Consider the following 57,671-nt stretch of genomic DNA (forward strand, 5'->3'; position numbering starts at 1 on the left):
CCATCGCGGTGGAGACGCTGTCGCACGGGCGGTCGCTGGGGAAGATGGCCTGTGGGCTGCGTGTGGTGCGGGACGACGGCGGGCCGATTCGGTTCCGGCACGCGCTCGTGCGGGGGGCGATGGGGGTCGTGGAGATCCTGATGACCTTCGGGGTCGTCGCCTGTACCGCGTCGCTGGTGTCGGAGCGGGGGCGGCGGGTCGGGGACGTCTTCGCGGGGACGCTGGTGGTGCGGGAGCGGATACCCGCGGCGCGGGTTCTGGCCGTGCCCCCGCCGCCGCCGTGGCTGGTGGGGCGGTTCTCCGGGCTCGATCTCTCGGCGGTGCCCGAGGCGCTGTGGCTGGAGATACGGCAGTACCTCACGCGGGCGCGTGACCTGGACCCGGCCGTGGGGCGGCGGCTCGCGGAGCGGCTCGCCGACGAGCTGGTGACGCGGACGGGGACGCCTCCGCCGCCGGGGGTGCCGGCCGACGCGTTTCTGGCGGGGGTGGTGGCCGAGCGGCAGGCGCGGGACGCCCGGAGGGCGTTCGGTTCTTCCGTGCGGGCGGGCGCCGCCGGCGGAGCCGGGGGGATGTCCGCGCCGGCGCCGTTCGTCGTTCCGCCGTCAGCGGCGGCGGTTGTCGTTCCGCCGGCGGTTGCTTCTCCCGTTGCGCCGCCTGCGGCCGGGGGCGGGGAGACGCGGCCGCCCGCTACCGGGTTCGCTCCGCCCGCCTGATCGTCAGGGGAAGACCGACGGCGGGGTTTCCAGGGCTTCGAGTTCGATGCCGGGGGCCGCGAGGACCACGTCTCCGGCGATGTGGACGGTGTGCCGTTCGCCCGTGTCCAGGGCGCTGACCTGGTACTCGTCCACCATCAGGGGGCCGTTGTCAGTGGCGTGCGCTTCACTTTTCAGCAGGGCCCAGGACTGGTCGACCGTGAGGGGGGCGAGCACCGGGTCCGTGAAGGCGACGAGCCGGACACGGGTCTCGGGGGAATCGGGGGTGAGACGCAGGAGTCGCGTGAGCGCGACGAGGAACGCCGGGGAGGTGCCGGTGAAGGCGTGGGCGCGCACATTGCCTTCGGTGGCGTGGGTTCCGGTGGGGTCCGTGCGGACCCAGGTGACACCGTCGATGGCCGCGCCGCGGATCTGCCAGCCGGCGGCGTGGAGTTCGAGGCGGATGGGGCGGCCGAGTTCGTCGACGGCCAGGTCGACAGAGCCTCGGTGGTCGCCGGAGGGGGTGGTGATCTGCGAGACGTAGCGCCAGCCGGAGGGGCCGGGTGCGCAGTGGAAGTGCTCTTCACCGAGGGGGGTGTGGTCGTGCGGGTCATGGAGCGAATAGCGGCCGCGGGGCATGAGGCGGGTCCTCGGGAGGGGGGCTTCCGGGAGCGGTAGCGGGGGCGAGACGGGGCAGGCCCCCCGGCACGGGGGTGCGGGGGGCCTGCCTGAATCCTCTACGGGTGTCCGGGACGGCGTCGCGTCAGCGCGCGGGCGCCGCCGGTCGGGGCATCAGTAGCGGTAGTGGTCCGGCTTGAACGGGCCCTCGACGTCGACGCCGATGTACGCGGCCTGCTCGGGGCGGAGGGTCGTCAGCTTGACGCCGAGCGCGGCCAGGTGGAGGCGGGCGACCTTCTCGTCCAGGTGCTTCGGCAGGACGTAGACGTCGGTCGGGTACTCCTGCGGCTTCGTGAAGAGCTCGATCTGGGCCAGGGTCTGGTCCGCGAACGAGTTCGACATGACGAAGGAGGGGTGGCCGGTCGCGTTGCCCAGGTTGAGCAGGCGGCCCTCGGACAGGACGATGAGGACCTTGCCGTCGGGGAACTTCCAGGTGTGGACCTGCGGCTTGACCTCGTCCTTGACGATGCCCTCGATCTTGGCGAGACCGGCCATGTCGATCTCGTTGTCGAAGTGGCCGATGTTGCCGACGATGGCCTGGTGCTTCATCTTGGCCATGTCCGTGGCCATGATGATGTCCTTGTTGCCGGTCGTGGTGATGAAGATGTCGGCCGTCTCGACGACGTCGTCCAGGGTCGCGACCTGGTAGCCGTCCATCGCCGCCTGGAGCGCGCAGATCGGGTCGATCTCGGTGACGATGACGCGGGCGCCCTGGCCGCGGAGGGACTCGGCGCAGCCCTTGCCGACGTCGCCGTAGCCGAAGACGACCGCGGTCTTGCCGCCGATGAGGACGTCGGTGGCGCGGTTGATGCCGTCGATGAGGGAGTGGCGGCAGCCGTACTTGTTGTCGAACTTCGACTTCGTCACGGCGTCGTTCACGTTGATCGCCGGGAAGAGGAGGTCGCCGGCCTGCTGCATCTCGTACAGGCGGTGGACGCCGGTGGTGGTCTCCTCGGTCACGCCGCGGATCTCGGACGCCAGCTGGGTCCACTTCTGCGGGTTCTCGCCGAGGGTGCGGTTGAGGAGACGGAGGATGTGGCCGTACTCCTCGCTGTCCGCGGTGGCCGGGTCCGGCGCGGAGCCGGCCTTCTCGAACTCGACGCCCTTGTGGACGAGGAGGGTGGCGTCACCACCGTCGTCGAGGATCATGTTCGGGCCGCCGGTGGGCGTGTTCGGCCAGGTGAGGGCCTGCTCGGTGCACCACCAGTACTCCTCCAGGGTCTCGCCCTTCCAGGCGAAGACCGGAACACCCTGCGGGTTCTCCGGGGTGCCGTTCGGGCCGACGGCGATGGCCGCGGCGGCGTGGTCCTGGGTGGAGAAGATGTTGCAGGAGGCCCAGCGGACCTCGGCGCCGAGGGCCACGAGGGTCTCGATGAGGACAGCGGTCTGCACGGTCATGTGCAGGGAGCCGGTGACGCGGGCGCCGGCGAGCGGCTGCTGCTCGGCGTACTCGCGGCGGATCGACATCAGGCCGGGCATCTCGTGCTCGGCGAGGGTGATCTCCTTGCGGCCGAAGACGGCCAGGGAGAGGTCGGCGACCTTGAAGTCCTGGTGGGCGGCAGTCGTCATGACTGGGCTGCTCCTCGTGTGTTCGAGTGCGAGGGTCGGTTGGGGCGCCGGGCACCACGGAGGCTCCCTGGGCACAGGAATGCCCGGGGTTTTCCACGATGCCGTCGTCGGAGGCCCTCTCTCCCTCGGCCGGTCCGCGAGGACCGCCCGACCGCCATCAGCAGCGACGTCTGGCTGGTCACGAATCTACACCGGACAGCGCGGCGGGCCACAGTCCGCATCGGGCCGCGGGGCGCCGCCGACGACCCGTACAGATGCGCGAAACCCCCGGAACCGTGGGGTTCCGGGGGTCTTGTGGGGCGGGGTCAGTGGTCGCTGCCGCCCGGGGTCTTGGCCGGATTCGTGCCGGCCGACGCTGCCGTCTCGCTGTAGACGTCGGGCTCCAGGTAGATGACCCGGGCGATCGGGACGGCGGCGCGGATGCGGTCCTCGGCGGCGTTGATCGCGTTCGCGACGTCGGCGGCCGAGTCGTCGTGCTGGACGGCGATCTTGGCGGCGACGAGGAGCTCCTCCGGACCGAGGTGGAGCGTACGCATGTGGATGAGGCGGGTGACGGTCTCGCCGTCGACGACCGCGGCCTCGATCTTCTTGACCTCGTCGGTGCCGGCGGACTCGCCGAGCAGCAGCGACTTGGTCTCGGCGGCGAGGACGATCGCGATGACGATGAGCAGGATGCCGATGCAGAGGGTGCCGATGCCGTCCCAGACGCCGTCGTCGGTCAGCAGGGCGAGGCCGACGCCGCCGAGCGCGAGGAAGAGGCCGACGAGCGCGCCGAGGTCCTCCAGGAGGACGACGGGGAGTTCGGGGGCCTTGGCGCGGCGGACGAACTGCGTCCAGGTGAGGCCGCCGCGGATCAGGTTCGACTCCTTGATGGCGGTGCGGAAGGAGAAGGACTCGGCGATGATCGCGAAGACGAGCACGCCGACCGGCCAGTACCAGGCCTCGATCGGGTGCGGGTGCTTGATCTTCTCGTAGCCCTCGTAGATGGCGAACATGCCACCGACGGAGAAGAGCACGATGGAGACGAGGAACGCGTAGATGTAGCGCTCGCGGCCGTAGCCGAAGGGGTGCTGCGGCGTCGCCTCGCGCTGGGCCTTCTTGCCGCCGAGGAGCAGCAGGCCCTGGTTGCCGGAGTCGGCGAGCGAGTGGACGCTCTCCGCGAGCATCGACGACGAACCACTGAAGAGGAACGCCACGAACTTGGCTACGGCGATCGCGAGGTTGGCGGCGAGTGCCGCCACGATCGCCTTGGTTCCGCCTGACGCACTCATGGGTGTACGTGGTCCCTTCGTCGATGCACCGGCACTGTCGCCGCGGTTCGGCCGGTCATTGTCGCATCAGGCCACGACGGTGGCGCGGAAGACCGTCCCCGTACCGGAGAGTGCGGTGCTCTCGCCCGCGGGCACGAAGACGGATTCGCCGGGGGCGAGGGTGACTTCGCCCGCCTTCGGGCGGCCCGCGACCGCGAGCAGGATCTGCGGGGTGGGGCTGGTCAGGTCGGTCGGGGCGGCGCCCTCCGGCCGTACGAAACGGGACAGACGGAACTCGTCGATCGGGGTGTCGTAGACCTCCTCCCCCGTCGGGGAGGCCTCGGGGCGCAGGACGGCCGGGTCGGCCGGCTCGAAGCGGACCACGCGCAGGAGTTCGGGGACGTCGACGTGCTTGGGGGTGAGTCCGCAGCGCAGCACGTTGTCGGAGTTGGCCATGATCTCGACGCCGAGGCCGCCGAGGTAGGCGTGCGGGACGCCCGCGCCCAGGTAGAGGGCCTCGCCGGGCTGGAGCCGGACCGGGTTGAGGAGCATCGCGGCGATGACGCCGGGGTCGCCCGGGAAGTGGTGGGCGAGAGTCGCGTACGGGGCGTGGGCACCGCCGAGGCGATCGGCGGCCGCGGCCGCCTCCGCGACGGTGTGCGCCATCTCCTCCGGGTCGGCGGTCAGCAGCGCCGTCATGACCTCGCGGAGCGCGGCCTCTTCGGGGTGGGCGTACAGCAGGTCGACGTACGGCTTCAGCGAGTCGACACCGAGCCCGGCGATGACGTCGGCGGCCTCGGCGGGGGCGCGGAAACCGCACAGCCCCTCGAAGGGGGTGAGCGCGCAGATCATCTCGGGCTTGTGGTTGGCGTCCTTGTACGTGCGGTGCGGGGCGTCGATCGGGATGCCGGCGGCCTCCTCGGCCGCGTACCCCTCCTGCGCCTCGGCCAGGTCGGGGTGGGCCTGGAGGGAGAGCGGGGCGCCGGCGGCGAGCACCTTCAGCAGGAACGGCAGACGCGGTCCGAACTTCGCCGCGGAACGCTCCCCCAGCTCGCGTACGGGATCGGCGTCGATCAGCTCGTTCAGCGAGCCGCGCTCGGTGCGGGAGGGCGCGCCGGGGTGGGCGCCCATCCACATCTCGGCCTGGGGCTCGCCGGTCGGGGCGATGCCGAGCAGCTCCGGGATGGCCGTCGTGGATCCCCAGGCGTAGGGGCGAACGGTGTTGACGAGGCGGTCCATGGTGCCTGCCAGCTCCTCAAGGTCGTGACGGATGGTGAGGGGTGTCGGAAGACAGATGACAGGGGGCGGGTGACGGGTGGGTTACCGGGTGGTGGACGGGGTGGTGGGCGGGGTGACGGGCCGGATGGTGGGCGAGGTCGTGGGCGGGGTGACGGGCCGGATGGTGGGCGAGGTCGTGGGCGGGATTGCGGGTGTAGGGCGGTCCCGGGCGGGTGCCTTCGCCGCGTCAGACCGCCGTACGGCCCGGAGTGGTCAGGGAGAGGTAGACCGCGGCGAAGTCGGTCACCGCGAGCAGTTCCGCCAGGGTCTCCAGGTCATCACCCTCCTCCGGCTCCAGCTCGCTGACGGCCGTCTCGTGACTCAGCGCCAGTTCGCGGGCCGCGTGTGCGGCGGTCAGGCCGTCCGCCGGGCGGTCCCTCAGCAGGACGACCCGGGCGCGGAGCGCCTGCGGCTCGTCGACCCGGTCCCGGAAGAAGTCGTCGGGGTCGGCACCCGCCGCGTAGTCGCCCGCAAGCAGGACGCCGTGGGCCGGCAGCGCCTCCGGGAGTTCGGCGGCCAGGGCCGGCAGCCCCGCGAGCTCGGCGAGGACCGCGGCGAAACGACGGCCCGCCGGGCCCGCCGCGGCGCCCTCCGTCCAGATCAGCGGAAGCGAGTCCGCGAGCTCGGCGGCGAGCGTCTTCGCCGGGTTGCTGTACGTGGCGATGGCCGGGCCGCAGCGCTCGGCCGTACGGTCCAGGCGGTCGGCGACCTTCTCCAGGGCCTCCTGCGACGCCTCCAGGAGACCGACCCGGTCGAGCAGCATGAGCAGCGGGGTGAACAGGGCCCAGAGGGTGCCGGGGCTCGCCGCGATGTTCTCGGCGTACTCGTTCGGGGCCTCGTTCGGGGCGATGGCCATCGGCACGAACAGGCCGCGGGAGCCGCTGACGGTCTCGGCCAGCGGGGAGGCCTTCGGGGCGACGGCGACGACGGTGATGCCGCGGCGGTACGCCTGCTCGGCGAGGAGCGCCAGGCCCGGTTCGGAGCCGTCCGTCGTCGGCAGCAGGAGGAGGTCCACGGAGCCCGCCCAACCGGGCAGCGCCCAGCGCAGGGCGCCGGCGGCGGGGGCGACGCCGGTCGGCTGGAGGCGTACGACGGGGGCGGAGGCTCCTGCCAGGGCGCCGATCAGGTCGGCGACGGCCGCGGCGGCGGTGCCCGGGCCCGCGACCAGGACCGCGCGGGGGCGGCCCTCGGGGTGGAGGTCCGCGATGCCGGCCTCGGCGGCGTGGCGGGCTGCCGTCCTCACCCGGGCGCCGGCTTCGGCGGCGCCGCGGAGGAGGCCGCGGCGGTCGGCCAGGGCGAGGTCGTCCGGGGCGTCGAGGAGGGTCTCGTCGAGCATGGGGCGGGTGCCTCCGGTCGCGTCGTCGTCGCGGGTCCCCTTGCGGGGGGGCTTGGGGGGCGGTGCCTGTTGGTGGGGGCACCTTCTATGGTGCGGGTGTTTTGGGGTGCGGGGCCTCTTGGGTGCGGGACCTCTTGGTGCGGGCTCGCGGTGGTGCGGGGCCTCTTGGTGCGGGACCTGTGGTGCGGGCTCGCGGTGGTGCGGGTGCGGTGGCCTGGGGGTGCCCGGCCTTCGGCCGGGCTTTTCGCTTCCCACCCGCACCACCCGTGCAACTGGGAGGGCAGAGGTGCGGGCTTCCCGTGGGGGGTGCTCGCCGTTGGCGGCGGACCCTCCGGGGGAGAGTGAAGGTCGCCGGCCGACCCTCCCTGGGGGAGGAGACCGCCGGCCGGCTCTCCCCGGAGAGGAAGGCTGCTGCCCGGCGGCCCAGTCCGGGTGAGGAAGGCTGCCGGCCAGCCCTCCGGGGACTAGGACCGCTGCCCGACCTCCGCGGACGAAGGCTGCCGCCCCACCTCCGGAAACTAGGACCGCCCGCCGCCCCACCCTCCGCGGACGAAGCTGCTGCCCCACCCTCCGGAGACCAAGGCCGCTGCCCCACCCTCCGCGGACGAAGGCCGCTGCCCGACCCTCCCGGGGGAGGTTGCCCGGTGGGGCGTTGGGGTGCCCGGTGGGTTGGGGCCGGGGCCTGCGTGGGCCGGGATCGGGCCTTGGTGTGACCCTGTCCTGCTTTCGTCGTGGTGACGTTGCTCGGGCGGGCTGTCGCCTTTCGGTGGCCGCTGCCTCCGGCCCGGGTTACGGGCGGCGGGCTTCGTCTGTCAGGAGGACCGGGATGTTGTCGCGGACCGGGTAGGCGAGGCCGCAGTCGGGGCTCGTGCAGATGAGTTCGGGGGTCTCGTCCGCCGTGCGGTCGTTCAGTGGAGCGTGGCACGCGGGGCAGGCCAGGATCTCCAGGAGGCCGGCTTCGAGCGGCATGGGGTGTCCCTTCGAACAAGCGGTTTCGGGCCAGGTCAGCCTACCGCCGGGGGACGGGGGGTGCCCCGTTCCCCGGCGGTCTGCGGTCGACGGGTCAGGCGGTCGCTCGGACCAGGGCCAGGACCTCGTCGCGGATCTTGGTCATGGTCGCCTCGTCGCGGGCCTCGACGTTGAGGCGCAGCAGCGGCTCCGTGTTGGAGGCGCGGAGGTTGAACCACCAGTCGGCGGCCGTGACCGTGAGGCCGTCGAGGTCGTCGAGGGTGACGCCCTCGCCCTCGTACGTCGCCCTGACCTTGGCCGCGCTCGCCGCCTGGTCCGCGACCGTCGAGTTGATCTCACCCGAGGAGGCGTAGCGGTCGTAGGCCGCGACCAGGCCGGACAGGGGGCCGTCCTGGCCGCCCAGGGCCGCCAGGACGTGGAGCGCGGCCAGCATGCCGGTGTCCGCGTTCCAGAAGTCCTTGAAGTAGTAGTGCGCCGAGTGCTCGCCGCCGAAGATCGCGCCGGTCTTCGCCATCTCCTCCTTGATGAAGGAGTGGCCGACGCGTGTACGGACCGGCTCGCCGCCGTTCTCGCGGACGACCTCCGGCACCGACCACGAGGTGATCAGGTTGTGGATGATCGTTCCGCCGGGGGTCTTCGCGAGCTCGCGCGCGGCGACGAGGGCGGTGATCGCGGAGGGCGAGACGGGCTCGCCGCGCTCGTCGACGACGAAGCAGCGGTCGGCGTCCCCGTCGAAGGCCAGGCCCAGGTCGGCGCCTTCGGCCAGGACGCGGGCCTGGAGGTCGACGATGTTCTTCGGGTCGAGCGGGTTGGCCTCGTGGTTCGGGAACGTGCCGTCCAGCTCGAAGTACATCGGGACGGTGTCCAGCGGCAGGCCCGCGAAGACGGTGGGGACCGTGTGGCCGCCCATGCCGTTGCCCGCGTCCACGACGACCTTGAGGGGGCGGATCGTCCTCAGGTCCACCAGCGACTTCAGGTAGGTCGCGTAGTCCGTGAGGGTGTCCCGGTGCGTGATCGTGCCCGGGGTCGGGGCGGCCTCCGGCGCGCCGGTCTCCGACCAGCGTTCCGCGAGTTCGCGGATCTCGGCCAGGCCGGTGTCCTGGCCCACCGGGGCCGCGCCCGCGCGGCACATCTTGATGCCGTTGTACTGGGCCGGGTTGTGCGAGGCGGTGAACATCGCGCCGGGCAGATCGAAGCTGCCGGAAGCGAAGTACAGCTGGTCGGTGGAGCAGAGCCCGATCAGGGTGACGTCGGCGCCGAGGCGGGCCGCGCCGCGCGCGAAGGCGTCCGAGAGACCGGGTGACGAGGGACGCATGTCATGGCCGACGACGATCGCGTCGGCGTCCGTCACTCGTACGAAGGCGGCGCCGAAGAGTTCGGCGAGCGTCTCGTCCCACTGGTCGGGTACCACTCCGCGGACGTCGTACGCCTTCACGATCTGCGACAGATCGGCAGTCACGGATCCACCCTCCTGAGTTCTCGGCACGCGTGTGCGGCGCGTGTAGGACGCCAAAACTACCCGGAGCGGGGAGGGGGTACGCGGATGGTGGCCGGTTGCGCTCAGTTGTCGGGGGAGCGCAACACTCTCAGGTGCCCACGGCGTCCGACCTCCATGGGGTCGCCGCCGCGGCCTCCGCCGCCCTTGCCGCCGGCCTCGGCCGCGCGTTCCTGGGGGCGGGCCGCCTCCCGAACCGCGTTGGCCAGGGCTTCGAGGTCGTCGCCACTGGGGCGGGGCGGGGCGGAACCGTCGGTCAGCCGCACGACCTCCCACCCCCGTGGGGCGGTCAGGCGCTCGCTGTGCTGGGCGCACAGGTCGTAGCAGTGGGGCTCGGCGTAGGTGGCGAGCGGGCCGAGGACCGCAGTCGAGTCGGCATAGACGTACGTCAGTGTCGCGACGGCAGGGCGGCCGCACGCAGTGCGCGAACAGCGACGTACAGGGCTCACGACGTTGGACGGTACCGCACTCTTGAGCGGGCCGCGACGACTCTCCCTCAGGTCACTCCACCGTGTCGTGCTGTGACCTCCGCCACCCCCCTTCGAGTGGCGGCCGGTCTGACCTGCGGGGGAGGGGGCACAAGGGGGTGGCGCCGGGAGTCGATCCGGACAGTCCGGGGTACGGATCCGGTCATCCACGGCCGGATGGCCGATCGCGAGGGGCCCCGGAATCGGGCGGGTGGTTGGCCGGAATGTTCAGGTTTCGACATGGGGCGTGGTGGCGGGGCCGGGTCACCCGGGAAGGTGGCGAGGATGCGCCACGGTGCGCGGACACCGATGAGGGTTACGCTGCGTCAGTGATGGACAGTCCTGTGCCGCCGAGCCCCCCGCAGAACTCCACGGAGCCTCCGGCGGAGCCTCGGGTGCGCCGCCGCGACCGGCACGGCCGCGGGATGCGCGGACCGGTCGCCCCGCCGCAGGTACCCCTCTCCACGAGCCGGGCCGACACCTTCCGCGATCTCGTCCTCGACTCGGTGGAGCGCCTGGAGCGGCGCTGGCCGCAGCTCGCCGACGTCGAGTTCATGGTGATGGAGGTGCCGCCGCCGGTGTCGGGCGAGACGGTGCCGCTGGGTGGTTCGGCGCCCGCCGAGAAGAACGAACCGGCCCGGGTGATCGTCTACCGGCGGCCCGTCGAGATCCGTTCGAAGAACCGGGACGAGCGGGCGCTCCTGGTCCACGAGGTGGTCGTGGAGCAGGTCGCGGAGCTGCTGGGGCTGTCGCCCGAGTCGGTCGATCCCCGGTACGGGCAGGACTGACTCCCCGGAGGACCGAATCCCTCGTGTGGGGGATCGATTCCTTCGTGAGGATTGCTTCCTTCGTCCGGGCGGGCCGGTCCCCCACCCGTGCCGCCGCGCTCCTAGTCCAGGACTCCCAGGTCCTGGTGGGCCGACGGGACCTCGACCGTGCCCCGGTCGTCGGTGAAGGTCTGGATCGTGAACATCGGGGTGCCGTCCAGCGGCACCGCGAGCGTCCGGGCCGCGTACACCTTGCCGCCCGAGACCGGTTCCACGGTCAGCGCGTAGGAACCCTTGAGGCCCTCGGGGACCAGGTCGGTGAGGGCGGTCGTCGTGCCCCCCTTGACCGTGACCGTCTTCGACACGGGCGTCCCGCCGCCGGAACCAGCCGAGGCCGTGACCTTGACCTGGGCGGCGGCGCCGGGGGGAACGGTCAGGGCGAGGGTCGTGCCCTTGGCGCGGTTGTCGGCGACCGTCGCGCGGGCGGCGATCGCCGCCGTCGCCGGTACGAAGGCGATCTCGGTGTCGTCGCCCTTGCCGCGGACCACCCGGAGGGCGGCCACGACCGGGGTGGGCTTCTTCGGGTCGCTCGGGGTGAGCAGCAGCGAGCCCACCTGGCCGCGGGTCAGGTCCGGGAGTTCGGCGGAGGCCGTCATCCCCGACTTCACGTGGAGGGAGCCGGCGCTCACCGGGACGATCGTGCCGTCCTTGGAGACCAGCTGGATCTTCAGGTCGGCGTCCTCCTCGCCCGGGACGAAGGCCACCAGACGTACGGAGGTGGCGTCGGCCGGGATGCCGGGGAGCACGGCGGTGCTCGCCGGGTCGGCCGAGGCCGCGAGCCAGTCGCTGCCGAGCTTGTCGTCGGCGGAGCCGATGGCCGCGCCGACGCGTCCGCTGCGGGTGGTGACGTGGACGGTGACGGACTGCTGTGCGGCCGCGCCCGTGAGGGTGGAGAGCAGGACCGGGACGGTGGAGTGGGCGGGGACGGGGATGCCCTCGGTGAACTGGGACTTGAGGACGCCCTCGGGGCCGTACAGCTCGATGTCGGCGACGGCGGCCGTGTCGTCCGGGTTGGTGAGGTGGACGTAGTCCTGGCGTTCCTTGGCGGTGGAGGCCGCCGGGAACCAGAAGTCGGTGTCGGGGGCGCCGCAGGTGAGGCCGAGGAGGCCTCGTGCGCCGCCCGCCGGGACGACGGTGGTCTGCTGAACGGTCCAGCCGGGGGCGAGGGTGCCGGTGGCCGAACCGGTGAGGGCGGGGGCGGTGGCGCCGTTCGCCTCGGCGGTGACGGGCTTGCCGGGGGCGGTGACGGTGGCCGGGGCCTTGGGGGCGTTGGGCTTCTTGCCGCCCTTGGCGGTGCCGCCGGAGGCCGTCGTGCTCGCGGCGGGGCGCAGCTGGGCGAGGGGGGTGGTGGGCTTCCCGGCCGTGCCGGAGCCGCCCTTCGCCGTGCCCGTACCGCTGCTGACCGGGGTGTACGAGGTGTAGAGGGTCTCGGCCACCTCGGACGTGCTGGGCACCGGGCAGGCCAGGCCGGCGCGCTCGACCGGCAGCCGGGTGGGTGCCTTGGCCTCGGGGGCGGCGGCGCCGCCGGGGGCGGTCAGGGACGCGAAGCCGGTGACGGCGGCGAGCGCCGTGGCGCCCGCGATCAGGGAGAGGGTCGTGCGCTTCACTGGTTGCTGCTCCCGTCGGGACGCTGCTCGGTCTCGTGGCCCTGGGGGTGCCCGTAGCCGTAGGTGTACGGGTCGTACTGCTGCTGTTCGTAACCCTGCTGGTCGTACTGCTGCTGCTGCGGGTCGTACTGCTGCTGGTCGTAGCCCTGTTCGGCGTACGGCTGCTGCTGGTCGTACTGCTGCGGCTGCTGGTCGTAGCCCTGCTGGGGGTACGCGTACGGCTGCTGCTGGTACGGGTCGGCCGCGTACTCCTGGTAGTAGCCCTGGTCTCCCTGGTCGGCGTACGCCTGGGGCTGGGGCTGCTCCTGGGCCTGGGCCTGGGCCTGGGCGTAGGCCGGGTCGTAGCCGCCGTTCCATTCCTGGGGCTCGTACGCCTGCTGCTCGGGGATCGGGGCGGGGGCGGGCTCCGGTTCGGGAACGGTCCCGGCGGCTTCGGCGCCCTCGGCCTCCGCCTCCGCGGCGGCGCGCAGACGGCGGGCCCGGCGGCCGTCGCCCTCGGTGGCCTGGGCGGGGATCGCGAGCTCCTCCTCGGGCAGGTCGTCGTCGATCTCGCGGCGGCGACCGGGCAGGGCGAGGACGAGCAGGACGACGGCGAGGCCGACCTGGGCCCAGATCCACGCGGTGTGGGTGAGCGGCTGGTCGTACGTGAGGTCGAGGCGGCCGGCCGTGGCGGGGAGTTCGAAGCCCTGGGCCCAGCCGTCGACGGTGGTGCGGGTCAGCTCCTTGCCGTCGAGGGTGGCGGTCCAGCCCTCGTCGGCGCGGTCGGCGATGCGCAGGACGCGGCCGGTGGGGCCGGCCGGGATGTCGGTGTGGGCCTCGACGGGGCCGGCGGCGACGGCGACGGGGGCGGTCGGCGTCTTGGAGTTCGTGGTCCCCTGCGTCGCGCCTTCCGCGGTCTTCGCCGTCGGCGGGACGATCATGATGCGGGCGATCTCGCGGTCCACGCGCCAGAGCGCGCTGCCGTCGAGCTGGCTGAGGCGGCTGAGGCCGGGGGTGGAGTCGAGGACGCGGCTCATCTGGCGGGGTGCCCCGTCCCGTACGAGGACGTAGCGGATCGCGTAGCCGCTGAGCTCCTGGGTCTGGTCGGCGCCGGAGCCCGCGACGAGGTGGGCGACGACGTCGTCGAGGCGCGGGTCGGCCTCGGCGGTCGTGGTGAGTTCGCCGTCGCCGAGGCGGGCGCCGGAGCCGCGGACCAGGGTGTAGGCGACCTCGCCGGGCGAGGTGCCGCCGAGGACGAGGGTGCGGGGCTGGTCGCGGGTGCCGGACTCCTCGGCGACGAACGCCGGGACCTGGACCGGGTCGCGCCGGGTCAGCGGGCCGTCGGCGCCGCCGATCATCCAGCCGACGGCGGCGGCGGCGGGGCCGAGGGCGCAGCCGAGGGCGATGAGGGCGGCGACGGGCTGGCGCCAGCCGAAGCCGTGGGCGGCGACGCGGGTGCGGCCGCCCTCGGCTCCGATCATGCCGGCGGCGATGAGGGCGGCGCCGTAGACGAGGGTGGCGGGTCCGGCCCAGCCGGTGCCGCCCGCGCCGTTGGACAGGGCGGCGAAGAGGAGGCCGGCGAGGCCGGCGGCCCAGGCGGCGCGGACCGCGAGCTGTCGCTCCTCGCGCAGGAGTCCGGCCAGGCCGGCGAGGACGAGGCCGGCCAGGAGGAGGCCGCCGGTGGTGCCGGGGCCGCCGGGGCTGGTGGCGAGCAGGTCGAGCGCGGTGGCCGTGCCCGTACGGATGTCGAGGCCGGCCTCGCGCAGGAACGCGGCCGGGTCGGTGAGCAGGGTCAGCGACCAGGGCGCGAGGACGAGGAGCGGGGTGCCGACGGCGGCCAGGAAGCGCAGCCCGTACGCGGTGATGTCGGAGCGGCGTACGACGAGCACGCCGAGGCCGAGGAGGACGGCGAGCGGCCAGACGACCGGGGTGAACGCGGTCGCGAAGGTCAGCAGGAAGGTGTACGCCCAGGTGGCGCGCCAGCTGCCCCGGTCGGGCCGGTTGAAGCCGTGGGCGGCGACGGCGGCGCGGGCCGTCAGCGGCAGCAGGATCGCGAGGACGGCGGTGCCGAGCCGGCCGGTGGCGAGGGCCCCGGTGGCGGCGGGCAGGAAGGCGTACGCGATGGCGCCCCACGCGCGCAGGAGCCGGGACTCGACGATGCCGCGGGCGGCGAAGTACGCGGTGAAGCCGGCGAGCGGGACCGAGCAGACGAGCAGCAGGGTCAGCGCGGTGGAGGTGGAGCCGAGGAACAGCGCGGAGAGCGCGGCCAGGACGGCGAGGTAGGGCGGGGCGGTCTGGGTGCCGCCGGTGCCGAGGGCGTGCCAGGAGTCGGCGTACCGCGACCAGAGTTCGGAGACGGTGTCGGGCGCGGGCAGCAGGGCGCCCCCGGCCAGGGAGCCGCCGGCGAAGAGGTTGCGGCAGGCGACCAGGGAGATGACGAGCAGCAGGGCGAAGAGGACCGGGCCCGGCTTGCGGGCGATCTTCTTGAGCCGGGCGAACTGCTCGATCTCCAGGTAGTCGGCGTCGTCGCCGCCGGGTCCCGACTCGACGACGCCGCGGCGGGAGCCGCCGGAGTCGGCCTCGGAGCCGCCGAAGTCGGCGGTGAGCTGTTCGACGGCGGCGCGGACGGTGGCGCCGGGCGGCGGGAACAGCGGGCGGAGTTCGCTGGCGGGGACGACGGGGTTCTTGCGCCGCTTGCGGGCGGCGAGGATCTTCTCGGGGCGCAGCAGGGTGGCGAGGAGGCCCATGACCTCGTCGACGGCCTGGCCGGGGACCTTGCCGACGAGATAGGCGAGGGTGCGGAGCAGGGTGCTGACGACGAGGCGTGCGAAGACGTACGGGAGCGCGGCGCCGCGGGTGTTGGCGAGGAGGGTGTAGACGGCGCCGGCCTTGTCGACGCGGTGCGGGTTGGCGGCGGTGCGGCCGGCGCAGTCGACGGTGCGGCGCTCGCGGGCGGAGGCCTCGGCGTGCCGGAGGACGGCGTCGGGGGCGATGAGGACGCGGTGGCCGGCGGAGTGGGCGCGCCAGCACAGGTCGACGTCGTCGCGCATGAGGGGCAGGCGGCGGTCGAAGCCGCCGAGCTCCTCGAAGACGTCGCGGCGGACGAGCATGCCGGCGGTGGAGACGGAGAGGACGGAGCGGACCTGGTCGTGCTGGCCCTGGTCCTGCTCGCGGCGGTCGAGTCCGGTCCAGCGGCGGCCGCTGCGGGCGATGGAGACGCCGGTCTCCAGGAGTTGCTTCCGGTCGTACCAGCCGCGCAGCTTGGGGCCGATGACGGCGGCGTCCGTGTCGGAGTCGGCGACGCGCAGGAGTTCGGCGAGGGCGCCGGGCTCGGGGGCGCAGTCGTCGTGGAGGAGCCAGAGCCACTGGACCGGTTCGCCGTGCGGGAGTTCGGGGAGGTCGTAGGCCTCGTCGTTCCAGCTCCGGCTGACCGGGTCCCAGCCGCTGGGCCGCTTCAGATAGGCGAGGTCCTCGGGTCCGAGCTCGGGCGCGGTGCGGGCGGCCTCCTCGACGGCGGCGCCGAAGCCGGTACGGCGCGCGAGGTGCAGGACGCGGTCGGCGCCGATGGCGTCGGCGAGGAGCTGCGCCGAGTCGTCGGCGCTGCCGGTGTCGGCCGCGACCACGTTCTGCACGGGGCGTTCCTGGGCGAGCAGCCCGGCGAGGGCGTCCGGCAGCCAGCGGGCGCCGTCGTGGGTGACGAGCACGGCGGTGACGACGTGTCGCGGAAACTCAGGAGTTGAGGACATCGAGCTACGGGCCCTCCGGCCGGGGTCGCCCGCGGGGGGCGTGGGGAGCGTCTCGGACGGAGGCCCACACTAACGGCTGCACGCGGAGCGGTCCGCCGCCCTGTGGACAGAGCGGGAGGAACGGGCCTGCTTCCCGTGGACGGTGGGGACGGGGCGGTTTCGCGCCGGGACACGCGAAACGGTCCGCCGCCTGTGGGTGAACCACAGGGGGCGGACCGTTCGTCGTGGTGTGGCGTGCGCGGGGCCCGGCAGGCTTCGCGCGGCTCAGACGGCGGCCTTCTTCAGGCGGCGTCGCTCGCGCTCGGAGAGGCCGCCCCAGATGCCGAACCGCTCGTCGTTCTGCAGGGCGTATTCGAGGCATTCGGAGCGGACCTCGCAGGCGAGGCAGACCTTCTTGGCCTCGCGGGTCGAGCCGCCCTTCTCGGGAAAGAAGGACTCGGGATCGGTCTGGGCGCACAGCGCGCGCTCCTGCCAGCCGAGTTCTTCGTCCGCGTCCTCGACCAGCAGTTCCTGGAACAACTCGGTCATGTGCGCCCCTCGTCTGTTCTGTGCGTCCCCGTGATGTTGCCGTTGCGAACCCGGCCGAACGACACGAGTGAAATTACAAGTTCGTGCTCTGCGCGAGTCAAGCCGAGATCTGCTATTGGGCCTCGTATTCACTCTGCGGAACCAAGCCTATGCGGAAAGTGTTCAAATCACCAAAAAACGAGACACATGCCACCGGCCTGGGTGCACCGTGCGCGGCCCTCACGGGAGAGGACGTCCGAGACTTGGATCTTGTTGCGATCCAGCCATGGAAGCGATCCGGATCACAGTCCGATCACGGACCGGTCGGAGTCCACGTGGTGACCGAGCGTGGTCGATCACGCGGGCGCCGCCATGTTTACGGGCACGGTTGAAGCGCCATCTCTCCTGGTCCGCGGCTGAACAAACCTTTCTCCGCGCCATGTAACCGGATGAGGTGAAACATTACCCCCAAATCGGGCATTGGGTTGACAGTCGGGTGCCGTTCCGGCCACCTTTGGTGGCATGCCAGCGACCGCAGCGCTCTCCGCGACCCACAGCCGTGGGTTCCGCAGCGCTGTCCAGGCGCGCTGTTGCTGTTGCTGTCCCAGCTGTTGATGCCGTAGAGCTCCAGCTTTTCTCCCAGCGTCACCCTGCGTCACTCGCGTCACTTCTTCTCCGTGACCCCCACCGCTTCTGTTTCTGCTGAGGACCACCCCACCCATGAACATGGACAGCGACCTTCAGATCGCCGGCGACATCCTCGAAGTCCCGCACCTGCTGCAGCCCGAGCGCGCCCACCCCGAGACGGTGGCCGAGTTCGCCGGCCTCGCGCGCTCGATCGCCGACGACCGCGCCCAGTGGGCCCCGTACGTCGAATACGACGCCACGACCCGCTGGTACCACCGGCTGCGCACCGGCCCCGGCTACGAGGTGTGGCTGCTCTCCTGGGTGCCCGGCCAGGGCAGCGGGCGCCACGACCACGGGCTCTCCTCCGGCGTACTGACCGTCCTGGAGGGCGAGTTGACGGAGCGCACGGACCGGGGCGCACGGACGCTCACGCCGGGCGCCGAGCGGGTCTTCGCGCCCGGGTACGTCCACGAGGTCGTCAACGACTCCCTCGAACCGGCCGTCAGCCTCCACGTCTACTTCCCGGGCCTCACCGAGATGCCCATGCACGAGTCGCTCCAGGCGCAGTGCGCCCCGGTCACCGCCCCTGTCACCCCGGCCGTCGTCGTCGCCTGACAGACTGCTGTGCATGCGCATTGTGGTTCTGGCCGGCGGCATCGGTGGTGCCCGTTTCCTTCGCGGCCTCAAGCAGGCCGCGCCGGACGCGGAGATCACGGTCATCGGCAACACCGGTGACGACATCCATCTCTTCGGGCTGAAGGTCTGCCCCGACCTGGACACGGTGATGTACACCCTCGGCGGTGGCATCAACGAGGAGCAGGGCTGGGGCAGGCGCGACGAGTCCTTCACCGTCAAGGAGGAGCTCGCGGCGTACGGCGTCGGACCCGAGTGGTTCGGCCTCGGCGACCGGGACTTCGCCACGCACATCGTCCGTACGCAGATGCTCGGCGCGGGCTACCCGCTGAGCGCCGTCACCGAGGCGCTGTGCGCCCGCTGGCAGCCGGGCGTTCGCCTCCTCCCCATGTCCGACGACCGGGTCGAGACGCATGTGGCGATCGAGGTCGACGGCGAGCAGCGCGCGGTGCACTTCCAGGAGTACTGGGTGAAGCTGCGCGCCTCCGTGGACGCGAAGGCGATCGTGCCGGTCGGCGCGGAGGCCGCGAAGCCGGCGCCGGGCGTTCTGGAGGCCATCGCCGAAGCGGACGTCATCCTCTTCCCGCCGTCCAACCCCGTGGTGAGCGTCGGCACGATCCTGGCGGTGCCCGGGATCCGTGAGGCGATCGTCGCGGCCGAGGTGCCCGTGGTGGGCCTCTCCCCCATCGTCGGCGACGCGCCCGTGCGCGGGATGGCCGACAAGGTCCTGGCCGCGGTCGGCGTGGAGTCCACGGCGGCCGCGGTCGCCCGGAACTACGGTTCCGAGCTCGTCGACGGCTGGCTCGTCGACACGGTCGACGCGGGCGCGGTCGCGGACGTCGAGGCGGCGGGCATCCGCTGCCGGGCGGTCCCGCTGATGATGACCGACGTCGAGGCGACGGCCGCGATGGCGCGGGAGGCCCTGGCGCTCGCCGAGGAGCTGCGGTGACCTCGTCGGTGGACCCCCTGGAGGCTCCCTCGTACCGGGTCTGGGCGCTGCCCGGGCTCCCCGAGGTGACGGCCGGGGACGACCTGGCCAAGCTGATCGCCTCCGTCTCGCCCGAACTCGTCGACGGGGACGTCCTTCTCGTCACCTCCAAGATCGTGAGCAAGGCCGAGGGACGGGTGGTCGCCGCCGACGACCGCGAGGAGGCCATCGACGCCGAGACGGTACGGGTGGTGGCGCGGCGCGGGACCCTCCGCATCGTCGAGAACCGACAGGGCCTCGTCATGGCCGCCGCCGGGGTGGACGCGTCCAACACCCCCTCCGGGACGGTGCTGTTGCTGCCCGAGGACCCCGACGCCTCGGCGCGGCGCATCCGTTCGGGGCTGCGCGAGGCGCTCGGCGTCGACGTGGGCGTCGTCGTCACGGACACCTTCGGGCGGCCCTGGCGCGCCGGGCTCACCGACGTGGCGATCGGCGCGGCCGGGGTGCGGGTCCTCGACGATCTGCGCGGCGGGACCGACGCGTTCGGCAATCCGCTGAGCGCGACCGTGGTCGCCACCGCCGACGAACTCGCCGCCGCGGGCGACCTGGTGAAGGGCAAGGCGGCCGGTCTTCCGGTCGCCGTCGTGCGCGGCCTCCCGCACGTGGTGGCCGGCGACGAGGAGCCGGGGGCGCGGGCGCTGGTGCGCGGCGCCGCCGACGACATGTTCCGGCTCGGCACCTCGGAGGCCGTACGGGAGGCGGTGACGCTGCGGCGGACCGTACGGGAGTTCACGGCGGACGCGGTCGACCCGGGCGCGGTACGGCGGGCGGTCGCGGCGGCCGTGACGGCGCCGGCCCCGCACCACACCACGCCGTGGCGGTTCGTGCTCCTGGAGTCGGCGGAGTCGCGGGTACGGCTGCTCGACGCGATGCGCGACGCGTGGATCGCGGACCTGCGGCGGGACGGCAAGTCCGAGGAGTCCGTCGCGAAGCGGGTCCGGCGCGGGGACGTCCTGCGCAACGCGCCGTACCTGGCGGTGCCCTGCCTCGTCATGGACGGCTCCCACCACTACGGCGACCCGCGCCGGGACGCGGCCGAGCGCGAGATGTTCGTGGTCGCGGCGGGCGCGGGCGTCCAGAACTTCCTGGTCGCGCTCGCCGGTGAGCGGCTGGGCTCGGCCTGGGTGTCCTCGACGATGTTCTGCCGGGACGTCGTACGGGAGGTCCTCGGCCTGCCCGATACGTGGGACCCGCTGGGCGCGGTGGCGATCGGGCATCCGGCGTCACCGCCCAGGGAGCGGGCGGCGCGGCCGGCTTCGGAGTTCGTCGCGGTGCGGTGAGCCTGCCGTGCGGGGAGCCTTCCGCGGCGCGGGGAGTGTCGTGGTGGGGCCTGATCAGAGCGCCGTGATGTCGCCCGGGGTCATGCGGGGTGCCCTGCGGGGCGGTACGCGGCCGCTGAGGAGGATCAGGCGGGCCGCTCGGTGGCGCTGGCCCGCGTAGGGGGCCAGGAGGTCCAGCATCGCCTCGTCGTCGGTCGTACGGTCGCCGGCGAGGGCCCAGCCGATGATGCCGGGGAGGTGGAGGTCGCCGGTGGTGACCTCGTCGGGGGCGCCGTTGCTGCGCTGGATCGTCTCCGCGCTCGTCCAGGGGCCGATGCCGGGGATCAGTTCCAGGCGCTTGCGGGCCGCCGGCGGGTCCATGCGCGCGGCCTCCTCCAGGCGCGCGGCCACCCGAGCGGCGCGGACGATGGTGGCCGAGCGCTTGCCGTCGACGTTCGCGCGGTGCCACTCCCAGGACGGGATCTGTGTCCACGTACGCGCGTCCGGCATCACGTACATGCCGTCCGGGACCGTCGCCGGGCCCGGCGCGGGCTCGCCGTACTTCCGTACGAGCAGCCGCCACGACCGGTAGGCCTCGTCCGCCGTGACCTTCTGCTCCAGGACGGACGGGATCAGCGACTCCATGACCAGACCCGTGCGGGTCAGACGGAGGCCCTGGCGGCGGCGGTGGGTGGCGAGGACCAGCTTGTGGCGGGGGACGAAGGCGGTGGGGTCGTCCTCGGCGCCGAGCAGCGCGGGGGCGTTGTCCAGGAGCCAGTTCGCGCCCGCGCCCCAGGCCTCGGCCTCGGGCCGGCCGTCGCGGACCGTGAGGCGGATCGTGCCGGGGCCGTCGGGGGTGCGGCTGGCCCGCCAGACGGAGCCGTCGGGGGTGACGCGGAAGGTGGGGTCGGCGGGGCCGCGGCGGAGGGGGCCGAGGGTGAGGCCCAGGTCCAGGGGGGCGGTGCCGTCTTGGCCGGGTACGGGGGTGTGGCCGCCACGGACTGTGCTGCGCGTGGTGGGGGTGGGGGGTGTGAAGCGGCCGGCCATGCTTTGAGCGTAGCCGCCACCCCGTGTGGGCCGTGTGGGCCGTGTGGGCCGTGTGCCCCGTGTGGGCCATCGTCCCGCGGGGCGGGACGGGTGGGCACACGGGACGGCGCGCCTGGCGGCGCCTCCGCCCCTTGTACCTGGACCCGCACCAGCAGTGCGACACGCAAGGGGTGCGGGTTCAGGCGCGGAAGCCTAGGGGGCGCCGTCCGTCGTGCCCACCCGTTCCGCCCCTGCGGAACAGATGCCCACAACATGGGGGCGGCTCAGGCCGCGACCAGGGTGGGGGCTACTGGTCCGAGGAGAAGCGGACTGCGCCTGCGGGGAGGGTTGTTTCGCACCAGATTCTTATGCCGTCGCGGAGTTCGTTGTCCGGGCCCACCTGGGCGCCGTCGCCGATGACCGCGCCCGTCAGGACCGTGCGGGCGCCGATGCGGGCGCCCGCGCCTATCAGGGAGTCGGTGATCACCGCGCCCGGCTCGACGACCGCGCCGGCCAGGAGCGTGGAGCCCGTGATCCGGGCGCCCTCGCCGACCACCGCGTCCGCGCCGACGACCGTGCCGCCGGTCAGCTTGGCGTCCGGGGCGACGCGGGCCGACGGCAGGACCAGGCGGTCGCCGCAGCGACCCGGGACGGCCGGGGAGGGGGCGCGGCCCAGGACCAGGTCGGCAGAGCCGCGGACGAAGGCCTGCGGGGTGCCGAGGTCCAGCCAGTACGTGGAGTCGACCATGCCCTGGAGGTGGGCGCCGGAGGCGAGGAGCTCCGGGAAGGTCTCGCGTTCGACCGAGACGGGACGGCCGGTGGGGATCGTGTCGATGACCGAGCGGCGGAAGACGTACGCGCCCGCGTTGATCTGGTCGGTGACGATCTCCTCGGGCGTCTGCGGCTTCTCCAGGAAGGCCGTGACGCGGCCGGTGGAGTCCGTGGGGACCAGGCCGAAGGCGCGCGGGTCCTCGACCCGGGTGAGGTGGAGCGAGACGTCCGCGCCCGAGGAGGAGTGGGTGGCGACGAGGGCCTGGATGTCCAGGCCCGTCAGGATGTCCCCGTTGAAGATCAGGACCGGGTCGTCGGGGCCCGAACGCAGCCGCGAGGCGACGTTGCGTATCGCGCCGCCCGTGCCGAGCGGCTCCTCCTCGGTGACGTACTCCAGGCTCAGGCCGAGCGCGGAGCCGTCACCGAAGTGCGGCTCGAAGACCTCGGCCAGGTAGGAGGTGGCGAGCACGATGTGCTCGACGCCGGCGGCGCGGGCGCGGGCCAGCTGGTGCGTCAGGAAGGGGACGCCCGCCGCCGGAACCATGGGCTTGGGCGTGTTGACCGTGAGGGGTCGCAGCCTTGTTCCCTTGCCACCGACCAGGAGGATCGCTTCTGTCACCTTGTCGTCTCTGCTTCCTGTTCGGGGCCGGTCAGCTCGCCCGTCTCGGTCGTCCGTGCGATATGACCGGTCAGTTTAGGCAGATGGTTGCCCCGATGACCCCATCAGCTCCTCCCCTGGTACTTCGCCGAGCTCGTGCGGGCCGTTCCGAGCTTGCCGTACAGCCGTGCTCCGGGGCACTCCGTCGCGAACCCGTCGCGGTGTCCCGCGATGGCGTTGAACTTGACCGTGCTGCCCTTCTTGTACAGGTTTCCGCCACCGGAGACGAGGTAGGCCGCCCCCTTCGGATTGACCCCGTGGAGCCCGAGTTTCCAGGCCGTCAGACGGGCGACCGCGGTCACCACGGCGGCCGGCGGGGCGCTCTTGGTGAACGTGCCGAGGACGGCGATGCCCATGCTGTTGGTGTTGAACCCGAGGGTGTGTGCGCCGAGGACGGGCTTCGCCACTCCCCCGGCCCGGCCTTCGTAGATGTTTCCGCACTTGTCGACGGCGAAGTTGTAGCCGAAGTCTCGCCATCCACTGCTCTGGACGTGGTAGCGGTAGATACTGCGCAGAACGGAGGGCGCCTGGCTGCAGGTGTAGTTGTTGCCGGTCGCGCTGTGGTGGACGAAGGCCGCCTTGATCGTCTTGGTGTAGACGAAGCCCTTCTCGCGGATGCGCTCGTCCGCGCCCCAGCCCTTACGGGTGATGATCTTGGGGCGGGGGCCGATGTACGGCTTCGCGGCGGCCGCGGGCGCCTGGGCCTCGGCGGGGGCCTGCGGTTCGGCGGCGGCCTTCGCCTCCTGAGACCTCGGCAGGTACGGGAGTGTGAGCTCGGTCGCTTCCTTCGACAGGGCCGGGATCCAGGCCGCGCCGTAGGGGGCGAGCTGGGCGTTGACGCCACTGACGGCCGCTTCCGCCGCACCCAGGCCGGTCAGGGCGATCGAGGCCGCCGCCGTGCGTGGCGCTGTCATGGTCGTGGTCATGGTCGTGGCGGTGGTGGTGGTGGTCGTGGTGGTGGTGGCGGCCGTCTCGGTGGCGGCCTCCGTCTCCGTGGCCTCCGCCGGGGGCTCGCCCGGGTCGACCAGTTCGAGCCGCAGGCCCGTGGGGAGCGGCTCCTCCCCTCGTACCCGGATCTCCACGCCGTCCGAGTCGCCCACCCACAGCGGGGCCGTGGAGCCCTTGAGCGCGCGTCCGGCGCCCTCCGCGGTGTCCGGGTCGGCCCCGTGTTCCTCGTTGTGGGTCTCCACGTCCTGCCACTCCGACCAGGCGTCGCCGCCGGTGGCCCGGGTGCGGACCTGCACGACGCCGTGCAGGGCGGCCGCCGGGTCGTCCCACACGACGCCGACGAGGGAGAAGGGCCTGACGTCGCGTCGGGTGAGTCCCTGGGCGCCGGTGTCGTCCGTCCCGCCACCCAGGGCCCGGTCGCTGTCGCCCAAGGGCTCCAGCGGCAGGGACTGGGTGGCGCCGGGCACTTCGGGCGCGGGTGGCTGTGCGGAAGCCGCTGGTGGCAGCCCGAGCGCCGAGGGCACCGCGGCCGCCGCGGGTGCGGCGAGAGAGACCGGCAGGGCGAGGACCGTCGCGCAGGTCACGGCGATCGAGGAGGCGAGTGAGGCACGCATAGGCCGATCGTGCGTACCCCGGGGCCGTTCCGCGCGTCGGGAACACCCCCGGAAACTGACACCTCGTCGGGCCGACCGGTGGACGGCGTCACCGGTACGGCGGACCCCCGTGCGGCGGCGCGCGTACGCTGTCCGGCGTGAACGCCAGCGACCGCACCCCCGCCGACCTGCTGCGATCCGCGCTCGCCGCGGACCCCGCCCGCCCCTTGGTCACCTTCTACGACGACGCCACCGGTGAGCGGGTGGAATTGTCCGTCGCCACCTTCGCCAATTGGGTGGCCAAGACGGCGAATCTGCTCCAGGGCGAACTGTCCGCCGCGCCGGGCGACCGGCTCGCACTGCTGCTGCCCGCGCACTGGCAGACCGCCGTCTGGCTGCTCGCCTGCTCGTCCGTCGGGGTGACCGTGGAGCTCGGCGGCGACCCGGCCGACGCGGACCTCGTGGTCGCGGGGCCGGACGCCCTGGAGGCGGGTCTCGCCTGTTCCGGGGAGCGGATCGCGCTCTCCCTCGCCCCGCTGGGCCGCCGGTTCCCTGCCGCGCCCGCCGGGTACGCGGACTACGCGGTCGAGGTCCCGAGCCAGGGCGACCGGTTCGCCCCGTTCGTACCGGTGGATCCGGACGCTCCCGCGCTCGTCGTCGACGGCGTGGAACGCAGCGGCGCGCAGCTCGTCGACCAGGCCCGCGCGGACGCGGAGGCCCTCGGCCTCGCCCCCGGCGCCCGGCTGCTCTCCGGACTCGGTTACGGGGACTGGAAGGGCGTCTCGACCGGCCTGTACGCCCCTCTCGCGTCCGGCGGCTCGGTGGTCCTCTGTCGGAACCTGGACCAGCTGGCCCCCGAGTCCCTCGCCAAGCGCGTGGAGAGCGAGCGAGTGACGGTCACCGCGGTCTGACGCGCCGGGCTTCCGCCCGACAACCGTCTGTCTCGTCCCTACCTGCCCGACAATCGTCCGTCACGTCCCGACCCGACCCGTTCGGCCTACAGACGCGCCGAGTCCCCGGGTCCCCGCGCCCCGTCCGGTACATGATCGGCCTGGGGGAGTCGACTCCTTCCGCACAACCATGCGTGGGGTTCGGCCGTCTCCTTCTACGACCGGCGGCCGCCCGGCGCGCCGCCGACGCCATGAAGGACGGACTCAGACGTGACGGACCGTGCGGGTACGCCCGCCGAACCGGATCCCCCGGCAACGGAGGACACGGCAACGGAGGGCACGGCTTCCGGGGCTCCGGAGAAGCCGCGACGCCGACGCCACTGGCTGCGGTGGACGGCACTCGGCGTCTCGCTCGTGGTGCTGGCCGCGGCCGGGGTCGGCTGGTGGTTCTACCGGAAGCTCGACGGCAACATCACCACGGACACCACCGCCGCCGCCGAGCTCCGGAGGTACGAGAAGGAGCGTCCGCCGGCGGGCGTCTCGGCCGCCCGGAACATCCTGCTCATCGGCTCGGACACCCGGTCCGGCGAGGGGAACCGCAAGTACGGCAAGGACCGGGGCACCCAGCGCTCGGACACGACGATCCTGCTGCACCTGTCGGCGGGGAAGAAGAGCGCGACGGCCATGTCGCTCCCCCGCGACCTGATGGTGACGATCCCGAGCTGCCGCAAGACCGACGGGACCCGGACCCGTGAGCAGTTCGCGCAGTTCAACTGGGCCTTCGAGTTCGGCGGTACGGCGTGCACGATCCGTACCGTCGAGAAGCTGACCGGGATCCGGGTGGACCACCACATGGTGATCGACTTCCGGGGCTTCAAGAAGATGGTGGACGCCGTCGACGGCGTGGAGGTCTGCCTCAAGGAGCCGGTGAACGACGCCGACGCGAAGCTGAAGCTGCCCGCGGGGCGCCAGACGCTCGACGGGGAGCAGGCCCTCGGCTTCGTGCGGGCCCGGAAGTCGATCGGCAACGGCAGCGACACGGAACGCATGGACCGCCAGCAGCAGTTCCTCGGCGCCCTGGTCAGCAAGGTGCAGAGCGACGGGGTGCTGCTGAACCCGACCAAGCTCTACCCGGTGCTGGACGCGGCCACCAAGGCGATCACCACCGACCCCGGACTCGACTCGCTGCGGGACCTGTACGACCTGGCGCGCTCGATGCGGGCCATCCCGACCGAGAAGGTGCAGTTCCTCACGGTCCCCCGCCGCCCCTACACGTACAACGCGAACCGGGACGAACTGGTACAGCCGGCGGCGAGTCAACTCTTCAAGCAGCTGCGGGAGGACAGGCCCGTCGCGGTGACCCCGGGCGAGGAGGAGAAGACCGGGGCGGACCGGAAGACCGGGGCGGACGGGAAGCCCGACGACGCGGACGCCCCGACGCCCTCCGTCACTCCCACCTTCACGGGGCGGAACGCGGCCGAGGGAGCGTGCTCCTAGGAGGGCGCCGGAGGGGGCCGCGGGGCGGTGAGTAAAGGGCACACCAAGGGGAGGGCTGCGAGCGATGAGGTTTGAGCAAATTGCCCGGTTGTAAGAGGCGTGGAATTTGTCACGCGCGTCGCCCCACGCTGAACTGGGCGGATAGTGTGACGCGATCCGGTGCACCCCGACCGCGTGGTCGCACTCACCAAGGATCGAACGACCGAGAGAGCGGCGCCCAGTGGGGGAGGCGCCTCGCGTGGCACCGACGGAGGACTCGAGTAACCGTGGACGCGCACAGCCGTGGACGGGCGGACGAGATCGACCCCGCCGACCAGTGGGTGCTCAACCCGCAGACGGGCAACTACGAACTGCGACTGGACCGCTCCGCTGGGCAGTCGCAGCCGCAGACACCGTCCGGGGCTCGTAGATCCACCGTTCCCGCTCCCGCGTCGCGCGACACCTCCGCCGACCCGTCCGTCGACACCCCGGTCGAGGCGCCCGTGCCCGGCCAGCGCCGCCGGCGGGTCACCGAGCCGGACGGCGGCCGGGGCAAGGAGTCGCCCGCGAGCCGCCGCAAGCGCAAGCAGGGCGCGTCCCGCAAGAAGAAGGTCCTGCTGTGGACCGGCGGCACGATGGCGCTCGTCCTCGTCGGCGGCGCGACCGGCGCGTACCTGCTCTACAACAAGCTCGACGGGAACATCGACGTCGTCGACCCCGTGGGCCCCCAGAGCCAGGGCTTCCGCAAGGGCGAGGCCTTCAACATCCTGATCATCGGCACCGACAAGCGGACCGGTGAGGGCAACTCGGGCTACGGCGACAACAACAGCCCCGGCCACGCGGACACCACGATCCTCTTCCACGTCTCCAAGGACCGGACGAACGCCACGGCGCTCTCCATCCCGCGCGACCTGATGACGAAGATCCCCGAGTGCCAGACGCGGCAGCCCGACGGCCAGATCCTCACGATCCCCGGCCAGCGGCAGGCCCGCTTCAACGTGAGCCTCGGCCAGGACGGCCGCGACCCCGGCTGCACCATGCGTACGGTCAAGGAGCTGACCGGCCTGACCGTCGACCACTTCATGATGGTCGACTTCAACGCGGTCAAGGAGCTGACCTCGGCCGTCGGCGGCGTGAAGGTCTGCGTCGAGAAGGCCGTCGACGACCCCAAGTCGCACCTCAAGCTGCCGGCCGGCGAGTCCGTCATCGAGGGTGAGAAGGCGCTCGCCTTCGTCCGTACCCGCTCCAGCTTCGGCAACAAGAGCGACCTGGACCGGATCAAGGTCCAGCAGCAGTTCCTCGGCTCGATGATCCGGCAGATGAAGTCGAACGAGACGCTCACCAGCCCGACGAAGCTGTACGACCTCGCCGAGGCGGCGACGGACGCGCTCACCGTCGACAAGGGCATAGGGTCCCTCTCCAAGCTCCAGGACCTGGCCGGGGAGCTTTCCGGGATCGACACGAAGAACATCGCGTTCGCGACCCTCCCGGTCATCGACAACCCGGACGAGCCCACGCCGATCACGGTGGTGCCGCACCCGACGCAGGCACCGCAGCTGTTCGCCGCGATGCAGGCCGACACCTCGCTCACCGAGGTGAAGAAGAAGAAGCAGGACGCCAAGAACGCCCAGGCGCAGGCCCAGGCGAAGCTCCTCCAGGGTGCCCGCGCCGAGGCCGTCGACGTACGCGTCGACGTCTTCAACGGCAGCGGCATCCAGGGCGCGGCCCAGTCGACCATCAACTGGCTGCAGAACGACGAGGGCGTGACCCGCTCCACCAACAAGAGCAACGCCCCCGAGAAGGCGGCGAAGACCACGCTCGCCTACGCACCGAACCAGGCCGATCAGGCCCGCAAGCTCGCGGACCTGATGGGTCTTCCTGCCGCGGCCCTCAAGCCGGGCACTCAGAACGCCGGGGAACGCGAGCCCATGACGCTCGTCCTCGGCGCCGACTTCAAGGGCGCGGGGGTGCCCATCACCGGTCCGACGAAGGCGCCGGACGTCGAGAAGGTAGAAGCTGACAAGCAGGTGTGCGCCAAGTAGTCCGGAAACACCGGGACTTGGCGGGCTCCTGACTGACGAGGGGACCTGGGGTGGGACAGAAAAGCGTGCGTGGGGAGGGAACGCGTGGACGCGTTCCGCGCGCCCGTGAACTGGGCTGGGACGACGAGCTGTACGACGCCGGTGCGGCCACCGGCGCCGGGCCCGACGCTCCCGAGGACAACGAGGCGACCGGGGAAGCCGGGGAGGCCGGAGCTTCCGGCGCCACGACCCGCGCCGAGCGTCGGCGTGGCGCCGGAAACGGCAGCGGCAGCGGCAGCGGTGCCGACGGGCGGGCCGGCCACCGTCGTGCCGGCTCGCGCCGGCGCGCCAAGAAGGCCGGCAAACGCAAGGCGCTGCGCTGGGTCGCGATCACGCTCGCGGTGCTGATACTCGGCACGGCCGGCGCCGGATACCTGTACTACGAGCACCTCAACGGCAACATCCGCAGCGGCGGCCGCGCGGGCGGCGAGAGCGGCGTGAAGAAGGCCGCGCCGAACGCGCTGGGCGACACCCCGCTGAACATCCTGCTGATCGGCTCCGACAGCCGCCAGGACGACAAGAACATCGCGCTGGGCGGCGGCAAGAACGACAGGGACCGCAAGCCGCTCGCCGACGTGCAGATGCTGCTGCACGTCTCGGCGGACCGGGAGAACGCCTCGATCATCTCCATCCCGCGCGACACGGTCGTCCGCATCCCCGAGTGCAAGGACAAGGACGGCACGCCCTACGCGGCCACCGAGAACCGGCCCATCAACGAGTCGCTCCAGCGCGGCGGTCCCGGCTGCACCCTCACCACCTGGGAGAGCCTCACCGGGGTCTACATCGACCACTGGATGATGGTCGACTTCGCCGGCGTGGTGGCCATGGCGGACGAGGTCGGCGGTGTTCCGGTCTGTGTGAAGACCGGCGTCCACGACAAGTCGACCAGGGGTGTGAAGGGCGGCTCCGGTCTGAAGCTGCCGCAGGGCACCACCGAGGTCAAGGGTGAGCAGGCGCTCCAGTGGCTGCGTACCCGGCACGCGTTCGGCAGCGACCAGAACCGTGCCAAGGCCCAGCACATGTACCTGAACGGGATGATGAAGAAGCTCCAGACGCAGAACGCCTGGAGCGACACAGGTCAGCTGATGGGGCTCGCCGAGACGGCCACCAGCGCGCTGCAGGTCTCCGACGAACTCAAGTCGGTGAAGAAGCTCTTCGACCTGTCGATGCAGCTGAAGAACGTCAAGATCGACCGCCTGACGACGGCCACGATCCCGACCCAGCCCTACCCCCCGAACCCCGACGCGTGGCTCCTGCCGGTCCAGTCCTCCGCGGACAAGATGTGGTCGATGCTCCGTGACGACGTCGCCCTCGACAAGAACGGCGCCAAGTCCCCCGCGAAGCCGAAGCCCTCGGCCTCCGCGAAGCCGAAGACGGCCGCCGAGGCGCCGGGCTCCTTCGCCGTGACCGTCGCCAACGGCACCGCAGGGACGGACGAGGCACCCGTCGAGGGCCGCGCCAAGGCGATCGCCGAGGTCCTCTCGGGCAAGGGCTTCACACAGGCCGATTCCTCCAAGGAGGCGCAGCCCCGCGAGGACACGGTCGTCCTGTACCCGAAGGACTCCGGCGACCAGGGCAAGGCGAACGCCCTGTCCGTGGCGAAGGCCCTCGGACTGCCCGACGCCAAGGTCCGGGCCGACGCCAAGACCGAGGGCATCGCCCTCGTCGTCGGAGCGGACTGGCGCGAGGGCACCGTGTACAAGAGGCCGACGTCCGTCGCGGGCGACCTGCCCGAGGGCGCCGACGACAAGGCGGCCTGCATGGACGTCTACTCGGTCTACAAGTGGGACGGGAAGAGCTGACCCCTCCCCCGCGTACGAGAACGGCGGCCGGATCCCTCTCGGGACCCGGCCGCCGTTCTCGTACCGAAGCCGTCAGACCGACTCGGACTCGCCGGCCAGGACCGCCGGGCGGCGGCTCGCGATGACCTTCTTCGCAAGGGAGCGGGGGCTCGTCAGGAAGCCGTACCCCCACGACATGTGCATCGTCGCGAGCGCCACCGGGATCTGGAGGCGGGCCTTGAGCGAGAGACCCTTGCCCGCGGGGAGCGAGCCGGCCGTGATCGCGGCGAGGTAGCCGGCCGGGATCACGAAGCCCAGCGGGGTGAGGACGGCGCCCACCACCAGGCCCGCGGCGATGGCGCACACGGCGGTCGGCGGGGCCAGGTAGCGGAGGTTGATGGAACCCTCGTGGTAGCGGGCCACGACGTGGCGCCACCGGCCGTAGTCCTTGTACTGCTTGGCGAGCGCGCGGACGCTGGGCCGCGGGCGGTACTGGACGCGCAGCTCCGGCGAGAACCAGATCAGGCCGCCGGCCTCGCGGATGCGGAAGTTCAGCTCCCAGTCCTGGGCGCGGATGAACTCCACGTTGTAGCCGTCCTGCTGCTCCAGCGCCTCGCGCCGGAACACCCCCAGGTACACGGTCTCGGCGGGGCCCGCCTCGCCGCCCGTGTGGAAGGCGGCGTTGCCCACGCCGATCTTCGAGGTCATCGCGGCGGCGACCGCGTCCTCCCAGGCGTTCTCGCCCTCGGCGTGCATGACACCGCCGACGTTCTGCGCGCCGGTCTCCTCCAGGAGCCGGACGGCGGTGGCGATGTAGTTCGGGGAGAGCATGCCGTGGCCGTCCACGCGCACCACGATCGGGTGACGCGAGGCCTTGATCGCCGCGTTGAGGGCGGCGGGCGTACGGCCCGTGGGGTTCGGCACGGTCTTGACACGGGGGTCTTCCCGGACGAGCTCGGCGGCGATCTCGTCGGTGCGGTCCGCGGACGGGCCGAGCGCGATCACCACCTCCATCTCGCCGTCGTACTCCTGCTCCAGGATGTGACGAACCGAGGTGCGCAGATACCGCTCCTCGTTGAGGACCGGCATGATCACGGAGACGGGGGGCAGCATGGTTCCTCGGGGGTTCGGGGGTCGCCCCCCGGAAGACAGCGGTTTTGCCCGCCACGTTACCGCGAACGGGGGACAGCGGGCGTGGCGCCCGGGTGGTGCTGCCTTGCGCTGATCGTATGGGCCTACCGTGCTCACGGTTCCCTTTGTCACACCCGCGGAGGTGTCCGTCCGTGCCCACACCGCCCCGCACGCCCCGTCCGCGGCCCGCCGCCCGTTCCGTGCCGGTCCGCCGGCGGCGGAGGCGCCCCCGGTGGGGGATGCGGATGGCGACGGCGCTCTCCGTGACGGTGCTCGCGGCCGGCGGGATCGGGCATGCCGTGGTCACCGGCCTCGACACCGGGATCACCCGGGTCGACCCCTTCAAGGACATGAAGAACCGGCCGCAGGCCGGGAACGGGATGAACGTCCTGGTCGTCGGCACCGACGGCCGGGACCGGATCACCCCCGAGGAGAGGGCGAAGTACCGGCTCGGCGGCGCGCCCTGCCACTGCACGGACACGGTGATGCTCGTCCACATCTCGGAGGACCGGGAGCGGGCGAGCGTGGTGAGCCTGCCCCGTGACTCGTACGCCGAGATGCCCGAGCACACCGATCTCACCAGCGGCAAGAAGCACCACGCGCATCCGGTGAAGCTGAACGCGGCGTACGCGGAGGGCGGGCCCGGGCTGACCGTACGGACCGTCGAGTCGATGACCGGAGTCAAGATCGACCACTATCTGGAGGTCGACTTCACCAGCTTCATGCGGACCGTGGACGCGGTCGGCGGGGTGCAGATCTGTACGACCCGGCCGGTCAAGGACTCCTACACCGGGCTCGACCTGCCGGCCGGCACCCACGAGCTCGACGGCGGGCAAGCCCTCCAGTACGTGCGCTCCCGGCACATCGACGGAGCCGCCGACATCGGGCGGATGCAGCGGCAGCAGCGGTTCCTGGCGGCGCTGATCGAGCGGATCACGAGTGGCGGGGTGCTGTTCAACCCGGTGCGGTTCCGTGAGGTCGCCACGACGATGCTGAGCTCCGTCCGGGCCGACGAGGACTTCGGTACGGATCAGCTGCTCGCCCTCTCCAAGGCGATGCGCGGCTTCACGCCGGCGTCGTCGGAGTTCGTGTCGGTGCCGATCGGGGACATGAGCTTCCCCGTGAAGGGGATCGGGTCGACGGTGAAGTGGGACGCCACGAAGGCGCAGAAGCTGTTCCGGGCGTTGCGGGAGGATCAGCCGCTGACCGCCGCCTCGTCCTCTTCCTCGTCCTCTTCCTCGGCCAAGGCGCCCGGGGCCGCGGTCGTGGACGTGGCGCCGCGGACCGTGCGGGTGCAGGTCTACAACGGGACCCGGACCGACGGGCTCGGCCGGAAGGTGGACGACGCGCTGCGCGGAACGGGCTTCGACACCACCCGGACACCGAAGACGGGCGCGGGGAAGGAGCGGGCGCGGACAGTCGTCGAGTACGACCCGCGCTGGGACCGCTCGGCCAAGACGCTCGCGGCGGCGCTGCCGGGGGCGGAGCTTCGGGCGATCGCGGGGCGGGGCGGGACGCTGCGGGTGACGGTGGGGGCGGACTACAAGGGTGTGACGGCGGTTCGGGGTGAGGAGACGGGACGGCGTGGGCCGTTCGAAGCGGTGACGGGTGACCGGGTGGTGTGCCCGTGACGGCGGACGCCGGGCGGTCGGCTTCGGCGGCCGTGCGGGGCGTTCGTCCTGCCACTCGTGCTCCTGGCCGTCGGCCTGGGACTCGTCAACGGCCCGGCGAGTTCGGCGTCCGCGTCGGCGGTGTCCGCCGACGCGGTCGGGCCGTGCCCGGGGCCTACGGTGCGGCAGCGGCCTCGCACGCGCACACCATCCCCCTCGGTTCTCAGTCCTCGTAGCCCTCGGCCGCCCGGCGCTCGCGGAGTTCCTTGATCGCCTGGCGGCGGGCCAGGCGGTGGGTGCGGCGGATCTGGGCTTCCTGGTTGCGGCGCTTGTCCTGTTCCGTCTCCGGGACGACCTGGGGAACGGAGCGCGGCTTGCCGTCCGCGTCGACCGCGGCGAAGACCAGGTACGCGGAGCCGACCTGCGTGGCGGGCGTGGACTCGTTCCAGCGCTCCGCCATGACCCGTACGCCGACCTCCATGGACGACCGGCCGGTCCAGTTGACCTGGGCCTTCACATGCACCAGGTCGCCGACCCGCACCGGCTCCAGGAAGACCATCTCGTCCATCGAGGCGGTGACCGCCGGTCCGCCCGAGTGCCGGCCCGCGACGGCGCCCGCCGCGTCGTCCACCAGCTTCATGATCACGCCGCCGTGCACGGTACCGAGGAGGTTGGTGTCGTGGCTGGTCATGATGTGGCTGAGGGTGGTGCGGGAGGCGGAGATGGGCTTGCCCGGGATATCGCCCTGATCTGTCATGCCCTCCACCATATGCCGGGTCCCTTCGCCGTCGCCGTTCGGTCCGCTTTGCATCAGCTTGGCAACAGCACCGGTCCGATATTCCACCCGCCCTGTCGCACGTAAAGGCATGCCCGGCACACTGGTCCGCATGAATGACTGGCCCGAAGACGGCGGCTACGGCCGTGGCAACGCGAACTCCCAGCCCGAGGGACCTCGCAGGATGAGCCATGTGCAGCGCCCGCAGGTTCCGCAGCAGCCGCCTCGGCACGACCAGGGCTACAACCCGAACTTCACACAGGCGCAGGGCTCGGGATACGACTCCGGTTACAGCTCGGGCCAGGTGTACGGCGGTCCCCAGGGCGGCGGGCACGGCAACGTGCCGCCGCAGTACTCACCGGGCCCCGGCGCCGGTGGTCCGGGGCGTCCCGCGCCGAACTGGCGCAAGCGCATCAAGATCGGCTCGATCGTCCTGGTCGTCGCCGTCGTGGGCTGGGGCATCGGCACCTACGCCTGGGCCAGCTCGCAGATGCGCAACGAGGTCGACCTCTCCAAGGTCATCGAGCGGCCGGCCGAGGGTGACTGCACGACGTATCTGATCGTCGGCTCCGACAGCCGTGAGGGCATGTCCGCCGAGGAGAAGAAGAAGCTCCACACCGGCTCCGCCGAGGGCAAGCGGACCGACTCGATGATGATCCTCGCGGCCTGCTCCAGCGGGAACACGATGGTCTCGCTCCCCCGTGACTCCTGGGTCACGATCCCGAGCTTCGTCGGCTCCGAGTCGGGCAAGTCGTACCCGGCGCGCGGCGGCTCCAAGCTGAACGCCGCGTACGCGATGGACGGCCCCGAGCTGCTCGTCCGGACCGTCGAGTTCAACACCGGGCTGCACATCGACCACTACGCGGAGATCGGCTTCGCCGGCTTCGCGAACATCGTCGACGCGCTCGGCGGTGTCGAGCTGAACATCGACAAGGGCTTCAAGGACAAGAAGTCCGGCGCCGACTTCCAGGCGGGCACGCAGACGCTCAACGGCGAGCAGGCCCTGGCCTTCGTCCGCACCCGGTACGCCTTCGCCCAGTCGGACCTCCAGCGGACGAAGAACCAGCAGAAGTTCCTCTCCGCCCTGGCCAACCAGGCGGCGACGCCGGGCACGATCCTCAACCCGTTCGAGCTGTACCCGACGCTGGGCGCCGGTCTGGACACGCTGATCGTGGACAAGGACATGTCGCTGTACGACCTCGGGAAGATGTTCTTCGCCATGAAGGGCATCAACAGCGGCGACGGCAAGTCCATGAACATGCCGATCTCGGGCAGCGCGCCGCAGAACTCCCTCAAGTGGGACATGCCGAAGGTGAAGCAGCTGGTCGAGCAGATCAAGAACGACGAGAAGGTCACCGTCGAGTCGAACCGCTGATCCGGTGATCCGCTGACGTACGGGAAAGGGCGCCCCTCCTGCATCGGAGGGGCGCCCTTCTCGTACCTCCCTTACGGGAGGTTGCGGGCCATGACGATGCGCTGGACCTGGTTGGTGCCTTCGTAGATCTGGGTGATCTTGGCGTCGCGCATCATGCGCTCGACGGGGTAGTCGCGGGTGTAGCCGTAGCCGCCGAGGAGCTGGACGGCGTCGGTGGTGACCTCCATGGCGACGTCGGAGGCGAAGCACTTGGCGGCGGCGCCGAAGAAGGTGAGGTCTTCCTTGTCGCCTCCGGCGGACACGCGCTCGGACTTGGCGGCGGCGGCGTAGGTGAGCTGGCGGGCGGCTTCGAGTTTCATGGCCATGTCGGCGAGCATGAACTGGACGCCCTGGAAGTCGGCGATGGGCTTGCCGAACTGCTTGCGTTCCTGGACGTAGCCCTTGGCGTAGTCGAGGGCGCCCTGGGCGATGCCGATGGCCTGGGCGGCGATGGTGATGCGGGTGTGGTCGAGGGTCTTCATCGCGGTGGCGAAGCCGGTGCCCTCGGCGCCGATCATGCGGTCGGCGGGGATGCGGACGTTGTCGAGGTAGACCTCGCGGGTCGGGGAGCCCTTGATGCCGAGCTTCTTCTCCGGGGCGCCGAAGGACACGCCCTCGTCGGACTTCTCCACGACGAAGGCGCTGATGCCCTTGGAGCGCTTGTCGGGGTCGGTGACGGCCATCACCGTGTAGTACTCCGAGACGCCGGCGTTGGTGATCCAGCGCTTGACGCCGTTGAGGACCCAGAAGTCGCCGTCGCGGACCGCGCGGGTCTTCATGCCGGCCGCGTCGGAGCCCGCGTCGGGCTCGGACAGGGCGTAGGAGAACATCGCGTCACCCTTGGCCAGCGGGCCGAGGTACTTGTGCTTGAGCTCCTCGGAGCCGGAAAGGATCACCGGCAGCGAGCCCAGCTTGTTGACCGCGGGGATCAGGGAGGAGCTGCCGCACGCGCGGGCGACCTCCTCGATCACGATCACCGTGGCCAGGGCGTCGGCGCCCGCGCCGCCGTAGGTCTCGGGGACGTGCACCGCGTGCAGGTCGTTGGCGACCAGCGCGTCCAGGGCCTCCTGCGGGAAGCGGCCCTCCTCGTCCACCGCGGCGGCGAACGGCACGATCTTCGCCTCCGCGAGAGCACGCACCGACTCCCGGAGCATGTCGTGCTCCTCGGAGGGCCGATACAGGTCGAAATCGGAAGAACCCACGACGCTCACTCACTCCCACGCTTGCTAACTACCGTTAAGTAACCCAAATGGTAGGGCGTGAACGGGTCCCGGACCAGGGCACGACTATGCTCGGGCAGGCATTCCGCCCGACGTTCACTGGAGACCCGCATGGCCCTCAAGATCACCGTGATCGGCACCGGCTACCTCGGCGCCACCCACGCCGCGGCCATGGCGGAACTGGGCTTCGAAGTCCTCGGGCTCGATGTCGTCCCCGAGAAGATCGAGCTGCTGTCCTCCGGCCGGGTCCCGATGTACGAGCCGGGCCTCGAAGAACTCCTGTCGAAGCACGTGGCCGGCATCGAGGGTTCGAGCGGGCGGCTGCGCTTCACCACCTCCTGGGAGGAGGTCGGCGCCTTCGGCGACGTGCACTTCGTCTGTGTGAACACCCCGCAGAAGCACGGCGAGTACGCCTGCGACATGAGCTACGTGGACGCCGCCTTCGCCTCCCTCGCCGAGGTCGTACGCGAAGGGGCCCTGGTCGTCGGCAAGTCGACCGTGCCCGTCGGCTCGGCCGAGCGGCTCGCGGGCCTGCTCCCGGAGGGCGTGGAGCTGGCCTGGAACCCGGAGTTCCTGCGCGAGGGCTTCGCCGTGAACGACACCCTGCACCCGGACCGGATCGTCGTCGGCGTGCAGGGCGAGCGGGCCGAGAAGCTGCTGCGCGAGGTGTACGCCGGACCGATCGGCGACGGCTCGCCCCTCGTGGTGACCGACTTCCCGACCTCCGAACTGGTGAAGACCTCCGCGAACTCCTTCCTCGCCACCAAGATCTCCTTCATCAACGCCATGGCCGAACTGTGCGAGGCCGCCGGCGGCGACGTCGCCAAGCTGGCCGAGGCCCTCGGCCACGACGACCGGATCGGCCCCAAGTTCCTGCGCGCCGGCATCGGCTTCGGCGGCGGCTGCCTCCCCAAGGACATCAGGGCCTTCATGGCCCGCGCCGGCGAGCTGGGCGCCGACCAGGCGCTGACGTTCCTGCGTGAGATCGACTCGATCAACATGCGGCGCCGCGGCCAGATGGTCGAGATGGCGCGGGAGGCCCTCGGCGGCAGCACCTTCCTGGGCCGCCGGGTCGCCGTCCTCGGCGCCACCTTCAAGCCGGACTCGGATGACGTCCGCGACTCCCCCGCGCTGAACGTGGCCGGTCAGATACACCTCCAGGGCGGCCAGGTCACCGTCTACGACCCGAAGGGCATGGACAACGCCCGCCGCCTCTTCCCGACGCTCGGATACGCGGAGTCCGCCCTCGACGCGGTGCGCGGGGCGGACGTGGTGCTGCACCTGACGGAGTGGCGCGAGTTCCGCGAGCTGGACCCGGCGACGCTCGCCGAGGCCGCCGGGTCGCGGGTGATCCTGGACGGCCGCAACGCGCTGGACCCGGAGCGCTGGCGGGCGGCCGGCTGGACGTACCGGGCGATGGGCCGCCCGCGCGCCTGAGGACGCCGACACACGGGCAGAGGGGGCGCTTTTCAGCGCCCCCGCTGCCGTTTCGTGCGGTCAGGCCGCCGCCGGCCGGATGCGGTTCGTCCTCGACAGGAACTCCGTCTCGCGCAGCGCCCTGGTGACGTTGGTGTGCGCGAGCCCGACCAGGTCCTGGGCCGGCCAGCCCCGGCGGAGCAGCTCCGCGAAGAGCGGGACGTAGCCGACGGCCGGAGCGGTGGTGCGGGAGACGCCCACGCAGTGCGCGCCCGCCTCGTCGCGCACCCGGTCCAGGACGTCGGCGACGGCGGCCGGGTCGTCCGTCACCGTGACCATGCAGACGGCGCCGTTCTCGCCGAGGAGGCCGAGGACGTCGTCGGGCAGGCCTTCCGGGGCCGCCCTGCTGAGCAGGACCGGGGCGCGGGTGACCGCGAGGGTGCGGCGGACCGTGTCCTGGTCGGCGCCGGAGAGGTCCACGGCCAGGCCGATGCGGTTCATCTCCCGTACGGCGTCGCGGGCGAAGCGGTCGAAGCGCGTGAGGTTGACGGCCCGTACGCCCAGGGCGTGATAGGCCCGCAGGGTCGCGGCGGAGCCGCCGAGCGCCGCCCAGCCGACCGGCCCGAGCAGGGCGGCGACGCGACCGCAGTTGCGGGCGTGGGCCATCTCGGAGGTCGTGTGGGCGAGGCGCAGGTCCTCGGGGCAGGCGGCGACGAGCGCGCGGACGGCGTCGATGCGCCGCAGGGTCCCGATGGCGCCCTCGTCGGCGTCGACGTGCAGCGACCAGAACTGCGCTCCGACCTCCTCGGCACGGACGGGCGGAAGGTCCTCCGGGTCGAGGGCCCGGGGCAGTTCGGTGTGTCCCTCGACGACGGGCTGGGCGGCCAGGATGGCGCGGGCGCGGGAGGTCTCGTCGAGCGGCGGCGGTGGCTCAGGGGGGTCGACCTCCCCGGCGGCGGCAGGGACGGTGGAGAGGGTCTGATGATCGTCTAGCAGATCCGCCATGGTCTTACTCCAACTCGGTGATGCAGTACCGCCCCGCCGAGTTCGGCGGGGCAGTACCGTCCACCGTGCCACCGGGCCCGTTCGGGGGCTCGGTGGGCTGCGCCGTCCGGGTGAAGTACCGAGCCCGGGGCGAGGTGGTTCCGGGCCGTCAGGCCCCCTGTGCGTCCAGGGAGTCGATCGTCGCGTTCGACGGTGCCGTACGGCTCCGCAGGTCGCGCGCGACCGCCTCCGCGTCGCGGAGGACGCGGACCGCGTTGGACCAGGTCAGCTTGGCGAGGTCCGGGTGGGACCAGCCTCGGTGCAGGAGTTCCGCGACCAGGTTGGGGTAGCCGGCGACGTCGTCGAGGCCGGCCGGGGTGAAGGCCGTGCCGTCGTAGTCGCCGCCGATGCCGATGTGGTCGATGCCGGCGGCCTCGCGCATGTGGTCGAGGTGGTCGGCGACCGTCGCGGCGGTGGCGATCGGACGCGGGTTCGTCTCCTCGAAGGCGCGGTGCAGCTTCATGGCCTCGGCTGTGGTGTCGAGGTGGTCGAAGCCGTGCGCCCGGAGGTTGTCGTCGGCCCGCGCGGTCCACTCGACGGCCGCGGGGAGGATGAACTTGGGCACGAACGTGGCCATCGCGACGCCGCCGTTGGCGGGCAGCCGCTCCAGGACGTCGGTCGGGATGTTCCTCGGGTGGTCGCAGACGGCCAGGGCCGAGGAGTGCGAGAAGATCACCGGCGCCGCCGAGGCGTCGAGCGCGTCCCGCATGGTGGTGGCGGCGACGTGCGAGAGGTCGACGAGCATGCCGGAGCGGTTCATCTCGCGGACGACCTCGCGGCCGAAGGCGGAGAGCCCGCCGACGCCGGGCTCGTCGGTCGCCGAGTCCGCCCAGTCGTTGTTGTCGTTGTGGGTGAGCGTCATGTAGCGCACGCCGAGGGTGTGCAGGGCGCGCAGGGTGGCGAGGGAGTTGTTGATCGAGTGGCCGCCCTCGGCGCCCTTGAGGGAGGCGATACGGCCCTCCTTGCGGGCTGCCTCCATGTCGTCCGCCGTCAGGGCCGGGGCGAGGTCGCCCGCGTACCGCTCCAGGAGCTGGTCGACGATGTCGATCTGCTCCAGGGTGGCGCTGACCGCGTCGTCGCCGGCGAGCCGGCAGGGCACGTACACCGACCAGAACTGGGCGCCGACGCCGCCGGCCCGCAGCCGCTTGAGGTCGGTGTGCAGCGCGCCGGTCTGGTCCGCGCCGATGTCCATACGGTCCAGGTCGTAGCGGACGTGCTCGCGCAGCGCCCACGGCAGGTCGTTGTGGCCGTCGACGACGGGGTGGCCCGCGAGCAGCTCGCGGGCCTCCTCCAGACGGTCCGCCGCGCTCACTTGCCGAAGCCGAACGAGTCCGCGCCCTCGACCTTGGCCCGCAGGCGCTTGCCCTTCTCCGTGGCCTGGTCGTTGAGCTCCTGGAGGAACTCGTTCATCCGGGTCTGCAGCTCGGGGTCGTGCGCGGCGAGGATCCGGGCGGCGAGCAGGCCCGCGTTCCGGGCGCCGGCGACGGAGACCGTGGCGACGGGGATGCCGGCCGGCATCTGCACGATGGAGAGCAGCGAGTCCATGCCGTCGAGGTACTTCAACGGCACCGGGACGCCGATGACGGGCAGCGGGGTGACGGAGGCGAGCATGCCGGGCAGGTGGGCTGCGCCGCCGGCGCCCGCGATGATCGCCTTGAGGCCGCGGCCGGCGGCCTCCTCGCCGTACGCGATCATCTCGCGCGGCATCCGGTGCGCGGAGAGGACGTTGACCTCGTAGGGGATCTCGAACTCGTCGAGGGCCTGCGCGGCGGCCTCCATGACGGACCAGTCGGAGTCGGATCCCATGGCGATGCCGACGGCGGGAGAGGTGCTGATGCTGCTCACTCGGTGATCGTTCCTCGCAGATAGCCGGCGGCGTGACGCGCGCGCTCCAGCACGTCGTCCAGGTCGTCGCCGTAGGTGTTGACGTGCCCCACCTTGCGGCCGGGCTTCACGTCCTTGCCATACATGTGGATCTTGAGCTGCGGGTCCCTGGCCATGCAGTGCAGGTACGCGGAGTACATGTCCGGGTAGTCGCCGCCCAGGACATTGCACATCACGGTCCACGGTGCGCGCGGGCGCGGATCGCCGAGGGGCAGGTCGAGAACCGCCCGGACGTGGTTGGCGAACTGCGAGGTGATCGCGCCGTCCTGGGTCCAGTGGCCGGAGTTGTGCGGGCGCATCGCCAGTTCGTTGACGAGGATGCGGCCGTCCGTGGTCTGGAAGAGCTCGACGGCGAGGTGGCCGACGACGCCCAGCTCCTTGGCGATGCGCAGGGCGAGCTCCTGGGCCTGGCCTCCGAGCTCGTCGTCGAGGTCCGGCGCCGGGGCGATCACGGTGTCGCAGACGCCGTCGACCTGACGGGACTCGACGACCGGGTAGGCGACGGCCTGGCCGTGCGGGGAGCGGACGATGTTCGCGGCGAGCTCGCGCGTGAAGTCGACCTTCTCCTCGGCGAGGACGGGGACACCCGCCAGGAAGGGGTCGCGGGCGTCCTCCGGCGTGCGGACGAACCAGACGCCCTTGCCGTCGTAGCCGCCGCGCACGGTCTTGAGGATGATCGGGAAGCCCCCGACCTCGGCGGCGAAGGCCGCCGCGTCCTCGGGGTCCGCCACGATGCGGTGCCGGGGGCTGGGTGCGCCGATCTCGTCGAGCTTGGCGCGCATCACCCCCTTGTCCTGGGCGTGCACCAGCGCGTCGGGCCCCGGGCGGACGGGGATGCCGTCCGCCTCAAGGGCCCGCAGGTGCTCCGTGGGGACGTGCTCGTGATCGAAGGTGATCACGTCACATCCACGCGCGAAGTCACGCAGCGTAGCCAGGTCGCGATAGTCGCCGATGACGACCTCGCTCACCACCTGCGCCGCAGAGTCCTGCGGGGTGTCACTGAGGAGCTTGAACTTGATGCCGAGGGGGATGCCCGCCTCGTGGGTCATACGGGCGAGCTGACCGCCACCGACCATGCCGACTACCGGAAACGTCACCCTCTTAGGGTATCCGCACCATCCGTGAACACTCGTCCGGCTGTGGTTTGGCACAAGAACCGCGCTGGTGGGGAGCCGGTGCGCCCGGGGATTCCGAGGTACACGGGCGGGTGACAGGAGGGCTGGTTAGCATGGTTGGGTTGACGTCGCCCGGACGTCATCCGGACGGACGGGACAGAGCCATCACCATGAGTGAACCCGGCGCGCTGCGCATGCGACTCGACCGGCTCGTCCGCGAGGTCGCCAAGTTCGGGGTGGTGGGGGGTCTCGGCGTCCTGGTCAACCTGGGCGTCTTCAACCTGGTCCGCGGCGCCACGGACATTCCGATGGTGCGGGCCAGCCTGATCGCCACCGTGGTCGCGATCGTCTTCAACTACGTGGGGTTCCGCTACTTCACGTACCGCGACCGGGACAAGTCCGGACGCACCAAGGAAATGTCGCTGTTCCTGCTGTTCAGCGTCGTGGGCATGGTCATCGAGAACGGTGTGCTCTACGCGGCGACGTACGGCTTCGGCTGGGACGGCCCGCTCGCGAGCAACTTCTTCAAGTTCTTCGGCATCGGGATCGGGACGCTGTTCCGCTTCTGGTCGTACCGCACGTGGGTGTTCCGCGCGCTGCCGGCGAAGGAGGCGGTGCAGACCGCCGAATCGTTCCTTGAGCAGGCGCCCCGGCAGGCGACCCGGCGGCAGCCCGACCGCGTCTGAGCCCTCGCTCTTCGCCTTCGCTCTTCGAAACCCCTGGCCAGGCCATCTGACCAGGGGTTTTCATCGTACGGGGCGGTCCTGCTGCCCGTCCGAGACGCTGCGGACCTCCCGGCTCAGGAACAGCGCGAAGACCGGCGGCTGCTGCTGGAGCAGCTCCAGGCGGCCGCCGTCCGCCTCCGCCAGGTCGCGGGCGACCGCCAGGCCGATACCCGTGGAGCTGCGGCCGCTGACGGCCCGCTCGAAGATCCGCGCGCCGAGGTCGGCCGGGACGCCCGGGCCCTCGTCCGTGACCTCGATCACCGACTGGTTGCCGGTGACGCGGGTCCGCAGGGCGACCGTGCCGCCGCCGTGCATCAGCGAGTTCTCGATCAGGGCCGCGAGGACCTGGGCGACCGCGCCCGGGGTGCCGACCGCCCGCATGCCCTGCTTGCCCGAGTGGACGATGGCCCGCCCCGCGCTGCGGTAGGCCGGCCGCCACTCCTCGATCTGCTGCTTGACGACCTCGTCGAGGTCGAAGGCGACGGCGGAGCCGGTGCGGGGGTCCCGGGAGTTCGTGAGCAGCCGCTCGACAACGTCGGTGAGCCGCTCTACCTGGGTGAGCGCGATCGTCGCCTCCTCCTTGACCGTGTCCAGGTCGTCGGCGAGCGCCACCTCCTCCAGGCGCATGGAGAGGGCCGTGAGGGGTGTGCGGAGCTGGTGCGAGGCGTCTGCGGCGAGACGGCGCTCGGCGGTGAGCATCCGGGCGATGCGCTCGGCCGAGGCGTCGAGGACGTCCGCGACCCGGTCCAGCTCGGGCACCCCGTACCGCTTGTGCCGGGGGCGCGGGTCGCCGGAGCCGAGGCGCTCGGCGGTCTCCGCGAGGTCGGTGAGCGGGGACGTCAGCTTGTTGGCCTGCCGTACGGCGAGGAGGACGGCGGCGATGACGGCCAGCAGGGCCACCGCGCCGATGATCATGAGGGTGCGGCCGACCTCCGCCGTGACGGCGGAGCGGGACTCCTCGACGATCACCGTCTCGCCGCGCTCGCCCTCGGCGAGGCCGCGGGTGACGTCGCCCTCCGGGCGGGTGCCGATCTCGATCGTGTCGCGGCCGGGGATGTGGATCTGGGCGTACCGCTTGGCGCCGCTCTGCTCGGACAGGATGTCCGGGTTGACCGGCTCGCCGCCGATGAGCCTGCTGTCGACGATCGAGACGATGCGGAGCGCCTCCAGGTCGACGCTCTCCTGGGCGCTGCTGGAGATGGTGCGGGTCTCGACGATGACGAGGGAGACGCCGAAGACGGCGACGACGACGAGGACGACGGCGAGGGTGGAGTTGATGAGGCGGCGACGCACGGTTGCCCTCCGGGCGGGTACGGGAACGCTCCCGAGCGTACGGGCCCGACGAACGGGCCTGCCGCCGCCCGCCGGCGCGGCGGGGACGTGGGGCGGGCCCGGTCTTCGTCAGCTCTTTTCGAAGCGGAAGCCGACGCCTCTCACCGTGGCGATGTAGCGGGGGTTCGCCGCGTCGTCGCCGAGCTTCTTGCGGAGCCAGGAGATGTGCATGTCGAGGGTCTTGGTGGAGGACCACCAGGTGGTGTCCCAGACCTCGCGCATCAGCTGGTCGCGGGTGACGACCCGGCCCGCGTCGCGGACCAGGACCCGCAGCAGGTCGAACTCCTTGGCCGTGAGCTGGAGCTCCTCGTCGCCCATCCAGGCGCGGTGCGACTCGACGTCGATCCGTACGCCGTGGGTCGAGGGGGTGATGACGGGCTCGGTGGAGCCGCGCCGGAGCAGGGCCCGGACGCGGGCGAGGAGTTCGGCGAGGCGGAAGGGCTTGGTGACGTAGTCGTCGGCGCCCGCGTCGAGCCCGACGACCGTGTCGACCTCGTCGGCGCGCGCGGTGAGCACCAGGATCGGGACCGTGTGGCCCTCGGCGCGCAGTCGCCGGGCGACCTCCAGACCGTCCATGCCGGGCAGCCCCAGGTCGAGCACGACCAGGTCCACACCGCCCTGGAGGCCGGCGTCGAGGGCGGTCGGGCCGTCCTCGCGGACCTCGACCTCGTACCCCTCTCTCCGCAGGGCGCGGGCCAGCGGTTCCGAGATGGATGCGTCGTCCTCGGCGAGCAGTACACGGGTCATGGGGTGATGGTAGTCCGCAGGGGCGGGAGGCCGGGGCATGATCCCCGGGGAGGCGGGGAACCCTGGGGATCTTGTGGGTATCTTGCACATGACCTTCGAATGACCCCGCGTGGTTGCACTCTCACCTGTGATCCATCTCTCAAGTCCTTTCATATCCGGCACTGTCGTGTCGTATGGTGGCTCGACGTCTGTAGCGGTAATCGGGGACCTTTGGCCAGCTTCGCGCGCCAAGGTCCTCTTTCTGCGTGAGGTCGGCTCAGCCGAACCTCAAGGACGGTGAATGACCTGTGGGCCGGGTCCCGGGACGCGAATACGCAAATCCGGGGCGTGGATCCCGGTGGAATCCACTCCGATTCCGCCGGTGCCGGCCTCCCCCACCGGGCGCACCACGCTCACAAGGCGCGCGTCCCGACAGAGCAAGGATCGACATGGCGTCCAGCCTGACGAAGGACTCGGCCGAACCCCTCGGCTACGAGAAGACCTTCCTCGGCCACCCCCGTGGTCTGGCCACTCTCTTCATGACCGAGATGTGGGAGCGTTTCTCCTACTACGGCATGAGGGCCCTTCTCGTTCTGTACCTGGTCTCCGGCGGCGTGGACGCCGCTACGGGCAGCCAGGGCGGCGGTCTCGCGATGACCGCGGCGACGGCGACGGCGATCTACTCCGTCTACGTCTCGATGGTCTACCTGATGGCCCTGCCCGGCGGCTGGTTCGGCGACCGCGTCTGGGGCGCCCGCAAGACCGTCACGATCGCGGCCTCCGTGATCATGCTCGGCCACGTCTCGCTGGCCATCCCCGGCCAGGCGATGTTCTTCGTCGGCCTCGCGCTCGTCGCGGTCGGCTCCGGCCTCCTGAAGGCCAACATCTCGACGATGGTCGGCCACCTCTACAAGGGCGCGGACGACCCGCGCCGTGACGGTGGCTTCACGCTCTTCTACGTCGGTATCAACCTCGGCGCGTTCTTCGCCCCGCTGGTCATCGGCACCGTCGGCGAGAAGGTCAACTGGCACCTGGGCTTCGCCCTCGCCGCCGTCGGCATGGGCCTCGGCCTGGCCGTCTTCCTGGCCTTCGGCAAGACGCTGAACCCGAAGAGCAGCGAGGTCCCGAACCCGCTGTCCGCCGCGGAGCGCAAGGCCGTCATCACCAAGGCCGCCGTCATCACCGTCGCGATCGCCGTCTTCTACGGCGCCGTCGTGGCCATGGGCATGTACACCCTGAACTGGGCGATGGTCCCGATCACCCTCGCGGGCCTGATCATCCCGGTCGCCGTCCTGGCGCGCATCAAGCGCGACAAGGACCTCGACTCGGGCGAGAAGTCGCGGGTGACCGGCTACATCTGGTTCTTCGTCGCCGCCGCCATCTTCTGGATGATCTACGACCAGGGCGGCTCGACGCTGTCGCTGTTCGCGGACGACAAGACCGCCGGCACGATCTTCGGCCTCGGCTTCCCCGCCACCTGGTACCAGTCGCTGAACCCGCTGTTCGTGATGGCGCTCGCGCCGGTCTTCGCCTGGCTGTGGCTGTGGCTGGCCCGCAAGAACCAGGAGCCGAACACCATCGTGAAGTTCGCGATGGGTCTGGTCCTCGTCGGCGCCTCGTTCTTCGTCTTCATCGTCCCGATGAACATGGCGGGCGACGGCACCAAGGTCTCCCCGATGTGGCTGGTCACGATCTACATGATCCAGACCATCGGTGAGCTGTGCCTCTCCCCGGTCGGCCTCTCCGTCACGACGAAGATGGCGCCGAAGAAGTACGCCTCCCAGATGATGGGTGTCTGGTTCCTCGCCGTCACCGCCGGTGACTGCACCACGGGTCTGCTCTCCATCGCGGGCGTCGACCTGAACGGGACAGGGATCATCGCGATGCAGGCGACGCTCGCCGTCGCGGCGGGCTTCGCGATCTACATGTACCGCAAGAAGGTCCAGGGCCTCATGGGCAGCGTCCACTGACCTCCCCCGTACGGCCGTGAGGGCCGCCGCACCGATCCGGTGCGGCGGCCCTCCGCCGTTTCCGGCCCCGCCCGCGCGTCAGCGCCTGAGGCGCGCCCACGGGGTGAAGGTGAACACCGCGCCGCCGAGCAGGATCACCGTGCCGGCGACCAGGGCGAGGGCGCGCAGGGCGCCGTCGCTCTCGGCACCGGTCTCGGCGAGGTTCCCGCCGTCGGAGCCGCCGGAGCCGCTACCGGAACCGGAGCCGCTGCCCGAACCGCTGCCCGAGCCCGAGCCGCTGCCGTCGCCGCCCGACGCGCCGCCCGCCTGCTTGCTCGTGTCCAGTTCGAGGGAGGCCTTCACGGCGCCCTTCACCTGGCACGGGATCTCCATCCCCGAACTGCCGAGGGTGACCTTGATGGTCAGCGTGCCGGGGCTGAGCGTGGACGTGCCGGTCGCTCCGGGCTTGTACGTGCCCTTCATGTCCGGCAGGTTCACGGGGTCGCCCAGCTTCAGCGCGGTGGGGTTCGGGGGTCCCGAGACGTTCACCGTGCCGCTGTCGGAGCCGCCGATCTTGACCGCCATGGAGGCCTTGAGGGCCCCCTTGGGGAGGGCGGCGGGGCTGTTCATGACGCCCTTGGCCGTCCTGACCGTGAGGTCGTACACACCGCCGTTCTTCTTGGCGTCGATCGTCACCTTGGAGTTGATCGGGTCCGGGCCGGGGGCCTGGCAGCCGAACGTGACGGAGACCTCCTTGCCGGGGAAGGACGTCTCGCCACCACCGCCGCCCGTAGCGCCGCTCGTACCGCCGCTGGAGGATCCGCCGGAGGCCGAGCCGGAGCCGGAGGTGGAGGATCCTCCGGTGCCGCCGGAGGAGGTGGTCGAGGAGCCGCCGGTGTTGTTCGAGCCGCCTCCGGTGGTCGTGGTGGAGCCACCCGTCGTGCTGCCGCTCGCGTTGCCGCCCGACGTCGTGGTGGTACCGCCGGCGGTCGTGGTGGACCCGCCGTTCGTCCCGCCCGTCGTCGTACCGCCGCCGCCCTCCGTGACCTTGATCCTGGCGGCGACCGGGACCGTCTCCTTCGGCGTGCACTTCGTGTCCGTCGACAGCGGCTTGGACACGTTGATCGTGTACTTGTCGGGCGTGAGGGTGACCTCGCCCGCCTTGGTCAGCTTCAGCTTCCCCTTCATCTCGGGCAGCACCATCGGGCTGTTCTTGGGGATCGGCGGGTTCTGCCGGGGTCCCTCCATCGCGACGGTGCCGGTCGCCGCGCCGCCCACGGTGAGGGCGCCGGTCGGCTTGACGGTGTTCTGGCCGAGGTCGAGCACGTCGGGGTTCTTCGACGCGGCCTGGACCGTCTTCCAGACGATCTCGACCTCGTCGCCGACCTTGGCCTCCGCCGGTGCCGTGATCAGCACCTTCGTCGTGCCCTGCACGGGCGGAAGCCCGGAGATGGGCGGCGGGATGCACTCCGTCTTGTACGAGACCTCGGCGGCCTGGGCAGGGCCGGCGGAAATCATGATCCCCGCGCCGCCGAGCATCAGCGCGACTCCGGCCGCGCTCATCCTCCGTTGCGTACTCACGCATGTCCCTTCGTCGTCGGGCTGCTCTCTGGGGCTGACGGTGCGGAGTCAGGACTGAACCACGGCAGGGCCGCGGTGGGTTCGTCGTCCCCCGGGTGCCGCGCGGGGTCGCGCGCGGGGTCGGGGGCACGTGTACGGAGCCGGGCCAGGGGTGCGGTCCGGGGGCGCGCCCGGGGCCGGGGCCGGGCGGAGTTCGTCGCCGGGCGGGCGCGGTCCACCACGGCCATCCCGATCCGGAACAGCGCCGCCGGTACGACCACGGCGAGCAGCAGCCAGAAGAGCGTCACGCCCCAGGGCCGGCCGACCCCCCACGGCTGCTCGACCAGGACCTTGCCCGCGTACCGCACGGAGACCTGGTAGTCGCCGTGCGCGCCCGCCGTGAGTTCGACGGGGAGCCGGACGAGGGCCTTCTCGCCGGGCTGGATCGTGCCGCGCCACTGGCGTTCCTCGTACTGCGGCGCGAACACGCCGTGGCTGGTGCCGACCTGGAAGACGGGGTCCTTGACGGGGGCGGAGCCGAGATTGCCGACGGTGAAGACGATCTCGCGGGACGGCGGCGCCCCGAACCAGGTGAGGAGGCCGCTGGAGCCGTCGAGGCGTACGGCGGCGAGGACGGCGAGCCGCCCGTCGCCGGAGGCCTCGGGGAGCGGTGCGACGGGATGCCCGGCGACGGTGAACTCCCGGTCGACGGCGTCCTGTTGGCCGGTGACCCCGGCGACGTGCACCACGCAGGGGCAGGGCTTGGGCGGTTCGGCGACCGGGAGCTTCGCGCTGAACGCGCCCCGGGCGTCGACGGTGGCGGCCCGGCCCTCGGTGTTGGCGCAGGAGTTGGTGCCGCCGATGACGCCCTTGCCGGGGGCGCCCTGGCCGCAGATCAGCAGCATCAGCAGCGCGCCCGGCTTCCAGCCGCTGCCGCTGACGGTGATCTCACCGCCCTTGCCGCCCTCCGCCCGGGAGAGCTCGACGGCGGGGCCGGGGGCCGCCGACGCCGGGGCGGCGGGCAGGAGGGCGAGGGCGAGCACCACCAGAAGTGCCCCGGCCGTACGTGTCCACCTCATGTGTTGGCTCCCGCCGACGCTCGCTGGGTACGGGCCCTTCCGCGCCGCCGTACCGCGTATCCGCCGCCGGCCGCCGCGAGGAGCAGTCCGGCCGCCCCGGTGAGCGCCGGGCCCGAGGCGAAGGAGGCCTCGGTGCGGGCGGTGGCGGGGGCCGCGCCCGGGGCGGTGGCGGTCAGCCGGACGGTGACGGAGTCGAGGGCGGGCGGATCGGGCCAGGGTTCGGTTCGGGTGGCCCGCTCGCCGGGCCTGAGGGTGAGCGGCAGGGCCCGGCCCGGCCGGTCGAGGACGGTGCCGAGGACGCCTTCGGCGTGCACCGCGAGGTGCGGGGCGAGGGCCGTGGTGCCCCGGTTGACCAGGGTGTAGCGGAGGTCTCCGGTCGTGGTGTCGACGCGGACGTCCTCGACGGTGAGCGCGGCGAGCTTCGGGCCGCTGACCCTCAGCCGCAGGTCGACGCGGACCTCCCGGCCCGCCGCCGTGGCCCGTACCGCGCCCCGGTGGTCGCCCGGCGGGGTGTCCGCGGTGACGGTCACGGCGAAGGGCACGTCCGCCCGGGTCCTGGCGGGCACGGTCACGGTCCGGGCGGCGAAGGACACGGGTGCGCCCTGCCCGCTGAGCCGTACGGTGAGCGGCCGCGTCCCCGGGTTGGTCAGCGACAGGGAGTCCTGGAGGACGCTGCCGGCGGGCCCCTCCAGATAGGCGTACGGCCGTCCGGCGGCGGGCGCCGCCGTCCAGCCCTGGGCGCCGGGGGGTGCCGCCGCGACCGCGCCGAGGAGGGCGGTCGCGGCGGCCACGAGCCCGGAGCGCGCCGCCGCCCGCATCAGCGTGCCGTGCGCCGCGTGAGCCAGAGGACTCCGGCGGCGCCGGTGAGGAGGACGGTGCCGCCGAGGGTGCCGAGGGCCATGGCGGAGTCGAGCGGGCCGGTCTTGGGCAGTTCGGTGCCCTGGTCTTCCCCGTCGTCGGCGGGAGGCGGGGTGTCGGCGCCGCCGGAGAGCCCCGTCACCTCCAGTTCGAGGGCGGGCTTCGGGTTGTTCTTCGGGGTGCAGACGGCGGCGTCCATGCCGAGGGCGTGCACGGTGAGCGTCCCGGCCGTGAAGGTGACCTTGCCGTTCTTCTTCGGGGTGTACGTGCCCGTCAGGGTGCCGATCTTGATGGGGGTGTCGGGCGGGATGGCGGCGGTGTTCGGCGTTCCCTTGACCTTGACGGTGCCGGAGTCGGCGCCGCCGAGGACGAGTTCGGCACGCGGGGTCATGACGCCCTTGGGGAGCTCGATCGGGCTGTCGGAGACGCCCTTCTCGAACGACATGGTGATCGTGTACGCGCTGCCGTTCTTGACGGCCTTGATGTCGACGGGCGAGACGGCCCCCTTGGGCCCGATCTTCGTCTCGCAGGCGTAGTTGACGTCGACGACGGCCGCCTGGGCGGCCGGTGCGCCGGCGAGCACGGCCGCGCCCGCCACCGCGACCGCCGCCGTGAGCGCGGCGGTCGTTCTCCTCCGGTTCGGCTCCTTGGACACCCCGAGCACCCCTCACCGCAACGTAACTGACGGTCTTTCAGATTGGGCGTCAAGGTACGCCTGAGGCCTTACGGAGGGAAGAAGAGGGACTGTGAAAGTCCTAGGCGGGTGCGGCGAGTTCCGCCCAGACCGTCTTGCCGGGGGCGCCGGGGGTGCGCTCGATGCCCCAGTCGAGGCAGAGGCGCTGCACGATGAACATGCCGTGGCCGCCCGGGCGACCGGACCGGTGCGGGGTGCGGGGCGCGGGCGCGCCCGCGCCGCGGTCGGTGACTTCGAGGCGCAGGACCTTGGGCAGGCGAAGCACGCGGAGCCGCTCGGGGCCCTCGGCGTGCAGACAGGCGTTGGTGACGAGTTCGGAGACGACGAGCAGGACGTCCTCCGCGGCGGCCCTGCGGTCGGCGGTGGCGGCCGGCAGCCAGCCCCACTCATGGAGCGCGGTCCGCGTGAAGTCACGGGCGAGCGGCACGGTGCCGCTGGTCTCGCCGAGGGCGAGCGTACGGACGTCGGAAGCTTGGTCCATCAGCGCTTCACCTCACCGATCGACGGGACAGAGGGCGGGACGTGCGGGGCGGAGCCGGGAGCGTGGGGGCGGGCCCGGTCGGGGCGGGGTCAGCCGGGCAGGGCTGTGGCGAGTGTCTCGTGCACGGTGAAGACGGCCTCCGCGCCCGTGATGTGGAACACCCGGGCCACCGCGGGCCGCATCCCCACGAGATGAACGCCACCACCGGCGGCGTCCGCCCTCAGCCGGGCGCCGAGGAGCACGTTGAGCCCGGTCGAGTCGCAGAACTCCAGGCCCGAGCAGTCGACGACGAGCCGCGAACGGCCCGCGTCCAGCGCCTGGTCCAGAGGGGAACGCAGCAGTTCGGCGGTGTAGTGATCCAGCTCACCGACCGGGGCGAGGAGTTCGCTCGTGTCCACGGTCCGGACCTCGACCCGCAACCGCGCGGGCGGTGCGCTGCCGATGTTCTCGCGGTCCATGGCCGTGCCTCTTCTCGCTCTCGCGGATGCCGACTGACGTGCCACGAACCCTACAAGCGGGGCACCCTTCTCTGCACACGAGGTCCACCACATATCGGGACAAAGCGGATTATCGACAGTTGCGACCTTCGGCGTCGAGCAGGTAGGGCTAGTAGGGAACACCCGACACGACCGGCCACGGAGGCGCCGCAAACCGCAGCAGAAGAACCACGAAGGAGACTCATGTCACCCCGGCTCGACGCCCCGCGTACCCCCGACGCGCCGTCGGCAACAGTCCCCCTGGACCGTCCCGCCGACCGTCCCGTCGGCCTCCCCCTCGACCCTCCCGTCGACACCGTCGACCACTCCGACACCCGTGCCGTCCGGCTCCCGGAGCAGCTCACCGACCGGCCCCTCGACCACATCGGTCCGGTCGACGCGCGCGCCCTGTCGAAGCAGCTCTTCGCGCGGCTCGCGGAGCTCGAAGAGGGCACCCACGACCACGCGTACGTCCGCAACACCCTCGTCGAACTCAACCTGGCCCTGGTCAAGTTCGCCGCCGCCCGCTTCGGCACCCGCAGCGAGCCGATGGAGGACATCGTCCAGGTCGGCACCATCGGCCTCATCAAGGCGATCGACCGCTTCGAACTCACCCGTGGCGTGGAGTTCCCCACCTTCGCGATGCCGACGATCATCGGTGAGATCAAGCGCTTCTTCCGCGACACGTCGTGGTCCGTGCACGTGCCCCGCAGACTCCAGGAGTTGCGGCTCGACCTCGCCAAGGCCGGTGACGCCCTCGCGCAGCGCCTCGACCGCGCGCCGACCGTCGCCGAGCTCGCCGAGGAACTCGGCATCTCCCCCGAGGAGGTCGTCGAGGGCATGGCCGCGAGCAACGCGTACACCGCGAGCTCGCTCGACGCGCAGCCCGACGAGGAGGAGGGCGGCGGCGGTGAGGCCACGCTCGCCGACCGGCTCGGCTACGAGGACCACGGCCTCACCGGGATCGAGTACATCGCCTCCCTGAAGCCGATGATCGCCTCCCTCCCCGCCCGCGAGCGGCACATCCTCTCGCTCCGGTTCGTCTCCGGCATGACCCAGTCGGAGATCGGCACGGAGCTCGGCATCTCGCAGATGCACGTGTCCCGGCTGCTCGCCCGCATCCTCGCCAGGCTGCGCCGGGGTCTCACTCTGGAGGAATGACCTCCACCGGCTTCCCCGAGCCGCCAAGATGGCTGCGGAAAGGGCCCGTTCACGGTCTTTCGACCCGTGACGGGCCCTTCCGCGTGGCGCTTTCGCGGTACCGGAGGGCCTTGTTGACGCGGCGTCCGGATTGGGCCACATTGAGCCCGGGGGTTCAGGGGGGAATCACATGTTTTCTGCGTACGCGGAACTCGAAGGACGCATGCGCGGCCGGCTCGGGGGCAGGGAGTGCCTCTACGTGCCGTCGTGCCGCTTCGGTCTCTATCTCGCGCTGCGCCACTGGTGCGGACCGGGCGGCCGGGTGCTGATGTCACCGGTCAACGACGACGTCATCTTCTTCGTCGTCCTCGCCGCCGGGCTCCGCCCCGTGCAGGCACCGCTCGACCCCCGGGACGGGTCGATCGACACGGCCGCCGTGCCCGAGTCCGTCTGGCAGGGCCTCTCCGCCGTCCTCACGACCAATCTGTACGGGAACCCCGACCCGGCTCCGGAGCTGCGGGGCCACTGCGACCGGCTCGGCATCCCGCTGATCGAGGACGCGGCCCACGCGATCGGCTCCACCGTCGACGGGCGCCCGGTCGGCACGTACGGCGAGGCGTCCGTCTTCAGCCTGTCGAAGCACACCGGCGCCAAGACCGGCGGCTTCCTCGCCCTCGCCGACCCGGCGCTGCGGGAGGAACTCGCCGCCGCCCGCGACGCGTTGCTGCACCCGACCCGCACCACCGCCGAACTCGCCTACCTGGTACGGCCGTACGCCGAGTCGACCCTGCGCGGACTGCGTCTGGTCGGGGCCGCGCGCGCGGCGGTCCGGCGGCTCGGCCTGGAGGAGCGGGAGGAGATACGCATGCCGCTCCGCGCCGAGGAACTGAAGCGGGCCCTGACGGCGGCGCCCGCGCTCGAACCCTTCCACTCCTGGGTCCGGGTCGACATGCACGACTACCGGCTGCGGCCGGGCGCCGGGCGGCTCCGGCGCACCACCCGCAGGTTCGCCCGGCTCGACGACGTCCTCGACGCCCACCGGGCGGGCACCGAGCGGCTCCTGGCGAGCGAGTACGAGGCGACGACGCCCTCGGGGCCCGTCCAGCCGCTGTACCGGGTGCCGCTGCTCGTCGAGGACCGTGACGCGGCCGTCGCCGCCCTCGCCCGGCGCCGGATCACCACCGGCTACCTCTACGACCCGCCGCTCGACGGCTACGCGGGCGAGGCCTTCACGGACCTCTCCCCCGCGCCGGAGCCGGCCGCCTGGTTCGCCCGGCACGCCCTGCCCGTGGACCCGCGCCGCGCGGACGAGGCCCTCACGGTGCTGCGCGGCGCCGGGATCCGCCCGGCTCGGCCGTCGATGGTCCCCGGCGGCGCCCGGTGACGGAGTCGGTACGGCTGCGGGGTCCGGAGCAGACGGGTCCGGACCCGGCGGGCGAGGCCTCCGCGCACACGGAGGCGAAGAAGGGCGACGGCCCCGGATACGGCTCCGACGCGGGTTCCGGCTCGGGTTCCGGCGACAACTCCATGTTCCGTAACGCCTATGCCCTGATGCTCTCCACCGGCGTCTCGGCGGCCCTCGGGCTCGGCTTCTGGCTGATCGCCGCCCGCTACTACTCGGAGGAGGCCGTCGGGCAGGGCTCCGCCGCCATCGCCGCGCAGCGGATGCTCGCCTCGATCACGGCGACCACCCTGTCCGGCGCGGTCGTCCGGTACGTGCCCCGGGCGGGCCGGGCCACCGGCCCGCTGGTCGTCCGCCTGTACCTGGTCAGCAGCGTCGTCGTCGCCGTCGCCTGCGGTGTCTTCCTGCTCACCCTCGACCTGTGGGGGCCGTCGTACGCCCCGCTCGGCACCGTCTCCGCCGGGATCTTCTTCACCGCCTCCGCCGTCGGCTGGGCCCTGCTCACCCTCCAGGACGGGGTGCTCACCGGACTGAGACGGGCGATCTGGGTCCCGGTCGGCAACGCCGTCTTCTCGCTCGGCAAGCTCGTCCTGCTCGTGCTGCTCGCGGCCGCCGTGCCGGTCCTCGGCGTCTTCGTCTCCTGGGCGGCGGCGATCGTGCTCTCCGTGCTGCCGCTCGGCTGGCTCGTCTTCCGCCGGCTCATCCCCCAGCAGGCCCGCGCCGACCGCGACCGCGAACCGCCGAGCATGCGGGAGATCGGCCGGTTCATCGCCGGGGACTCCGTCGGCGCGTTCTTCAGCCTCGTCATGATCAGCCTGCTGCCGGTGATGGTCGCCGTCCGCTTCGACTCCGCCCACAACGCCTTCTTCTACACGGCGTACACCGTCGGCGGCACGATGGAGTTCATGGCCATCAACATGGCCTCCTCGCTGACCGCGCACGCCTCGCACAGCCCCGAGTCCCTCGCCGAAGGGGTGCGGGGCGCGCTGCGCCGCATGGTGCTGCTGCTCGTCCCCGTCGTCCTCGTCCTCGTCGTCTTCGCGCCGCTGATCCTGGCGCCCTTCGGCCAGGGGTACCAGGACAACGGCTCCACCGTGCTGCGCCTCCTCGCCGCCGCCGCGCTCCCCCGAGTCGCCGTGGAGCTCTACATCGGCGTTCTGCGGGTCCAGGGCCGTACGGGCATGCTCGCCGCCGTCCAGGGCGCGATGTGCCTCCTCGTGCTCGGCAGCGCGGCCGTGCTGCTCGGCCCGTACGGCATCAGCGGGGCCGGGATCGCCGTCCTCGGCGGGATGACCCTGATGGCGATCGCCTCCGCGCCGGGCCTGCGGGCCACCCTCAAGGGACAGGCACCGGCCGAACGCCCTCGGGCGGCGGCGCGGGTGAAGGAGCGCGCGGAGGACGGGTACGGCACCAACTGGGCGCGGGAGAGCGCCTATCTGCGCGGGGCGCACGAGTCGGTGACGCCCGCGTTCGGCATCCCCGTGTACGTACCCCGGCAGCCTGCCGACGGGCCCGCGGGCCCCCTCGCGAGGCCGCTGCCGCCGGCGGCGTCACGGACGGCGGCGCCGGACACCCCGGACCGTACGGTGACCTGGCTGTGGCTGCTGCTCGGCCTCGGGGCCGGGCTGTTCTGGTTCCCGCTCGCCCGGTCCGGCGAGCTGGACGTGGCGACGCTCTCCGGCACCGGGCTGCTTGCCGCGCTGCCCCCGGTCACGCTCCTCGCCGGGCTGATCCTGGTCGCCCTCCAGGGCGCCGCCGTCGGACTCCGGGTCTTCCGGCCCTCGTTCGCCGGAACGGTCCTGCTCGCGACCTTCCTCGCCCTGCACACCGCGCCGCCCCTGCTCGGCCTGCGCCCGGCCGACGCGGCGGGTCCGGGTGCGGCGCTCCTGGGCGACGGGGTGGAGCGGGCCGTCGCCCCCATCGCGCTCCAGGCGCTGAGCCTGCTGCTCACGGCTGTGCTGCTCCGGGTGGTCGGGGTGGGCGCGCGGGTCACGGCCGGTGTGGTGTGGGTGCTCGTCTGGGCGGGCTGGGCGGGGCAGCAGGCCTTCGCCACCGCCCCGCTCCCGCTCTTCCTCGGCCTGGCGGGCGGCACGATGGCGGTGTGCGCCTTCCGCGGTCTGACGTCGGGCCGGCGCCCTTAGGCCGCCTACCGGTTCGGTACGTCCTGCCGGAAGTACGGGTCCCGGCCGGCGGTCCGGTAACCCTCAAGTCCTGGGCCGGAGTCGATGGTCAGGTCGCAGCCCGGCCCGGGAACGGCCCGGTTCCAGTGCACGTACGCGCGTGCCTTCGGCAGGGTCGGCGCCACCTTCGGGATCGCGGTGTACCAGTCGCGCTGCCGCTCGGGCTTCTTCGGGTCGGGGGCGGTGGAGAACTCGGAGAGCATGATCGGCTTGTCGGCGGAGACGTTCTTCCGGAGCCAGTCGTAGCTCGGCCGCTGACTCCGGTCGAAGTCGAGCCAGTCCGGCGACTTGTGGCAGAGGTAGTAGTTGTACTGGTCCATGCCGATCCAGTCGACGTACTCGTCGCCGGGATAGAGCGCCTTCATCCGCTCGGCGTTGCCGAGGTAGCCGGAGACGGTCCACACCCACACCACGTTGGTGACGCCCAGCTTCTCGAAGCGGTCGCGGAGGTGGCGGTAGGCGGCGACGTACTCCTCGGGGGTCCCGGCGCCCTCGGGGATGCGGAAGTCGGCCTCCTGGTCGAACGAGAAGAAGACCCGCTTGCCGTACTCCTTGAGGCGCAGGGCCTGCGGGTCGATGACGGAGGTGTCGTACGTCCCGGAGGCGATGTTCTTCCAGCCGAGCTGCCTCTCGGTCCAGTTGGCGTGGTGCTTCTCGGTCCACACCGTGGACTCCCAGGCCAGCATGAGGAGCCGCTCGCGGCCGAGTTCCCGCTCGTCGGGGGTGAGCAGTTCGCCGTCGGCCTTGCTCCCCGACATGTCGTGGTACGTGTAGACGAGGTCGAGCTTGCGGCCGATCTTCTTCTCGAAGGCGTACACGGGCCGGGTGAGCGAGCTGTCCTCGTCGTGCGGGATGTACGCGCCCCACCAGGCCCCGCACGGGGCGACGAGGGCGGCGTCGGGGGTGCAGCGGTCGTCACCCTCGGCGAAGGTCGACCAGACCCCTATGCCGGCGGTCAGCGCGCCGACGGCGGCGAGCGCGATCGCGAGCCGGGCCCAGGGGCCGCCCTTGCCGTGGCGGCCGGTCACCCGCCCCCACCGGCCCCGTCGGTCCCTCGTCGACGGAACCGGGGCGTGCGGATCGGGGACGGCCGGGCGCTGTCGCGCTCCACGGCTCCGCGCGTGGCGGCCGGCAGCGGCACCCCGGGCAGGATGGCGACGACGCTCACGAAGACGGCGAGGACGACCAGGAAGACGGTGAGCGAGAAGGACTTCGTCAGGAACAGCGTGGTCGCCACGAGGGTGGCCACGGACAGGCTGACGGGCGCGGCGAGCGCCAGGGCCTCCAGGCGGGCGCCGGGGCGCAGTCCGAGCGGCTGCGGGAGCAGCA

48 protein-coding genes (2 of these 48 running past the window's edge) are annotated in these 57,671 nt (G+C 72.1%); 17 read left to right on the forward strand and 31 right to left on the reverse strand.

The genetic code is table 11. The features are described from left to right. A protein-coding gene (locus OG514_RS08545; protein ID WP_266892501.1) for an RDD family protein crosses the window boundary here: on the forward strand, positions 1-713 show its 3' portion. It extends 214 nt beyond the left edge of the window; 713 of the gene's 927 nt are visible here — the last part of the coding sequence; its start codon lies off the left edge, out of view; the stop codon is at positions 711-713. Positions 714-716: 3 nt separating this feature from the next. Here OG514_RS08545 and OG514_RS08550 read toward each other — a convergent pair whose 3' ends face one another. From OG514_RS08550 to OG514_RS08585, 8 genes are all read right to left on the reverse strand, one after another. Next, complete coding sequence (locus OG514_RS08550; protein WP_266892503.1) at positions 717-1,331, reverse strand: hypothetical protein; 615 nt, start codon at positions 1,329-1,331, stop codon at positions 717-719. A 153-nt stretch (positions 1,332-1,484) separates the two neighbouring features. After that, positions 1,485-2,939: an adenosylhomocysteinase gene (gene ahcY, locus OG514_RS08555; protein ID WP_266892505.1), complete on the reverse strand. Its 1,455-nt coding sequence runs from the start codon at positions 2,937-2,939 to the stop codon at positions 1,485-1,487. Positions 2,940-3,244: 305 nt separating this feature from the next. Next, complete coding sequence (locus OG514_RS08560; protein ID WP_266892507.1) at positions 3,245-4,210, reverse strand: cation diffusion facilitator family transporter; 966 nt, start codon at positions 4,208-4,210, stop codon at positions 3,245-3,247. 66 nt (positions 4,211-4,276) lie between these two features. Then, positions 4,277-5,428 (reverse strand): mannose-6-phosphate isomerase, class I, encoded by a 1,152-nt coding sequence (gene manA / locus OG514_RS08565; protein WP_266892509.1) that lies wholly within the window; start codon positions 5,426-5,428, stop codon positions 4,277-4,279. 226 nt (positions 5,429-5,654) lie between these two features. Beyond that, a complete protein-coding gene (locus OG514_RS08570; RefSeq protein WP_266892511.1) occupies positions 5,655-6,803 on the reverse strand; it encodes an SIS domain-containing protein in 1,149 nt (382 codons plus the stop codon). 789 nt (positions 6,804-7,592) lie between these two features. Then, on the reverse strand, positions 7,593-7,772 hold the full coding sequence (locus OG514_RS08575; RefSeq protein WP_073915537.1) for a Trm112 family protein: 180 nt from the start codon (positions 7,770-7,772) through the stop codon (positions 7,593-7,595). Between the two features lie 94 nt (positions 7,773-7,866). Continuing rightward, positions 7,867-9,231, reverse strand: coding sequence for a phosphomannomutase/phosphoglucomutase (locus OG514_RS08580; RefSeq protein ID WP_266892516.1), 1,365 nt, complete (start codon positions 9,229-9,231; stop codon positions 7,867-7,869). A 101-nt stretch (positions 9,232-9,332) separates the two neighbouring features. Next, the gene (locus tag OG514_RS08585; RefSeq protein WP_079042180.1) at positions 9,333-9,767 is read right to left on the reverse strand and encodes a DUF3499 domain-containing protein; all 435 of its coding nucleotides are present in this window, start codon (positions 9,765-9,767) and stop codon (positions 9,333-9,335) included. A gap of 299 nt (positions 9,768-10,066) precedes the next feature. Between OG514_RS08585 and OG514_RS08590 the strand changes: the two genes are divergently transcribed. After that, positions 10,067-10,522, forward strand: a complete 456-nt coding sequence (locus OG514_RS08590) for a metallopeptidase family protein (RefSeq protein ID WP_266900791.1) — start codon at positions 10,067-10,069, stop codon at positions 10,520-10,522. 101 nt (positions 10,523-10,623) lie between these two features. Here the strand turns inward: OG514_RS08590 and OG514_RS08595 are convergent, their stop codons facing one another. From OG514_RS08595 to OG514_RS08605, 3 genes are all read right to left on the reverse strand, one after another. Continuing rightward, entirely contained in the window at positions 10,624-12,168 is a 1,545-nt protein-coding gene (locus OG514_RS08595) for a DUF5719 family protein (protein ID WP_266892518.1), read from the reverse strand. Beyond that, a complete protein-coding gene (locus tag OG514_RS08600; protein WP_266892520.1) occupies positions 12,165-15,893 on the reverse strand; it encodes a glycosyltransferase family 2 protein in 3,729 nt (1,242 codons plus the stop codon). Before OG514_RS08600 ends, OG514_RS08595 begins: the two co-directional genes overlap by 4 nt. 264 nt (positions 15,894-16,157) lie before the next feature. After that, the gene (locus OG514_RS08605; protein WP_015033978.1) at positions 16,158-16,421 is read right to left on the reverse strand and encodes a WhiB family transcriptional regulator; all 264 of its coding nucleotides are present in this window, start codon (positions 16,419-16,421) and stop codon (positions 16,158-16,160) included. Positions 16,422-17,120: 699 nt separating this feature from the next. On the opposite strand from OG514_RS08605, the gene OG514_RS08610 reads away from it, so the two are divergent. From OG514_RS08610 to OG514_RS08620, 3 genes are read left to right on the forward strand one after another with little or no spacing between them, the layout of a single operon-like run. Beyond that, complete coding sequence (locus tag OG514_RS08610; RefSeq protein WP_266892529.1) at positions 17,121-17,642, forward strand: cysteine dioxygenase family protein; 522 nt, start codon at positions 17,121-17,123, stop codon at positions 17,640-17,642. A gap of 13 nt (positions 17,643-17,655) precedes the next feature. Then, the gene (gene cofD, locus OG514_RS08615; RefSeq protein WP_266892531.1) at positions 17,656-18,609 is read left to right on the forward strand and encodes a 2-phospho-L-lactate transferase; all 954 of its coding nucleotides are present in this window, start codon (positions 17,656-17,658) and stop codon (positions 18,607-18,609) included. Then, on the forward strand, positions 18,606-19,928 hold the full coding sequence (locus OG514_RS08620) for a coenzyme F420-0:L-glutamate ligase (protein WP_266892533.1): 1,323 nt from the start codon (positions 18,606-18,608) through the stop codon (positions 19,926-19,928). Before cofD ends, OG514_RS08620 begins: the two co-directional genes overlap by 4 nt. A 54-nt stretch (positions 19,929-19,982) precedes the next feature. Here OG514_RS08620 and OG514_RS08625 read toward each other — a convergent pair whose 3' ends face one another. From OG514_RS08625 to OG514_RS08635, 3 genes are all read right to left on the reverse strand, one after another. Further along, a complete protein-coding gene (locus OG514_RS08625) occupies positions 19,983-20,954 on the reverse strand; it encodes a DNA-3-methyladenine glycosylase (RefSeq protein WP_266892535.1) in 972 nt (323 codons plus the stop codon). Positions 20,955-21,240: 286 nt separating this feature from the next. Then, positions 21,241-22,323, reverse strand: a complete 1,083-nt coding sequence (locus OG514_RS08630) for an NDP-sugar synthase (protein WP_266892537.1) — start codon at positions 22,321-22,323, stop codon at positions 21,241-21,243. Positions 22,324-22,427: 104 nt separating this feature from the next. Next, positions 22,428-23,924 (reverse strand): peptidoglycan recognition protein, encoded by a 1,497-nt coding sequence (locus OG514_RS08635; RefSeq protein WP_266892539.1) that lies wholly within the window; start codon positions 23,922-23,924, stop codon positions 22,428-22,430. A 137-nt stretch (positions 23,925-24,061) separates the two neighbouring features. Between OG514_RS08635 and OG514_RS08640 the strand changes: the two genes are divergently transcribed. The 4 genes from OG514_RS08640 (at position 24,062) to OG514_RS08655 (ending at position 30,152) form a co-directional block, all read left to right on the forward strand. Then, complete coding sequence (locus OG514_RS08640) at positions 24,062-24,814, forward strand: TIGR03089 family protein (RefSeq protein WP_266892541.1); 753 nt, start codon at positions 24,062-24,064, stop codon at positions 24,812-24,814. A 249-nt stretch (positions 24,815-25,063) separates the two neighbouring features. Then, positions 25,064-26,290: an LCP family protein gene (locus tag OG514_RS08645; protein WP_266892543.1), complete on the forward strand. Its 1,227-nt coding sequence runs from the start codon at positions 25,064-25,066 to the stop codon at positions 26,288-26,290. Between the two features lie 266 nt (positions 26,291-26,556). Beyond that, complete coding sequence (locus OG514_RS08650) at positions 26,557-28,311, forward strand: LCP family protein (protein WP_266892545.1); 1,755 nt, start codon at positions 26,557-26,559, stop codon at positions 28,309-28,311. Positions 28,312-28,376: 65 nt separating this feature from the next. Then, positions 28,377-30,152, forward strand: a complete 1,776-nt coding sequence (locus OG514_RS08655; RefSeq protein WP_266892547.1) for an LCP family protein — start codon at positions 28,377-28,379, stop codon at positions 30,150-30,152. A gap of 72 nt (positions 30,153-30,224) precedes the next feature. Here the strand turns inward: OG514_RS08655 and OG514_RS08660 are convergent, their stop codons facing one another. Next, on the reverse strand, positions 30,225-31,244 hold the full coding sequence (locus tag OG514_RS08660) for a glycosyltransferase family 2 protein (RefSeq protein ID WP_266892549.1): 1,020 nt from the start codon (positions 31,242-31,244) through the stop codon (positions 30,225-30,227). 257 nt (positions 31,245-31,501) lie between these two features. On the opposite strand from OG514_RS08660, the gene OG514_RS08665 reads away from it, so the two are divergent. Further along, positions 31,502-32,893 (forward strand): LCP family protein, encoded by a 1,392-nt coding sequence (locus OG514_RS08665; protein ID WP_323181504.1) that lies wholly within the window; start codon positions 31,502-31,504, stop codon positions 32,891-32,893. Between the two features lie 202 nt (positions 32,894-33,095). Here OG514_RS08665 and OG514_RS08670 read toward each other — a convergent pair whose 3' ends face one another. After that, a complete protein-coding gene (locus OG514_RS08670; protein ID WP_266892553.1) occupies positions 33,096-33,629 on the reverse strand; it encodes an acyl-CoA thioesterase in 534 nt (177 codons plus the stop codon). 130 nt (positions 33,630-33,759) lie between these two features. Between OG514_RS08670 and OG514_RS08675 the strand changes: the two genes are divergently transcribed. After that, entirely contained in the window at positions 33,760-35,022 is a 1,263-nt protein-coding gene (locus OG514_RS08675; RefSeq protein WP_266892555.1) for an LCP family protein, read from the forward strand. Positions 35,023-35,093: 71 nt separating this feature from the next. Here the strand turns inward: OG514_RS08675 and OG514_RS08680 are convergent, their stop codons facing one another. Further along, positions 35,094-36,272, reverse strand: coding sequence for an acyl-CoA dehydrogenase family protein (locus OG514_RS08680; RefSeq protein ID WP_266892557.1), 1,179 nt, complete (start codon positions 36,270-36,272; stop codon positions 35,094-35,096). A 120-nt stretch (positions 36,273-36,392) separates the two neighbouring features. Here OG514_RS08680 and OG514_RS08685 point away from each other — a divergent pair, with 120 nt between their 5' ends. Beyond that, a complete protein-coding gene (locus tag OG514_RS08685; protein WP_266892559.1) occupies positions 36,393-37,718 on the forward strand; it encodes a UDP-glucose/GDP-mannose dehydrogenase family protein in 1,326 nt (441 codons plus the stop codon). Positions 37,719-37,778: 60 nt separating this feature from the next. Here the strand turns inward: OG514_RS08685 and OG514_RS08690 are convergent, their stop codons facing one another. From OG514_RS08690 to OG514_RS08705, 4 genes are all read right to left on the reverse strand, one after another. Beyond that, entirely contained in the window at positions 37,779-38,702 is a 924-nt protein-coding gene (locus tag OG514_RS08690; RefSeq protein ID WP_266892561.1) for a membrane dipeptidase, read from the reverse strand. 148 nt (positions 38,703-38,850) lie between these two features. After that, positions 38,851-40,053 carry a dipeptidase gene (locus tag OG514_RS08695; RefSeq protein ID WP_266892563.1) on the reverse strand — a complete coding sequence of 401 codons (1,203 nt, stop codon included), beginning with the start codon at positions 40,051-40,053 and terminating at the stop codon, positions 38,851-38,853. Next, positions 40,050-40,547, reverse strand: a complete 498-nt coding sequence (gene purE, locus OG514_RS08700) for a 5-(carboxyamino)imidazole ribonucleotide mutase (protein ID WP_266900792.1) — start codon at positions 40,545-40,547, stop codon at positions 40,050-40,052. The genes OG514_RS08695 and purE overlap by 4 nt, the downstream gene beginning before the upstream one ends. 35 nt (positions 40,548-40,582) lie before the next feature. Further along, positions 40,583-41,722 carry a 5-(carboxyamino)imidazole ribonucleotide synthase gene (locus OG514_RS08705; protein WP_323181505.1) on the reverse strand — a complete coding sequence of 380 codons (1,140 nt, stop codon included), beginning with the start codon at positions 41,720-41,722 and terminating at the stop codon, positions 40,583-40,585. Between the two features lie 188 nt (positions 41,723-41,910). Here OG514_RS08705 and OG514_RS08710 point away from each other — a divergent pair, with 188 nt between their 5' ends. Further along, positions 41,911-42,426 (forward strand): GtrA family protein, encoded by a 516-nt coding sequence (locus OG514_RS08710; RefSeq protein ID WP_266892567.1) that lies wholly within the window; start codon positions 41,911-41,913, stop codon positions 42,424-42,426. A 60-nt stretch (positions 42,427-42,486) separates the two neighbouring features. On the opposite strand, the gene OG514_RS08715 is transcribed toward OG514_RS08710, so the two are convergent. After that, positions 42,487-43,758, reverse strand: coding sequence for an ATP-binding protein (locus OG514_RS08715; RefSeq protein ID WP_266892569.1), 1,272 nt, complete (start codon positions 43,756-43,758; stop codon positions 42,487-42,489). 108 nt (positions 43,759-43,866) lie between these two features. Then, complete coding sequence (locus OG514_RS08720) at positions 43,867-44,544, reverse strand: response regulator transcription factor (protein ID WP_266892571.1); 678 nt, start codon at positions 44,542-44,544, stop codon at positions 43,867-43,869. 428 nt (positions 44,545-44,972) lie between these two features. On the opposite strand from OG514_RS08720, the gene OG514_RS08725 reads away from it, so the two are divergent. Next, positions 44,973-46,493 (forward strand): peptide MFS transporter, encoded by a 1,521-nt coding sequence (locus tag OG514_RS08725; protein WP_266892573.1) that lies wholly within the window; start codon positions 44,973-44,975, stop codon positions 46,491-46,493. A gap of 78 nt (positions 46,494-46,571) precedes the next feature. On the opposite strand, the gene OG514_RS08730 is transcribed toward OG514_RS08725, so the two are convergent. The 6 genes from OG514_RS08730 to OG514_RS08755 form a co-directional block, all read right to left on the reverse strand. Further along, complete coding sequence (locus tag OG514_RS08730; protein ID WP_266892575.1) at positions 46,572-48,035, reverse strand: hypothetical protein; 1,464 nt, start codon at positions 48,033-48,035, stop codon at positions 46,572-46,574. Between the two features lie 14 nt (positions 48,036-48,049). Next, entirely contained in the window at positions 48,050-49,111 is a 1,062-nt protein-coding gene (locus OG514_RS08735) for a hypothetical protein (protein ID WP_266892577.1), read from the reverse strand. Next, a complete protein-coding gene (locus OG514_RS08740) occupies positions 49,108-49,929 on the reverse strand; it encodes a hypothetical protein (RefSeq protein ID WP_266892579.1) in 822 nt (273 codons plus the stop codon). The genes OG514_RS08735 and OG514_RS08740 overlap by 4 nt, the downstream gene beginning before the upstream one ends. Continuing rightward, positions 49,929-50,624, reverse strand: coding sequence for a peptidase (locus OG514_RS08745; protein ID WP_266892581.1), 696 nt, complete (start codon positions 50,622-50,624; stop codon positions 49,929-49,931). Before OG514_RS08745 ends, OG514_RS08740 begins: the two co-directional genes overlap by 1 nt. 100 nt (positions 50,625-50,724) lie before the next feature. Next, positions 50,725-51,144 (reverse strand): ATP-binding protein, encoded by a 420-nt coding sequence (locus OG514_RS08750; RefSeq protein WP_266892583.1) that lies wholly within the window; start codon positions 51,142-51,144, stop codon positions 50,725-50,727. Positions 51,145-51,233: 89 nt separating this feature from the next. After that, positions 51,234-51,602: an STAS domain-containing protein gene (locus OG514_RS08755; protein ID WP_266892584.1), complete on the reverse strand. Its 369-nt coding sequence runs from the start codon at positions 51,600-51,602 to the stop codon at positions 51,234-51,236. A gap of 222 nt (positions 51,603-51,824) precedes the next feature. Between OG514_RS08755 and OG514_RS08760 the strand changes: the two genes are divergently transcribed. The 3 genes from OG514_RS08760 (at position 51,825) to OG514_RS08770 (ending at position 56,303) form a co-directional block, all read left to right on the forward strand. After that, entirely contained in the window at positions 51,825-52,781 is a 957-nt protein-coding gene (locus OG514_RS08760; protein WP_266892586.1) for an RNA polymerase sigma factor SigF, read from the forward strand. A 169-nt stretch (positions 52,782-52,950) separates the two neighbouring features. Further along, positions 52,951-54,144 carry a DegT/DnrJ/EryC1/StrS family aminotransferase gene (locus OG514_RS08765; RefSeq protein WP_266892588.1) on the forward strand — a complete coding sequence of 398 codons (1,194 nt, stop codon included), beginning with the start codon at positions 52,951-52,953 and terminating at the stop codon, positions 54,142-54,144. 143 nt (positions 54,145-54,287) lie between these two features. Then, positions 54,288-56,303, forward strand: a complete 2,016-nt coding sequence (locus OG514_RS08770) for a lipopolysaccharide biosynthesis protein (RefSeq protein WP_266900793.1) — start codon at positions 54,288-54,290, stop codon at positions 56,301-56,303. A 5-nt stretch (positions 56,304-56,308) separates the two neighbouring features. On the opposite strand, the gene OG514_RS08775 is transcribed toward OG514_RS08770, so the two are convergent. Together OG514_RS08775 and OG514_RS08780 are read right to left on the reverse strand one after the other, a co-directional pair. Then, positions 56,309-57,370, reverse strand: a complete 1,062-nt coding sequence (locus tag OG514_RS08775) for a glycosyl hydrolase (RefSeq protein WP_266892590.1) — start codon at positions 57,368-57,370, stop codon at positions 56,309-56,311. Continuing rightward, positions 57,367-57,671: the 3' portion of a hypothetical protein gene (locus OG514_RS08780; protein ID WP_266892592.1), read on the reverse strand. 154 nt of this gene lie beyond the right edge of the window; only the last 305 of its 459 coding nucleotides appear in the window; its start codon lies off the right edge, out of view; its stop codon occupies positions 57,367-57,369. Before OG514_RS08780 ends, OG514_RS08775 begins: the two co-directional genes overlap by 4 nt.

This window comes from Streptomyces sp. NBC_00572, assembly GCF_026341815.1.
In the GTDB taxonomy this organism is placed as follows: domain Bacteria; phylum Actinomycetota; class Actinomycetes; order Streptomycetales; family Streptomycetaceae; genus Streptomyces.

Excerpts from the sequence above, each read along its gene's own strand:
- OG514_RS08550 (WP_266892503.1), bottom strand. The coding sequence starts at position 1,331 with ATGCCCCGCGGCCGCTATTCGCTCCATGACCCGCACGACCACACCCCC.
- ahcY (WP_266892505.1), bottom strand. The coding sequence starts at position 2,939 with ATGACGACTGCCGCCCACCAGGACTTCAAGGTCGCCGACCTCTCCCTG.
- OG514_RS08560 (WP_266892507.1), bottom strand. The coding sequence starts at position 4,210 with ATGAGTGCGTCAGGCGGAACCAAGGCGATCGTGGCGGCACTCGCCGCC.
- manA (WP_266892509.1), bottom strand. The coding sequence starts at position 5,428 with ATGGACCGCCTCGTCAACACCGTTCGCCCCTACGCCTGGGGATCCACG.
- OG514_RS08570 (WP_266892511.1), bottom strand. The coding sequence starts at position 6,803 with ATGCTCGACGAGACCCTCCTCGACGCCCCGGACGACCTCGCCCTGGCC.
- OG514_RS08575 (WP_073915537.1), bottom strand. The coding sequence starts at position 7,772 with ATGCCGCTCGAAGCCGGCCTCCTGGAGATCCTGGCCTGCCCCGCGTGC.
- OG514_RS08590 (WP_266900791.1), top strand. The coding sequence starts at position 10,067 with ATGGACAGTCCTGTGCCGCCGAGCCCCCCGCAGAACTCCACGGAGCCT.
- OG514_RS08600 (WP_266892520.1), bottom strand. The coding sequence starts at position 15,893 with ATGTCCTCAACTCCTGAGTTTCCGCGACACGTCGTCACCGCCGTGCTC.
- OG514_RS08605 (WP_015033978.1), bottom strand. The coding sequence starts at position 16,421 with ATGACCGAGTTGTTCCAGGAACTGCTGGTCGAGGACGCGGACGAAGAA.
- OG514_RS08610 (WP_266892529.1), top strand. The coding sequence starts at position 17,121 with ATGAACATGGACAGCGACCTTCAGATCGCCGGCGACATCCTCGAAGTC.
- cofD (WP_266892531.1), top strand. The coding sequence starts at position 17,656 with ATGCGCATTGTGGTTCTGGCCGGCGGCATCGGTGGTGCCCGTTTCCTT.
- OG514_RS08625 (WP_266892535.1), bottom strand. The coding sequence starts at position 20,954 with ATGGCCGGCCGCTTCACACCCCCCACCCCCACCACGCGCAGCACAGTC.
- OG514_RS08635 (WP_266892539.1), bottom strand. The coding sequence starts at position 23,924 with ATGCGTGCCTCACTCGCCTCCTCGATCGCCGTGACCTGCGCGACGGTC.
- OG514_RS08660 (WP_266892549.1), bottom strand. The coding sequence starts at position 31,244 with ATGCTGCCCCCCGTCTCCGTGATCATGCCGGTCCTCAACGAGGAGCGG.
- OG514_RS08665 (WP_323181504.1), top strand. The coding sequence starts at position 31,502 with ATGCGGATGGCGACGGCGCTCTCCGTGACGGTGCTCGCGGCCGGCGGG.
- OG514_RS08670 (WP_266892553.1), bottom strand. The coding sequence starts at position 33,629 with ATGACAGATCAGGGCGATATCCCGGGCAAGCCCATCTCCGCCTCCCGC.
- OG514_RS08675 (WP_266892555.1), top strand. The coding sequence starts at position 33,760 with ATGAATGACTGGCCCGAAGACGGCGGCTACGGCCGTGGCAACGCGAAC.
- OG514_RS08685 (WP_266892559.1), top strand. The coding sequence starts at position 36,393 with ATGGCCCTCAAGATCACCGTGATCGGCACCGGCTACCTCGGCGCCACC.
- OG514_RS08690 (WP_266892561.1), bottom strand. The coding sequence starts at position 38,702 with ATGGCGGATCTGCTAGACGATCATCAGACCCTCTCCACCGTCCCTGCC.
- purE (WP_266900792.1), bottom strand. The coding sequence starts at position 40,547 with ATGGGATCCGACTCCGACTGGTCCGTCATGGAGGCCGCCGCGCAGGCC.
- OG514_RS08710 (WP_266892567.1), top strand. The coding sequence starts at position 41,911 with ATGAGTGAACCCGGCGCGCTGCGCATGCGACTCGACCGGCTCGTCCGC.
- OG514_RS08720 (WP_266892571.1), bottom strand. The coding sequence starts at position 44,544 with ATGACCCGTGTACTGCTCGCCGAGGACGACGCATCCATCTCGGAACCG.
- OG514_RS08725 (WP_266892573.1), top strand. The coding sequence starts at position 44,973 with ATGGCGTCCAGCCTGACGAAGGACTCGGCCGAACCCCTCGGCTACGAG.
- OG514_RS08730 (WP_266892575.1), bottom strand. The coding sequence starts at position 48,035 with ATGAGCGCGGCCGGAGTCGCGCTGATGCTCGGCGGCGCGGGGATCATG.
- OG514_RS08735 (WP_266892577.1), bottom strand. The coding sequence starts at position 49,111 with ATGAGGTGGACACGTACGGCCGGGGCACTTCTGGTGGTGCTCGCCCTC.
- OG514_RS08740 (WP_266892579.1), bottom strand. The coding sequence starts at position 49,929 with ATGCGGGCGGCGGCGCGCTCCGGGCTCGTGGCCGCCGCGACCGCCCTC.
- OG514_RS08750 (WP_266892583.1), bottom strand. The coding sequence starts at position 51,144 with ATGGACCAAGCTTCCGACGTCCGTACGCTCGCCCTCGGCGAGACCAGC.
- OG514_RS08755 (WP_266892584.1), bottom strand. The coding sequence starts at position 51,602 with ATGGACCGCGAGAACATCGGCAGCGCACCGCCCGCGCGGTTGCGGGTC.
- OG514_RS08760 (WP_266892586.1), top strand. The coding sequence starts at position 51,825 with ATGTCACCCCGGCTCGACGCCCCGCGTACCCCCGACGCGCCGTCGGCA.
- OG514_RS08765 (WP_266892588.1), top strand. The coding sequence starts at position 52,951 with ATGTTTTCTGCGTACGCGGAACTCGAAGGACGCATGCGCGGCCGGCTC.
- OG514_RS08770 (WP_266900793.1), top strand. The coding sequence starts at position 54,288 with ATGTTCCGTAACGCCTATGCCCTGATGCTCTCCACCGGCGTCTCGGCG.